The 57671-nt window shown below is 47.7% G+C and carries 44 protein-coding genes and 5 pseudogenes (2 of these 49 cut by a window edge); 19 read left to right on the forward strand and 30 right to left on the reverse strand.

Features of this window, described 5'->3' with window-relative positions; all coding sequences use genetic code 11:
- Together U0008_RS22065 and U0008_RS22070 are read left to right on the forward strand one after the other, a co-directional pair.
- Positions 1-13625: the 3' portion of an autotransporter outer membrane beta-barrel domain-containing protein gene (locus U0008_RS22065; RefSeq protein WP_327058451.1), read on the forward strand. The gene continues 1006 nt to the left of window position 1, outside the view; only the last 13625 of its 14631 coding nucleotides appear in the window; its start codon lies off the left edge, out of view; its stop codon occupies positions 13623-13625.
- A 266-nt stretch (positions 13626-13891) separates the two neighbouring features.
- Positions 13892-14112, forward strand: a pseudogene (locus tag U0008_RS22070) (transposase); the annotation flags it as partial.
- A 154-nt stretch (positions 14113-14266) separates the two neighbouring features.
- On the opposite strand, the gene U0008_RS22075 reads toward U0008_RS22070, so the two are convergent.
- On the reverse strand, positions 14267-15472 hold the full coding sequence (locus U0008_RS22075; RefSeq protein ID WP_121626117.1) for an IS91 family transposase: 1206 nt from the start codon (positions 15470-15472) through the stop codon (positions 14267-14269).
- A 149-nt stretch (positions 15473-15621) separates the two neighbouring features.
- Between U0008_RS22075 and U0008_RS22080 the strand changes: the two genes are divergently transcribed.
- Positions 15622-15996, forward strand: a complete 375-nt coding sequence (locus U0008_RS22080) for a CDI toxin immunity protein (protein ID WP_043495802.1) — start codon at positions 15622-15624, stop codon at positions 15994-15996.
- Positions 15997-16093: 97 nt separating this feature from the next.
- On the opposite strand, the pseudogene U0008_RS22085 reads toward U0008_RS22080, so the two are convergent.
- Positions 16094-16686, reverse strand: a pseudogene (locus tag U0008_RS22085) (tyrosine-type recombinase/integrase).
- A gap of 193 nt (positions 16687-16879) precedes the next feature.
- On the opposite strand from U0008_RS22085, the gene U0008_RS22090 reads away from it, so the two are divergent.
- Positions 16880-17422: a DUF3916 domain-containing protein gene (locus U0008_RS22090; protein ID WP_051874187.1), complete on the forward strand. Its 543-nt coding sequence runs from the start codon at positions 16880-16882 to the stop codon at positions 17420-17422.
- A gap of 177 nt (positions 17423-17599) precedes the next feature.
- On the opposite strand, the pseudogene U0008_RS22095 reads toward U0008_RS22090, so the two are convergent.
- A pseudogene (locus tag U0008_RS22095) lies at positions 17600-18019 on the reverse strand (recombinase family protein); the annotation flags it as partial.
- Between U0008_RS22095 and U0008_RS22100 the strand changes: the two are divergent.
- The 3 genes and pseudogenes from U0008_RS22100 to U0008_RS22110 form a co-directional block, all read left to right on the forward strand.
- Positions 18001-18327, forward strand: a pseudogene (locus U0008_RS22100) (transposase); the annotation flags it as partial. The pseudogenes U0008_RS22095 and U0008_RS22100 overlap by 19 nt on opposite strands.
- Positions 18328-18458: 131 nt before the next feature.
- Positions 18459-19052 (forward strand): hypothetical protein, encoded by a 594-nt coding sequence (locus U0008_RS22105; protein ID WP_147440564.1) that lies wholly within the window; start codon positions 18459-18461, stop codon positions 19050-19052.
- 50 nt (positions 19053-19102) lie between these two features.
- A protein-coding gene (locus tag U0008_RS22110; protein ID WP_327058452.1) for an IS1-like element IS1A family transposase occupies positions 19103-19800 on the forward strand; the annotation gives its coding sequence in 2 pieces (ribosomal slippage) (positions 19103-19352 and positions 19352-19800; 699 coding nt in all).
- A 574-nt stretch (positions 19801-20374) separates the two neighbouring features.
- Here U0008_RS22110 and hdeB read toward each other — a convergent pair.
- The 11 genes from hdeB to U0008_RS22165 form a co-directional block, all read right to left on the reverse strand.
- Positions 20375-20698, reverse strand: coding sequence for an acid-activated periplasmic chaperone HdeB (hdeB, locus tag U0008_RS22115; RefSeq protein WP_227660050.1), 324 nt, complete (start codon positions 20696-20698; stop codon positions 20375-20377).
- A 266-nt stretch (positions 20699-20964) separates the two neighbouring features.
- Positions 20965-21282: an acid-activated periplasmic chaperone HdeA gene (gene hdeA / locus U0008_RS22120; RefSeq protein WP_043495570.1), complete on the reverse strand. Its 318-nt coding sequence runs from the start codon at positions 21280-21282 to the stop codon at positions 20965-20967.
- 453 nt (positions 21283-21735) lie between these two features.
- Positions 21736-22794, reverse strand: coding sequence for a HoxN/HupN/NixA family nickel/cobalt transporter (locus tag U0008_RS22125; RefSeq protein ID WP_043495572.1), 1059 nt, complete (start codon positions 22792-22794; stop codon positions 21736-21738).
- 65 nt (positions 22795-22859) lie between these two features.
- Complete coding sequence (gene yut, locus U0008_RS22130; protein WP_043495574.1) at positions 22860-23852, reverse strand: urea transporter; 993 nt, start codon at positions 23850-23852, stop codon at positions 22860-22862.
- 60 nt (positions 23853-23912) lie between these two features.
- Positions 23913-24875 carry an urease accessory protein UreD gene (locus U0008_RS22135; protein ID WP_043495576.1) on the reverse strand — a complete coding sequence of 321 codons (963 nt, stop codon included), beginning with the start codon at positions 24873-24875 and terminating at the stop codon, positions 23913-23915.
- Positions 24875-25546: an urease accessory protein UreG gene (gene ureG, locus U0008_RS22140; RefSeq protein ID WP_043495577.1), complete on the reverse strand. Its 672-nt coding sequence runs from the start codon at positions 25544-25546 to the stop codon at positions 24875-24877. The genes U0008_RS22135 and ureG overlap by 1 nt, the downstream gene beginning before the upstream one ends.
- A 21-nt stretch (positions 25547-25567) precedes the next feature.
- Positions 25568-26254, reverse strand: coding sequence for an urease accessory protein UreF (locus U0008_RS22145; RefSeq protein ID WP_043495581.1), 687 nt, complete (start codon positions 26252-26254; stop codon positions 25568-25570).
- Positions 26255-26275: 21 nt separating this feature from the next.
- Positions 26276-26938, reverse strand: a complete 663-nt coding sequence (locus U0008_RS22150) for an urease accessory protein UreE (RefSeq protein ID WP_043495583.1) — start codon at positions 26936-26938, stop codon at positions 26276-26278.
- A gap of 96 nt (positions 26939-27034) precedes the next feature.
- Entirely contained in the window at positions 27035-28753 is a 1719-nt protein-coding gene (locus U0008_RS22155; protein WP_043495585.1) for an urease subunit alpha, read from the reverse strand.
- Positions 28754-28829: 76 nt separating this feature from the next.
- On the reverse strand, positions 28830-29264 hold the full coding sequence (gene ureB / locus U0008_RS22160; protein ID WP_043495587.1) for an urease subunit beta: 435 nt from the start codon (positions 29262-29264) through the stop codon (positions 28830-28832).
- Between the two features lie 52 nt (positions 29265-29316).
- The gene (locus U0008_RS22165) at positions 29317-29619 is read right to left on the reverse strand and encodes an urease subunit gamma (protein WP_043495588.1); all 303 of its coding nucleotides are present in this window, start codon (positions 29617-29619) and stop codon (positions 29317-29319) included.
- A gap of 638 nt (positions 29620-30257) precedes the next feature.
- Here U0008_RS22165 and U0008_RS22170 point away from each other — a divergent pair.
- Both U0008_RS22170 and U0008_RS22175 read left to right on the forward strand, forming a co-directional pair.
- Positions 30258-31505 (forward strand): ammonium transporter, encoded by a 1248-nt coding sequence (locus U0008_RS22170; protein ID WP_043495590.1) that lies wholly within the window; start codon positions 30258-30260, stop codon positions 31503-31505.
- A 467-nt stretch (positions 31506-31972) separates the two neighbouring features.
- Positions 31973-32670 (forward strand): IS1-like element IS1A family transposase gene (locus tag U0008_RS22175; protein WP_327058433.1). Its coding sequence is split into 2 segments (ribosomal slippage): positions 31973-32222 and positions 32222-32670, totalling 699 coding nucleotides; the frame shifts between segments, so codons are not numbered across the junction.
- Here U0008_RS22175 and U0008_RS22180 read toward each other — a convergent pair.
- The gene (locus tag U0008_RS22180; protein ID WP_131000213.1) at positions 32664-33023 is read right to left on the reverse strand and encodes a tyrosine-type recombinase/integrase; all 360 of its coding nucleotides are present in this window, start codon (positions 33021-33023) and stop codon (positions 32664-32666) included. The genes U0008_RS22175 and U0008_RS22180 overlap by 7 nt on opposite strands.
- Positions 33024-33880: 857 nt before the next feature.
- Here U0008_RS22180 and U0008_RS22185 point away from each other — a divergent pair.
- The 3 genes from U0008_RS22185 (at position 33881) to U0008_RS22195 (ending at position 36759) form a co-directional block, all read left to right on the forward strand.
- Complete coding sequence (locus U0008_RS22185; protein ID WP_043495594.1) at positions 33881-34432, forward strand: tyrosine-type DNA invertase; 552 nt, start codon at positions 33881-33883, stop codon at positions 34430-34432.
- 757 nt (positions 34433-35189) lie between these two features.
- Positions 35190-35933: a tyrosine-type recombinase/integrase gene (locus U0008_RS22190; RefSeq protein WP_043495595.1), complete on the forward strand. Its 744-nt coding sequence runs from the start codon at positions 35190-35192 to the stop codon at positions 35931-35933.
- Positions 35934-36504: 571 nt separating this feature from the next.
- A complete protein-coding gene (locus tag U0008_RS22195) occupies positions 36505-36759 on the forward strand; it encodes a DinI-like family protein (RefSeq protein ID WP_043495598.1) in 255 nt (84 codons plus the stop codon).
- A gap of 376 nt (positions 36760-37135) precedes the next feature.
- Here the strand turns inward: U0008_RS22195 and U0008_RS22200 are convergent, their stop codons facing one another.
- The 3 genes from U0008_RS22200 to U0008_RS22210 all read right to left on the reverse strand — a co-directional run bounded on the left by U0008_RS22200 (position 37136) and on the right by U0008_RS22210 (position 39437).
- Complete coding sequence (locus tag U0008_RS22200; RefSeq protein WP_043495600.1) at positions 37136-37786, reverse strand: LuxR C-terminal-related transcriptional regulator; 651 nt, start codon at positions 37784-37786, stop codon at positions 37136-37138.
- Positions 37787-37975: 189 nt separating this feature from the next.
- A protein-coding gene (locus U0008_RS22205; protein ID WP_248698558.1) for an IS1-like element IS1A family transposase occupies positions 37976-38673 on the reverse strand; the annotation gives its coding sequence in 2 pieces (ribosomal slippage) (positions 37976-38424 and positions 38424-38673; 699 coding nt in all).
- 167 nt (positions 38674-38840) lie between these two features.
- Complete coding sequence (locus tag U0008_RS22210) at positions 38841-39437, reverse strand: DUF2913 family protein (RefSeq protein ID WP_151200993.1); 597 nt, start codon at positions 39435-39437, stop codon at positions 38841-38843.
- Between the two features lie 350 nt (positions 39438-39787).
- On the opposite strand from U0008_RS22210, the gene cbpA reads away from it, so the two are divergent.
- Positions 39788-40705, forward strand: coding sequence for a curved DNA-binding protein (gene cbpA, locus U0008_RS22215; protein ID WP_043495895.1), 918 nt, complete (start codon positions 39788-39790; stop codon positions 40703-40705).
- Positions 40705-41010, forward strand: coding sequence for a chaperone modulator CbpM (gene cbpM / locus U0008_RS22220; protein WP_043495893.1), 306 nt, complete (start codon positions 40705-40707; stop codon positions 41008-41010). Before cbpA ends, cbpM begins: the two co-directional genes overlap by 1 nt.
- 443 nt (positions 41011-41453) lie before the next feature.
- Here the strand turns inward: cbpM and U0008_RS22225 are convergent, their stop codons facing one another.
- On the reverse strand, positions 41454-42659 hold the full coding sequence (locus tag U0008_RS22225; RefSeq protein ID WP_121626117.1) for an IS91 family transposase: 1206 nt from the start codon (positions 42657-42659) through the stop codon (positions 41454-41456).
- Between the two features lie 1036 nt (positions 42660-43695).
- Here U0008_RS22225 and U0008_RS22230 point away from each other — a divergent pair.
- The 3 genes from U0008_RS22230 (at position 43696) to U0008_RS22245 (ending at position 45085) form a co-directional block, all read left to right on the forward strand.
- Entirely contained in the window at positions 43696-43932 is a 237-nt protein-coding gene (locus tag U0008_RS22230) for a DUF6685 family protein (protein WP_237717567.1), read from the forward strand.
- A 149-nt stretch (positions 43933-44081) separates the two neighbouring features.
- A complete protein-coding gene (locus U0008_RS22240; RefSeq protein ID WP_034807919.1) occupies positions 44082-44477 on the forward strand; it encodes a hypothetical protein in 396 nt (131 codons plus the stop codon).
- The gene (locus U0008_RS22245) at positions 44474-45085 is read left to right on the forward strand and encodes a DUF2913 family protein (RefSeq protein ID WP_008455304.1); all 612 of its coding nucleotides are present in this window, start codon (positions 44474-44476) and stop codon (positions 45083-45085) included. Before U0008_RS22240 ends, U0008_RS22245 begins: the two co-directional genes overlap by 4 nt.
- Here U0008_RS22245 and U0008_RS22250 read toward each other — a convergent pair.
- The 8 genes from U0008_RS22250 to pcoA all read right to left on the reverse strand — a co-directional run bounded on the left by U0008_RS22250 (position 45082) and on the right by pcoA (position 53091).
- The gene (locus tag U0008_RS22250; RefSeq protein WP_008455303.1) at positions 45082-46011 is read right to left on the reverse strand and encodes an Rpn family recombination-promoting nuclease/putative transposase; all 930 of its coding nucleotides are present in this window, start codon (positions 46009-46011) and stop codon (positions 45082-45084) included. The genes U0008_RS22245 and U0008_RS22250 overlap by 4 nt on opposite strands.
- Before the next feature lie 228 nt (positions 46012-46239).
- Positions 46240-46674 carry a PcoE/SilE family metal-binding protein gene (locus tag U0008_RS22255; protein ID WP_008455301.1) on the reverse strand — a complete coding sequence of 145 codons (435 nt, stop codon included), beginning with the start codon at positions 46672-46674 and terminating at the stop codon, positions 46240-46242.
- Between the two features lie 217 nt (positions 46675-46891).
- The gene (gene pcoS, locus U0008_RS22260) at positions 46892-48292 is read right to left on the reverse strand and encodes a copper resistance membrane spanning protein PcoS (protein WP_008455299.1); all 1401 of its coding nucleotides are present in this window, start codon (positions 48290-48292) and stop codon (positions 46892-46894) included.
- Entirely contained in the window at positions 48289-48969 is a 681-nt protein-coding gene (gene pcoR, locus U0008_RS22265) for a copper response regulator transcription factor PcoR (RefSeq protein ID WP_001188930.1), read from the reverse strand. Before pcoR ends, pcoS begins: the two co-directional genes overlap by 4 nt.
- A gap of 54 nt (positions 48970-49023) precedes the next feature.
- Positions 49024-49902 (reverse strand): copper resistance inner membrane protein PcoD, encoded by an 879-nt coding sequence (gene pcoD, locus U0008_RS22270; protein ID WP_306453573.1) that lies wholly within the window; start codon positions 49900-49902, stop codon positions 49024-49026.
- A gap of 55 nt (positions 49903-49957) precedes the next feature.
- Positions 49958-50338, reverse strand: a complete 381-nt coding sequence (gene pcoC, locus U0008_RS22275) for a copper resistance system metallochaperone PcoC (protein ID WP_000025662.1) — start codon at positions 50336-50338, stop codon at positions 49958-49960.
- A gap of 39 nt (positions 50339-50377) precedes the next feature.
- Positions 50378-51268, reverse strand: coding sequence for a copper resistance outer membrane transporter PcoB (gene pcoB / locus U0008_RS22280; RefSeq protein WP_179289136.1), 891 nt, complete (start codon positions 51266-51268; stop codon positions 50378-50380).
- A 5-nt stretch (positions 51269-51273) separates the two neighbouring features.
- Entirely contained in the window at positions 51274-53091 is a 1818-nt protein-coding gene (pcoA, locus tag U0008_RS22285; protein ID WP_039187503.1) for a multicopper oxidase PcoA, read from the reverse strand.
- Positions 53092-53325: 234 nt separating this feature from the next.
- Between pcoA and U0008_RS22290 the strand changes: the two are divergent.
- Both U0008_RS22290 and U0008_RS22295 read left to right on the forward strand, forming a co-directional pair.
- A pseudogene (locus U0008_RS22290) lies at positions 53326-53774 on the forward strand (copper resistance protein).
- Positions 53775-54062: 288 nt separating this feature from the next.
- A complete protein-coding gene (locus tag U0008_RS22295) occupies positions 54063-54800 on the forward strand; it encodes a peptidoglycan DD-metalloendopeptidase family protein (protein ID WP_043495608.1) in 738 nt (245 codons plus the stop codon).
- A 33-nt stretch (positions 54801-54833) separates the two neighbouring features.
- Here the strand turns inward: U0008_RS22295 and U0008_RS22300 are convergent, their stop codons facing one another.
- The 3 genes from U0008_RS22300 to U0008_RS22310 all read right to left on the reverse strand — a co-directional run.
- Positions 54834-55022: a DUF2933 domain-containing protein gene (locus tag U0008_RS22300; protein ID WP_033567140.1), complete on the reverse strand. Its 189-nt coding sequence runs from the start codon at positions 55020-55022 to the stop codon at positions 54834-54836.
- A gap of 40 nt (positions 55023-55062) precedes the next feature.
- Entirely contained in the window at positions 55063-57510 is a 2448-nt protein-coding gene (silP, locus tag U0008_RS22305) for an Ag(+)-translocating P-type ATPase SilP (protein ID WP_043495610.1), read from the reverse strand.
- A gap of 144 nt (positions 57511-57654) precedes the next feature.
- Positions 57655-57671, reverse strand: the end of a protein-coding gene (locus U0008_RS22310) for a DUF411 domain-containing protein (protein ID WP_000758228.1). Its footprint extends 424 nt past the window's final position; the window shows 17 of its 441 coding nt (coding positions 425-441); the start codon falls outside the window, past its right edge — the gene reads right to left on this strand; it ends in the stop codon at positions 57655-57657.

A 57671-nucleotide genomic window follows, 5' to 3' on the forward strand; every position in this document is an offset into this window, starting at 1 on the left:
ATTCTCGAACTAAACTGACGACCGGCGATGGTAATGGACAGGGTTACTCTTATGTTTTCGAAGATGGTTCGAGCTTTAAACTTTGGAGCCAGCAGAACGTCTTTGGCAACGTAACCGGCAATAACGTCGGCCTGCAGGTCGGTAGCTATAATAAAGATACGGGGGAATTTGGCACCGGGGCAAAAATTATCTATGCCGGAGTCAATGGTGCCCAGCTTGCTGGGGACGGCATGACTAACCTCGGGGGTAAAAATTACCGAATTACCAATTCCCTGTATACCCACAGTGTTATAAATAACGGTCAGTATAACAGCGGTGATGTTATTTTTAACCTTGCCCAAGACTCGCAGTTTAATGTGACCGGGATAGGTATTAATGTTCTTAAAAGCCAGTATCTCAATGACGATTTAGATAAGGCGACTACTACGGTTAATAACAGTGGCATTTACATCCGTTCGGAAACGCAGATAAATGCGGCCACCGGGATGAATATTGTGCACGATGGCACTGGTAAAGTTGATATCAGGAATACCGGGGAGCTTACCACCACAACGTCGGGTATTACCCTTAGCTCCGCCTCAGGTAACAATATGAGTGTGGATATGAGTAAAAGGGCGTCAGATAACACGTCTGGCGTGATTAATGCGGTCTCCGGTACCGGTATTAGCGTCGGGAACTCAGCCACAGATAAAGTCGTACTAAACCTAACTGGAGGCACGATTAATGCCTCAAATGCGGCTAATGCGGTAACCTTTACTAATGCGATGAATACGGCAATTCATCGTCTTAATGATGTCACGGTTAACCTCCTCGGCACGGGAAACTTGCTCAATAAAGCCGATGCGGTGATCGTCGATCTGAGCAATGTGGCATTAAATATTAATAACCGTATTGGGTTCACTAACCTGGCCGGCCTCAGATTCCTGAGTAGCGATAATGGCTCTAACACTATTAACGTTGGTGGAACCGGAACAGGTATTGCGACGACCAATACAGCGATTTCAAATCTTAATAGTGAAGCGCTGCAAATCAACGTAAATGGCGCTGGCACTGGGGTGGCAACTACCGGCGGTGGCGCTGATTTGACCAACCCGGGATTAAGTATCAAGGTAAATAATTCCAACGGTACAGCGCTAACGATCGCTGATGGTGGCACCAATACCACGACCATCGGTAATAAGGTGGTATTAGATGCTACCGATGCCACGGCAATTAAATTTTCCGGCAATGCGGCTAAGACCTTCGTTAACCAGGGAACAGTCAAAGGGGCGGTAAACTTTACCGGCGATGTGGTAAACACCATTACCAATAATGGTGTTTTAGACGGTACGCTGACGGCGGGAAATGGTAATAACACTTTGGTGCTGGGAAGCGCCTCGCAAAGTCTTGGTAGCATTAGCTTTGGCAATGGCAATAATAATGTCACCATCAATAATGGAGCACGGGTCAAGTCCATCACCACCGGCAGTGGGAATGATACCTTCACGCTTAATGATCTTAGTGGTAACAATACCTATTTGGGCACTATTGATGCCGGGACTGGGACGAATACGCTGAATATGAGCCGCTCACAAAGCGCACTTCAGACGGATACCTCTTTGAAGGGGTTTACGAATATTAATCTGGCGCAAGGCACCGATCTTACGCTGGCATCACAGAATAATATTACTGGCGGGACGGTATTGCTGGACGGCAGCAGTAAGCTGCAGTTTGGCGGCGGTTATAACGGTAACTTCAGTGCAAGCCTTGGTCATGTTGCCGGCGGTGACGGCAGCGTTATCGTAAACAATGGTGCCGATGTGACGCTGGCCGGCATCGGGGATAATGCCTTTACCGGAGGTTGGGCTATCAATAGCGGTGGCTCACTTACCGCTAATCGCGCTAACCAAATTGCCAGCAGTGGAGGCTTTACGCTGGGCGGCGTACTCAATCTGAATGGGCTGACTGCCCTGAACAATGCTCTGACCGGCACCGGTACGCTAAACATTAACAGCGCCAATCAAGCCTTTAATTTCGGCAGTGGCGTAGGTAATACGTTTACCGGTAATGTTAACCTGAATAATACGGCGTTTGCCTTATCCGGTTCTAATACAGCAGCGTTAAAAAATGCAACGTTGACCGGTGGTAGCGGAAGCATTGTGACCGTTGGCACAAGCGATCAGACTGTCGGTAATGTGGCCCTGAACGGCGGGAAGACGGTCTTTGGCACGGGTAATATTAATACTAATACGCTTGCCGTAGTGCAGCAAAGTGATGTTCAGGTCGCGCCGGATGCCATTCTGAAAGGTAATCTGCTGGATCAGGATGAAAGCAGTGCGCGTAAGATAGTCAACAGTGCCAATACCTTAACCGCCGAAGATCTGGCGCTTCTGCGGCTGCAGAACGCCCAAGGCGATGCGCTGAGCGCCGGGACGCAGATAGCCATTAACCAGGGCGACGGCACAGCGGCGACCGGGACCTATAACTACGCCCTGTCGGGGCTGGGCGGCGGGCTGAGCGTCACGGCACAGCTGGTCAAGCTGGCGCTGGCGGCGGGCAAAACCCTGACACTTGACACCGCGGGGTCCACCTCGAAGAACTTCAGTGCCCTGATAACAGGGGCTGGTAACCTGGCGCTGAACGCCGGCGGTGAAACGCTGACGCTTAATAATGCCGCCAACGACTACACCGGTACCACTGCGATTAACGGCGGCACGGTGGTGGCCGGCAGTAACAATGCGCTGGGCAACACCTCCCTGCTGACCACCCTGGCCGGCAGCGCCTTCAGCCTGAACGGCAAAACGCAGGCGCTGGGCGCGCTGGCCAACGCCGGCCAGATCGCGCTCGGGCAGAACGGCACGCTGATCAGCGGGGCGCTGACTAACGCCGGCACCATCGATCTCAGCGGCGGCACGCTGACGCTGAACAATGGCGGGACGTCCAGTACGGCCGGCGGGCTGAGCGGTAACGGCAGACTGGTGGTGTCCGGTGGTGAGCTGACGCTCTCGAAAGCCAACGCGGGGCTGGCGGGAAGCACCGCTATCGGAGCGGGCGGGGCGATAACCCTTACTGATACCGGCACGCTGGGCAGCGCGGCGGTGGATATTGCCGGTGACGGGGCGCTGAACCTGAATGCGGCCCAGACGCTGGCGAACATCCTGAGCGGCGGCGGGGATATCAACACTGGGGCCAGCGTGACCCTGAGCGGTAGCAACACCTTCAGCGGCGCGCATAACGTGGGCAAAGGCGGGGCGCTGACCATCAGTCAGGCCAATAATCTGGGCGGCGTGGCGGCAACGGTCAACCTGAACGATGCCGAGGCGCAACTGGTACTGAACGGACTGAACGGCGCGGTGAATAACGCCTTGTCAGGGGTGGCGGATAGCACGGTCAGCGTGACCGGCGGCAGCCTTGCCGCGCTGGGGGGCGATAACAGTGGTTTCCTCGGCACCTACTCGGTGCAGGGTGACAGCACCCTGCGGGTGGGCAGCGCCGGGAGTCTCGGGGCGAACGCCGGCGTGCTGCTGAACGGCGCGGGCAACACTCTGAATTTGGCGAACTACAGCGGCACCTTTGGTAATCAGGTGGCGGGCACGGGCCTGCTGGCCCTGACCGACAGCGCGGCCGTCACCCTGAACAGCGCGGCTAATCTGGCGGCGGGTATCGGGGTAGATATTGCCGGCGACAGTGCGCTGATGCTGGCGGGCCTGAACGGGTTCGGTCAGGCGCTCACCGGGGCCGGTGCGCTGAATATCACCGACAGCAACGGCTTTAGCTTTGCCAGCAGCACCGGAAGTGCATTTACCGGTCAGGTTAATCTGGCGGGCAGCCAGTTTGCTTTAGCTGGTAATAATACGGCAAGCCTGAAATCGGCCACGCTGAGCGTGGGCGGAGGATCGCGTCTTGAGGTGGGCACGGGGGTACAGGCGATAGGCAACCTGACGCTCAATGGCGGCACCACGCAGTTTATCGATGGCAGCAGCATCACCAGCGGCACGCTGGCCGTGGCGCAGAACAGCACCATCCAGGTCACCCCGGGTGATGTGACCACCGGCAATCTGCTGGACCAGGATGAGGGCACGCAGCGCAAGCTGATTAACAGCAGCAACACGCTGAGCGCAGAAGACCTGGCCAAACTGATCCTGCAGGATACGCAGGGCCAGTCGATAGCGAGTGGCGTGGAAGTGGCCATCAACCAGGGCGACGGCACGGTAGCGACCGGGACCTATAACTACGCCCTGTCGGGGCTAGGCGGCGGGCTGAGCGTCATGTCACAGCTGGTCAAACTGGCGCTGGCGGCGGGCAAAACCCTGACGATTGATACCGCGGGGGCCACCTCGAACAGCCTCAGCGCCGCGATAACAGGGGCTGGTAACCTGGCGCTGAACGCCGGCGGCGGGACGCTGACCCTGAGCAACGTGGCTAACAACTACACCGGTACCACTGTGATTAACGGCGGAACGGTGGTGGCCGGCAGTAACAATGCGCTGGGCAACTCCTCCCTGCTGACCACCCTGGCCGGCAGCGCCTTCAGCCTAAACGGCAAAACGCAGGCGCTGGGCGCGCTGACTAACGCCGGCACCATCGATCTCAGCGGCGGCACGCTGACGCTGAACAATGGCGGGACGTCCAGTACGGCCGGCGGGCTGAGCGGTAACGGCAGACTGGTGGTGTCCGGTGGTGAGCTGACGCTCTCGAAAGCCAACGCGGGGCTGGCGGGAAGCACCGCCATCGGAGCGGGCGGGGCGATAACCCTTACTGATACCGGCACGCTGGGCAGCGCGGCGGTGGATATTGCCGGTGACGGGGCGCTGAACCTGAATGCGGCCCAGACGCTGGCGAACATCCTGAGCGGCGGCGGGGATATCAACACTGGGGCCAGCGTGACCCTGAGCGGTAGCAACACCTTCAGCGGCGCGCATAACGTGGGCAAAGGCGGGGCGCTGACCATCAGTCAGGCCAATAATCTGGGCGGCGTGGCGGCAACGGTCAACCTGAACGATGCCGAGGCGCAACTGGTACTGAACGGACTGAACGGCGCGGTGAATAACGCCTTGTCAGGGGTGGCGGATAGCACGGTCAGCGTGACCGGCGGCAGCCTTGCCGCGCTGGGGGGCGATAACAGTGGTTTCCTCGGCACCTACTCGGTGCAGGGTGACAGCACCCTGCGGGTGGGCAGCGCCGGGAGTCTCGGGGCGAACGCCGGCGTGCTGCTGAACGGCGCGGGCAACACTCTGAATTTGGCGAACTACAGCGGCACCTTTGGTAATCAGGTGGCGGGCACGGGCCTGCTGGCCCTGACCGACAGCGCGGCCGTCACCCTGAACAGCGCGGCTAATCTGGCGGCGGGTATCGGGGTAGATATTGCCGGCGACAGTGCGCTGACGCTGGCGGGCCTGAACGGGTTCGGTCAGGCGCTCACCGGGGCCGGTGCGCTGAATATCACCGACAGCAACGGCTTTAGCTTTGCCAGCAGCACCGGAAGTGCATTTACCGGTCAGGTTAATCTGGCGGGCAGCCAGTTTGCTTTAGCTGGTAATAATACGGCAAGCCTGAAATCGGCCACGCTGAGCGTGGGCGGAGGATCGCGTCTTGAGGTGGGCACGGGGGTACAGGCGATAGGCAACCTGACGCTCAATGGCGGCACCACGCAGTTTATCGATGGCAGCAGCATCACCAGCGGCACGCTGGCCGTGGCGCAGAACAGCACCATCCAGGTCACCCCGGGTGATGTGACCACCGGCAATCTGCTGGACCAGGATGAGGGCACGCAGCGCAAGCTGATTAACAGCAGCAACACGCTGAGCGCAGAAGACCTGGCCAAACTGATCCTGCAGGATACGCAGGGCCAGTCGATAGCGAGTGGCGTGGAAGTGGCCATCAACCAGGGCGACGGCACGGTAGCGACCGGGACCTATAACTACGCCCTGTCGGGGCTAGGCGGCGGGCTGAGCGTCATGTCACAGCTGGTCAAACTGGCGCTGGCGGCGGGCAAAACCCTGACGATTGATACCGCGGGGGCCACCTCGAACAGCCTCAGCGCCGCGATAACAGGGGCTGGTAACCTGGCGCTGAACGCCGGCGGCGGGACGCTGACCCTGAGCAACGTGGCTAACAACTACACCGGTACCACTGTGATTAACGGCGGAACGGTGGTGGCCGGCAGTAACAATGCGCTGGGCAACTCCTCCCTGCTGACCACCCTGGCCGGCAGCGCCTTCAGCCTAAACGGCAAAACGCAGGCGCTGGGCGCGCTGACTAACGCCGGCACCATCGATCTCAGCGGCGGCACGCTGACGCTGAACAATGGCGGGACGTCCAGTACGGCCGGCGGGCTGAGCGGTAACGGCAGACTGGTGGTGTCCGGTGGTGAGCTGACGCTCTCGAAAGCCAACGCGGGGCTGGCGGGAAGCACCGCCATCGGAGCGGGCGGGGCGATAACCCTTACTGATACCGGCACGCTGGGCAGCGCGGCGGTGGATATTGCCGGTGACGGGGCGCTGAACCTGAATGCGGCCCAGACGCTGGCGAACATCCTGAGCGGCGGCGGGGATATCAACACTGGGGCCAGCGTGACCCTGAGCGGTAGCAACACCTTCAGCGGCGCGCATAACGTGGGCAAAGGCGGGGCGCTGACCATCAGTCAGGCCAATAATCTGGGCGGCGTGGCGGCAACGGTCAACCTGAACGATGCCGAGGCGCAACTGGTACTGAACGGACTGAACGGCGCGGTGAATAACGCCTTGTCAGGGGTGGCGGATAGCACGGTCAGCGTGACCGGCGGCAGCCTTGCCGCGCTGGGGGGCGATAACAGTGGTTTCCTCGGCACCTACTCGGTGCAGGGTGACAGCACCCTGCGGGTGGGCAGCGCCGGGAGTCTCGGGGCGAACGCCGGCGTGCTGCTGAACGGCGCGGGCAACACTCTGAATTTGGCGAACTACAGCGGCACCTTTGGTAATCAGGTGGCGGGCACGGGCCTGCTGGCCCTGACCGACAGCGCGGCCGTCACCCTGAACAGCGCGGCTAATCTGGCGGCGGGTATCGGGGTAGATATTGCCGGCGACAGTGCGCTGACGCTGGCGGGCCTGAACGGGTTCGGTCAGGCGCTCACCGGGGCCGGTGCGCTGAATATCACCGACAGCAACGGCTTTAGCTTTGCCAGCAGCACCGGAAGTGCATTTACCGGTCAGGTTAATCTGGCGGGCAGCCAGTTTGCTTTAGCTGGTAATAATACGGCAAGCCTGAAATCGGCCACGCTGAGCGTGGGCGGAGGATCGCGTCTTGAGGTAGGCACAGGGCCACAGACAATAGGGAACCTGACGCTCAATGGAGGCACTACTCAATTTACATCTACCGGATCTATTGAGTCTGGCTCACTGAAGGTAGCCGATAAAAGCATTATTCAGGTGCAAAACAACCTCTCGCTGGGCGATAACTTACTGGAGCAAAGTTACGGCCAATCGCGCGTACTGGTAAAAAGTGATGCATTAAATGCTGAAGACCTGGGGAAACTCTCATTACAGGATCTGGATGGCAAATCGTTGGCTAACGATACCAAAGTGGATGCCGTTCAGAATGGCATCACGGTGGCTGAGGGCTTCTATAACTTCGCGCTCAGCGGCGACAGCGGGTTAAGCGTTATGGCAAGGCTGGTGAAATTGGCGCTGCTCGCCGATAAGACGCTGACACTCAGTACAGCCAATACTTCGCCGGCGGCTAAAACTTTTACCGCCCAACTCACCGGTAACGGTAATCTCTCACTGGATGGGAGCGCCGGTAGTCTGACGCTCAGCAATGAGCAAAATGACTATACCGGCAGTACGCTGATTAACAGTGGCATCCTTATCGCCGGCAGTAACCATGCGCTGGGGAATACGTCGCGGTTGAGCGTACTGAGCAATGCCATCTTCGATCTTAACGGTAAGGGCCAGGCGCTGGGCGCGCTGGTTAACGCCGGCACAATTAAGGTGGGAACACAGGGAGAGTTGATCGTTAATCATGATAATGTGATTAACAACACTGGCGATTTTACCAATACGGGCGTAATCGATATTAGCGATGGTACGCTGACGTTAAATAATGGCGGAACCTCAACGGCCGTCGGTGGGCTGACCGGTAATGGTCGCCTGGTGGTGTCTGGTGGGGAGCTTGCGTTGTCACAGACCAACGTGGATCTTGCCGGTACTACGGCGATTGGCGACGCCGGAACGATCACTCTCAGTCAGGCGGGAACGCTGGGTAATGCTGATGTGATTGTGGATGGTACGTTGAACCTGAACGTTAACCAGACGCTGGCCAATGTCCTGAGCGGCATAGGGAATATCAACACTAATGGCAATGTGACTCTTAGCGCAGAGAGTACATTCAGTGGGACACATCTCATTAATGCCAATGGCAAGCTGACGGTATCTCGGGCCGCTAGCCTGGGGAGCAATCAGGCAAATGTCGCCCTTCAGGACCCGACCTCTACCTTGGTATTGAATGCGTTGCAGGGAGAGGTTGGCCAGTCGCTTTCGGGGGGGGCGGGTAGCCAGATTAATGTCGCTAATGGTTCCAGAGCGATGCTGACTGGGCAGAATAGTGCATTTAAAGGCACCTATAACGTGAGCGGTAACAGTACCCTGACCGCCAGCGCTAACCGCCAGCTGGGTGAAGATGCTCGCGTATCACTGGAAGAAATCGGTGATACCTTGAATCTCTTAACGTACCGCGGAGATTTTGTTAATCGGGTTGATGGCCTGGGAACTATTGCATTAACCGGAAATTCAGCGGTGGCACTGGACAGCATGGCGAACATTGGAGCCAATGTCGCCATGAACATCGATAATAGCAGCCAGCTGCAGCTGTCCGATGTGACCGTCTTTAATCAGGCGTTAAGCGGCAATGGCGCGCTAAATGTGAATACCGGAAATCAGGCGTTTAACTTTGGCGCGAATACCGGCAGCGCTTTTGCCGGTAATGTTACGCTGACAAATACTGCCCTTGCCCTCAATCAAAACAACCAGAGCGCCCTGAAGAACGCCACTCTGTCGTTAAACCAAGGCAGTACTACGTATGCCGGTAACACAGACAGCACGCTGAAAAATCTGGATGTTGATGGTGGTGAACTGGTCTTTGAAGCGGATGCACCGCAGTCGAAAGCCAACGGCACTGTGAATGCTGAAACGCTGGCGTTAAACGGTGGCAATGTTTCTGTCACGGGTAACGCCACATGGAACAACGCGGGTATTCCGGCGCAGCCAGGCGTCTCTATTCTGGAACAAGATAGAGGTGAGGTTCTCATGGCGCTGGTGAATGCCGGAGCCGTAAGCGGTAATGTCAATAATATGAACCTGAGCATTAATGGGGTACCGGTTACTTCGGGCGACCAGGCGGTATTCTCTGCGATTACTCAGGGTGATAAAACGGTGGCCAATGCAACCTACAACTACGGCTTAACCAGTAACAATGGCGATAACAGCGGGCTTTACGTTAAATATGGCCTGACGGCCCTGCAGTTAATTACGCAGGGTACGGATGCCCTGTTGCTGGAAACCGCCGGGGACGGCACTAATCAAGCCCTGAATGCAGTGTTATCCGGTCAGGGAGGGCTGAATATTAATGCCGCGAACGGAGCATTAACCATCGCCAATGGTAATAACAGCTATACCGGTGGAACGATAGTGAGTCAGGGCGCGCTACTGTTAGGGGCGAATAGTGCCTTAGGACAGACCTCTGAGCTAAATATCCAGCAAGGAGCGAGCGTATTCCTCAATGGCTTTAAGCAGACCATCGGGGCGTTGGATAACAGCGGCATGGTCTCGTTGGCTAACGGTGAGTTGGTGTTAAGTAACGGTGGTCAGTCTGGCGCTGATGGCGGCCTGGAAGGCGATGGTACGCTTACTGTCGCCGGTGGTAATCTGAACATATCGGGTACTAATGACAATCTTGGCGGCAAGACCAACATTGCTAATGGCGCGTCCATTACGCTCAGCGATCGCGGCAACCTTGGCAACAGTAAAGTCGGCGTTGACGGGGTACTGAACGTTAATGCGAACGGGTCAACGCTTGGCAATGCCTTGAGCGGTGATGGACGTGTGAATATTAATGCTGCAACTACGTTCACTGGCAACAGCACCTTTACCGGCGAGCATCACGTTAGCGGCGGTGCATCATTAACTATCAATCAGGCTAATAATCTTGGCGCCGATCGGTCCGAGGTTCATCTGGACGAAAACGGTGCAGCCTTAGTGATGAATGGGGTAAGCGGAGCAATTAAAAATGCGCTGGCCGGCGTACAGAGCAGCATCGTTGCCCTGACGAAAAATGCTAATGTGCAGCTTATCGGCAATAACGACAGCTTTGCAGGACGCTATGCGCTTGATGGTAACAGTGCGCTGACGGTGAGTAATTCAAGCCAGTTAGGTAAGAATGCCGGCGTATCCCTTACAGGCGCACTCGATAGGCTTATCCTGTCGGGCTACCAGGGGATATTCGGTAATAGCGTCGTTGGGAATGGCGTCCTGACATTGGCAGATCAGGCAAATATTACCTTTGGCACTGGCTACAAAGTCGATCGCAGCGTTGGTATTAACATTAACGGCAATAGCGCATTAACGCTTTCCGGTCTGAGTAACGTTGACCATGCGCTTATCGGCAGCGGTAAGTTGAATGTGATATCAGGAGGCCCGGCATTCACGTTTGGTGAGTCGGTAGGTACCGCCTTTGCTGGTAAGGTTGATTTATCAGACACGGGCATGGTATTAGGCAATAGTAATACTAAGGCACTGACTAACGCTAATCTGGTGCTGTCTCAAAACAGCCTGGTTGATGTCTCTGATGGCGTGCAGAGTATCAGTGGGCTGACGATGAATAACGGCACGCTGAAGTTCGATAATATTATTGATAACAACGGAGCGTTTATTTCTCAGGGAACCATTGAGGCGGGCAATATTGATGTTGCTGGCGGCGGTGAAGTTCAGGTGAACCTGCCGACCAACGTGACCCCAGGCCTTGAAGGTAAGTCTTTGTTAGCCCTCGATGAAGGGGCCGTTGTTGTTGATTTAGCCCACGGTAAGGCTAAGGGAACTGGTCAGGAGCTGACGCTAACGGATACTAACGGTCGGCCGATAACGCAGTCTGTTCAAGCCGCATTGACCAACGAGGGTGCGGCTGCCCCATCGGCCGTGGGATCGTTTGACTATGGCTTAACTACGGGCGCCCGCCAGGATGGCCTGTATGTCAATTATGGTCTTAAAGCGATAGAGCTGCTGGCTAAGGCCGCTGACGCCCTGAAATTTGAGGCTCTGGAGGCTAACAACGGTCTGCAATCAAACGGCATGTCGGCGAAAATTTCTGGTAGCGGTGATTTGGCCGTTGAGGGAACTACTGCGGGGGCAATCCTCTCTTTGAGTAATGGCAATAACGACTATACTGGCGCCACATGGGTGCGCAAAGGCGGGTTACGGCTTGATGCCAGTAATGCGCTTGGGCGAACTTCAGCGCTGGCGATCTCTATAGGTACGCAGGTAGATATTAACGGCACTAGCCAGACGCTTGGCCAGCTGAATACACAGACTAATAGCTTGTTTAATCTTAATGGCGGTAACGTCACGATTAAAAATGGCGGTCAGGTTGATGGGGCTATCGCGGGGGCGGGGCAGCTAAGTTTGTCCGCGGGTACGCTTAACGTCAGCCAGGCAAACCACGCCTTTACCGGTACCATCACAATTGGTAGTGCAGCCAGTGCGGTGCTGGCGGATGTGGCGGGCCTGGGGGCTGGAAATATTGCCAACCGGGGAACTCTGACGCTCAAAGGAGCTCAGGGCATCTTCGCCAATAGCCTGAGCCAGGCGGGTAACGTACAGTTGCAGAACAAGGCGGTGATTCAGCTGGGCGGTAATAATACCCAGTATATCGGTGCCTTCACTCTGGCAAACGGCACTACGCTTGCCGCCAATAAGTCAGAACAGTTGGGTGTGGCACGCGTTAATAATAACGGTAAACTGGTTCTGGATGTTGCCAGTGACTGGAGCTTCAAAAACCTGCTCAGCGGCAGTGGTGACCTGATTAAACAGGGTAGCGGCACGCTGACGGTTATTGAAAATGTCATTACGGCGGGCAACACCATTATCGAAAATGGCCTTATCCAGTTGGGTGAGGGTAAAGTGAAGAACCAAAATGAGCAAACGGCCACCGCTGCAGCCAGCCAGACCCGGGCTGCCACTGCGCCGGTAGTGCTTAACAGTAATGTCACTATTCAGCAAAACGGTGCGCTTGGCGGATTCGGGCGTGTAACCGGTAATGTTGATAACGCCGGTCGCCTGATAATGTCCCATGCGCTGACTGGGGATAGGTACGCAGACTTTATCATCAACGGCAACTACGTTGGACAGGCAGGCAGTCGGATTTTCTTTGATACTGTACTTGCCGGCGATAACAGTGCAACGGATCGCCTGGTGGTTAATGGCAATACCAGCGGAGCCAGTACTATTCGCGTGAACAATATTGGTGGCCAGGGTTCTTACACCAGTAACGGTATTAAGATTGTGGATATTTCCGGGAAATCTGGCGCTAACTTTGAGCTAGAAGGGCGCGTCGTGGCCGGTGCGTACGAATATAAATTATACCAGGGAGGGGTATCGAATTCGAACGACGGCAACTGGTATCTGCGTACCGATAATCCGGATCGTCCAGAAGCGGGAAGCTACATTGCGAACCTGGCGGCGGCCAATACCATGTTCAATACCAGCCTTGAAAACCGCTCGGGTGAAACCTGGTACACCGATGCGATAACGGGTGAGAAGAAAGCGACCTCAATGTGGCTTCGTACTACCGGCAGCCACAATCGCTCCCGTGATGACAGTGGCGCTTTCAAAACGCAGGATAATCGTTTTGTGATGCAGTTGGGGGGCGATGTGCTGCGCTTTACCAGCAATGAAAATGACCTGTGGCGCGTCGGACTAATGACGGGTTATGCCAATAGCAGCAATAACACTGTTTCATCGGGTTCTGGTAGTCATTCTAAAGGGTCTGCCGAAGGCTATAGTGTAGGGACTTACGCAACATGGTTTGCTAATGACGAAACCCATACCGGAGCTTATGTGGATAGCTGGCTGCAATATAGCTGGTTTAAAAACAAAGTGAATGGTGAGGCATTGGCTCAGGAAAAATATAACTCCAAAGGCTTCACGGCATCGCTTGAAAGCGGGTATGCCTTCCTGGCAGGGGCAAGCCGCAGTTATAACTTCTACCTCCAACCTAAAGTGCAGGCCATCTGGATGGGAGTTAAAGCGGATGATCATATGGAGGCATCGAAAACGCGGGTGGCAAGTGAGGGGAATGGCAATGTCCAGACCCGCCTGGGCATAAAAGCGTTTATGACCCAACCTTCTCAGGAAAAAGAGGCCCAGGCTCAGGTATTCAAACCGTATATTGAAGCTACATGGATCCATAACAGCAAAGACTTTGCGGTGAATATGTCTCATGAAACCACCGGTAGCCATACCTTTAAACAGGGGGGCACAGCTAACGTTGCTGAGGCAAAACTGGGCGTAGAGGGGGATGTCAACAAACGCCTCAATGTGTGGGGGAACGTGGGTCAGCAGGTCGGTAGTAAAGGTTACAGCGATACAACCGTAACGTTTGGCGTTAAATACAGCTTTTAAAAATATCGGGTTTTAATTTCTGTACGGAAAGATGGCGGGAGTATCCAGTATCCCGCCATCTTTTAATCCATTCTCATTCCGTGCGCCTTGACGGGCGTGCACGGAGAGCTTCCGCTATAAACGTTTATCTCCCTCCGGCCATCAGTCAACGGTAAGCTTCCGGTGAACTCATATTGACAGGTCTGATGAGACCAGCGTCAAGTATCAGTAGTGGCACAGTAAATTTGGCCACCTGATTAAAGGTGATATTCTCACCACAACATAATGTTGATAAGGGCTACTCATATCGACAAGCCAGTGACGCGATGAATATCGGTTCTACCACGCTAGAGAGCTGGGTGCGCTAGCTCAGGCGAGAGCGTCAGGGGATTACGCCCTCTGCAACTTCCATTACTGCAGAGCAGCAACGTATTCGCGAGCTGGAAAAGCAGGTTCGCCGCCTGGAGGAACAGAATACGATATCAAAAAAGGCTACCGCACTCTTGATGGTTAGGAAACTGAAAGTTGTTTTTACCCTGTTTTCAGGGCGTTAGCTTCTTATGCTGATGAGCGATCCTCTGTTTTATCCGGCTGCGGTTGTATAAATTCACAGTGCTTCGGTGGTTTATTATTCAATTTTATGAATTTTAAGCAGATCTTCCCTATGCCGCCTGTTGTAACCATCGTCGTTTCTTAAATTCCTGACGCCGCATCTCCAGTAATTTATCTGCCCTGATACCCGCTTCCGCACAGTTGAAGACCATTCTGCTGCCACACAGCACACACTGGTACGGATCTATCCGGGTAAACTGCTTCATCAAAGACGCAAAGCCTGGTTTTGGCGGTTTCTCCTTCTCCTTTATGTCCAGTGCCGCATACACCTCCGGCAGTAAAGCCCCCCGTTTCCGGTTGGCCAGAAAGCCGTAATACCGCACCATTTTAAAATGTCGTGAGGGGATATGGCTGATATAGCGCATCAGCATCTCCTCCTGGCTCAGATATTGGATTTTATGCTGACCTGTCCGGTGGTCATAGTAATGATGAACCACTGTCCGGCCACTGTAGTGGCGTAATTTGGAGGCTGCAACAGGTGGCCGTTTCAGGTAACGGCCGAGATAATTGACGTTTTGCCGTGCGTGCTTTGTCTTCTTGGCAAAGTGAATTTTCCATCGCCGCTGATATTGTGATTCTAAAAACTGGCACCATTCCCTGTAGTCGCGGATATGCCTGTAGCCTGCGGCGGCTAAATCCAGCGAAGCATAGTGCTGACGAAGCAGGGCAATGACAGCCTGACGCCAGTAACGCTCAGCCACCTTTTTTTTAAAGAAAACTGAGCGCCAGACGCCGTGTTTGCGGCATAACCCGCCACGGGTGACGGATAAATGGATATGCGGATGCTGGTTAAGCTGGCGTCCGTAAGTGTGCAGGGCGGCAAATAGCCCGATTTCAATGCCCATCTTTTCCGCCCATTTCAGGAGGGTATAGGCAGCACAAGCAAACAACTGATTGAGTAACGGCCAGTTAAGATTAAACGCCGGCCAGAGTTTATCGGGCATGGTAAAGGTGATGTGCTGCCATTCGCAGTCGGGGAGGATGTGTTGCTGCTCTGCTATCCATTGCTCGGTGGCTTTCATGCCGCAGGCGCTGCAGCCTTTACTTTTGCAGCTCTGACAGAAATATTTGGTGTGGGTGCAGTGAGCAGACTCACAGCAATAACGGCGTATCCCCATGGCACCGGTGCCGCAGGCGAGCATGCGCTCAATGACCAGTTTGGTCCATTCGGGGATAGTATGACCGCGATTGATGAGAAGACGATCCCAGCCGTCATCAATCTGAAAGAGGAGTTTTGCGGGGCGAGGAATATACATGCACCGGATTATAACGGGAGATGGTTACTGAAAACAGCCATTGACTTACAGAGTCTTAGCTCCGCCGCAGGCGGCTATTGTTCATAATTCCTTTAGACAATCCACCTGGGAGGTTATGATAAAAATAAACAGCCACAAAGGGAGTGGACATGACATTGTTTGATGAATGTAAGGAGTTGCTCAGGGCAGATTTTGATGTTGTGGAAGGGGATGATTTGAGCATGGTAATGGATATTTTTCATCAATATCCATGGCATAGCGGTAATCTCATATGGTCAGAAATGGATTTCAGCGATTATGAACTCACTCATGAGATGTTAAATGGGAGCGACTTAGGCAATGAAACTGTATTTGTCATAGCAGATGATGCCGATGTCCCCGTGTTCAGAACCCATCTACAACTTATTGTCGATAATATCTACGATGTTATCGCCATATCACCTAACCTATTTATTTTTAACGATAAGATAATGATTAAGCCTTTATTCCCTCATAATTTTATAAGGTTTAGTCTGCGAAAGTGATGAGCAGAGATACTGACCTGCTCTCTGTTGATCAACTCAGACTGTTGTTAGCAACGTCCGCCTCTGGCATAGGGCTGCTGTTGAAGCCCTGACAACCTTAGACTTCAATCGATTCAGAGATCTCTAACGCATCATCCACTTCAATGCCCAGATAACGGACTGTGCTTTCCAGTTTCTTATGACCCAACAGAAGTTGGATCACCCGGAGATTCTTGGTTTTCTTGTAGATCAGGTAAGGTTTTGTTCTTCTCAAGGAATGTGTACTGTAAAGCGAATCTCCTAGACCAAGTTTTGCTACCCACCCATGAAAAATTCGGTTGTATTGCCGGGTTGATATGTGTTGGTTAGTACCGACCCGAGATCGGAACAAATAGTCTTTACTGCGTAAATTGCCAAGCTTTATCAATGCGGAACAGCTTCTCTTGTCCCTTTGGTTATCTCAAATTGGACAGGGCTGCCGGATTTCTGTTGTAGAACCGTAGCTCTGCTTGAAACAGAGCTACCATATGCAACTTTGAGTTTGACCAGATCACAGCCTCGAAGCGTACTGTCCAGGGCCATGTTGAACAAAGCTAAATCGCGCGTTTTACCTTCCAGTTCAAGCCTGATTCAGATACCCCAGATATGAGATATCTGAAGTGGTCTTTTTTGGCCGATGATACGGTCTTTGTTCCACGGTGACATGTTTATACTAAAATCTCCTGCAATGTGGGAAATTTGAGTATGGTTGTCCCTTATGAGCGAAGATCTGACATAATTTCTCACAAGCCGATTGCGGTACGTTAGATTACATGCATAACGATAAACTGAACAAATTAGGATAGAGTGCTCTTGTGTAGAGACACAACTTGAACATTTTGACGAGCTTAAAAGTAAACTATTCATGAGTAGACGACTAAACAGAGATTATCGAACCAAAATCAGAAATATTCCCCGACGCCTAAAAGCGCTTAACCGTTGGGCTGGTACATTTCGTAATCCTGAACGTAGCATTTTCTCAGAAGATGAGCATTACTGGAATTTCAAAATTCCAGTAGACATTAATATCGTTGAGGGGAAGTGCAGCACGCTTAAAACCAAAGCGGCTTGTGCGCAAGCTTTAATTAATGCATGTTCAAACCTCATAACGGCTACTGTTGGTATAAATTACAGCCCTCGGATTACCGCTGTGGTATGTCTTCCGGATATGTTTACAAGTGAGGTCTGTCTTTATCGCTCCGAAGAATATTATCAAAGCTTCATAACTGAAGATCGTTCTGAAAATGGAGCTTCTGCTTTGATCAAAGATCGTAGCCTTGCTGCTGAATGGGGACTCGTTCTGCCAGATAACGTACAGGAAATAGGTATCACTCTCGAATATTATGGAAGCGAGGATCGTGATGAATGGTTCACGGGAGAACGCTGGTATTATGGCCAAGTGACTTAAGGATGTTGCTTTCATTTATTAAAAATAAAGCACTTATAAAAAGGGACACTACTTCTGTCTAACGTCCGCTTCTGGCACATAGCGGACTTTACTTACATAGATGATTTGTCAGGCTGCTAGTCACAGGGAGTTAACTATTACGCCATGATTGCAAATAAACACGGTTATTTCAGCTTTTTAGGTTTTATGAAGCGCTTGTATCCGGCAAACCTGTGACGCGCTGTAGCCCGTAGCATCAGCCGTTTCCTGGATACTCAGTTTCTTTACCTGTCGGTAGTACAAGACTTTCTGATGTCGCTCCTGATCGGCCTGTTTACCCCGGTATTTCCCCAGTGTATGTGCCAGTTCAATTCCCTGCTTTTGACGCAGGCGGCGGCTCAGCCAGTCCTTATGCGACATCGCGACCATCAGGTCGATAAGCATGTTATTGATGGCTGTTATCACGGCGCGGGTGATTGGGTCAGCCTGCGAAGGGTCTTTATCCGACAAAGCCTGCCATGAGGTGGGCACATCCAAGCTGACAATACGCAGCTCGTGATGTTCTATCTGCTTTTTAAGCGTCATCCAGTCGCTGTTGCTCAGACGGGTCAGGCGATCTGAGTCCCGGTCAGGCCCACGAAAGCCAGTTTGCACAACGCCTCCTGGACGGTATCGGAGTTCAGCGCAAGAACGGGAGTATGAAGCGCCGTGGTTATGCAGTGCTGGCTGATAAAGCCTACTCCGGACATGCGTTACGTAGAGAACTGAAAAGAAGAGGGATAAAAGCTGTCATCCCGCGTAAATCCAATGAAAAAATGGCCGCAGATGGTCGTTCACCACTCGTTCGTGAAGCCTACCGAAATCGCAACGTTGTAGAAAGGTGCTTTGGTCGCCTGAAAGAATACCGTCGAACGCTAAAGCGTTATATAGAGGCGATGGTGGGTAAACTGTGCTTAACGGTTGAAATGTCAGAAGGTAAAGAGCCAATTTTTCCATATCTAATTTTATAGTGATTAATTATCATTGAAAACCTAATGAATACACCGTCGAGACAAAAGTGTTTTTCAATACAAAAAATTCCATACTTATATTCATGATTTTCACAATTGTAGGTTGTGCAAATGTTAGATTGCAGCACCCTACGCCATCCAAAGAAATGGTAATCACCGCGCTAAAGGAATCTCAGGAATTACTAGACATTAATGAAAATAAAATAGATCTCCAAAAAATAAAAAATATTGAAAAACTTCCTGTAAACGAATTACCAGCTGATTTTTTTCTGGCTAAAATTTATCCTGACTTAACCATACATACTATGGGATTTACCAGTAATGAACTTCTTGTAGGATTGCGCTCAGGGCAAGATTTGAAAAATGCAGGAATTATAATAAAACCTATCAAAGGTTTTATTTATGACTACACAGGAAAGATAGAGCGTGTTTTATATGCTACACCACACATGGTTGATTCTGAAAATTCACGTGAAGATATGGTTCTGTACACTAAGCCAATGTCACCGTTTAGTGTTACAGTTTTATATCAGGATGGTACCAAAGGTCAATTCAATATCGAATCTAAACAAACAACCGCTTTATTTGGCAGTATTTACGCAACTAAATTAGATAAATTCGATGGTAAGCTTTGGAGGTGATGCTGCCAACTTACTGATTTAGTGTATGATGGTGTTTTTGAGGTGCTCCAGTGGCTTCTGTTTCTATCAGCTGTCCCTCCTGTTCAGCTACTGACGGGGTGGTGCGTAACGGCAAAAGCACCGCCGGACATCAGAGCTATCTCTGCTCTCACTGCCGTAAAACATGGCAACTGCAGTTCACTTACACCGCTTCTCAACCCGGTACGCACCAGAAAATCATTGATATGGCCATGAATGGCGTTGGATGCCGGGCAACTGCCCGCATTATGGGCGTTGGCCTCAACACGATTTTACGTCACTTAAAAAACTCAGGCCGCAGTCGGTAACCTCGCGCATACAGCCGGGCAGTGACGTCATCGTCTGCGCGGAAATGGACGAACAGTGGGGCTATGTCGGGGCTAAATCGCGCCAGCGCTGGCTGTTTTACGCGTATGACAGGCTCCGGAAGACGGTTGTTGCGCACGTATTCGGTGAACGCACTATGGCGACGCTGGGGCGTCTTATGAGCCTGCTGTCACCCTTTGACGTGGTGATATGGATGACGGATGGCTGGCCGCTGTATGAATCCCGCCTGAAGGGAAAGCTGTACGTAATCAGCAAGCGATATACGCAGCGAATTGAGCGGCATAACCTGAATCTGAGGCAGCACCTGGCACGGCTGGGACGGAAGTCGCTGTCGTTCTCAAAATCGGTGGAGCTGCATGACAAAGTCATCGGGCATTATCTGAACATAAAACACTATCAATAAGTTGGAGTCATTACCAGCTTTGGATTAATAATAAACTTTATTCAGACCGTTATTATGTAGGCATGCCATATAGTCAATGAGGGAAAAAAGTTGGTGGTTTACCCCAACTGTTAAAGCTGGCATATCTATGCCAGCTCTAGATATATCAGGAGTTTGTCGCAAATTTGCTGCAGTACGGGAATGCGGTTCAGTTCTTTCTGGCTCATGGTCGCCAACATAGACGCTCCGGATAGTTTGCCTGTGAGAACAGATTAACCGAAAGACGACATTTTAACTTTGGTAAAACACAACATGATCGCTTTGTGCTGACAGCATTGATTCGCATAATCATAATTATGTTAAATAATAAACAAAATTCAATGAAATATCAATAAATTGCAAAGATCAACCTATCCAGAATATTGCTTATTATCAATAACCTGCTGTGAGTGATGCTCCGTCAAAACACCCTACATACTTACTGATTCTTTCTATCTAAATTAAACAATAACTTTTTGAGCTTGTATATAATTATGTGTACAAGCTCGTATAATTCAGCAACAACTATATATCTTCTAGATAATAACTGTAAGCATTATTCAACCTTTTTCACCGCTTTTTCCAAGTCTTCTTTCAATGACTCTAGCGTTCTTTTTGGCTCTTTTTTGCATAGCTCAACGGCCTTAGGTGTAGCAATTGTTTCTGTTTCACTCCAATCCACGTAATCACCACCTTTGAAATCGGTATCTTTGTTCAAAACCCAGAACGCAATTGGTGTGTATGACTTAGGGTTCATGTCGAGAAATTCATGGCATGTCATATTGCTTGGCGTTATATCTTGTGAAGCTGTAGCCATACCGGTCGTTAGAAGACAGGCTGAAAACAAGCTAAGTATTAAAGATGTTTGTTTAATTTTCATAATTAACATACCTATTTATTTTTAATGTGTTTTTTCCATAACCGCTGCTATCTGACATTTTTTAAATTCATATAGGCAGCGGAGACTAACTTAATCATTTAAGAATATATATAACGACATTTATTCATTTACATTAACACACTATTGATAAGAGTTAATTTTAAAGCTAAAGTCTATTTACACTTCATTTAATAAATAAGCTCAAAGATTAATTTACTAATACAATAGCACATATCGATGAGCTGACTGTGGGTTCATAACATAAATCACATATCGTGTTTTACTTTCTTCCACTCAGATTTGACCTTGCCAATAAAGGATTCTTTTGGGGCTTTTTTGCAAGCTTCGATGACTAATGGTATTACCTTTTCAGTGCCATTGATATCTAGGACCGCATCCTCTGGCTTGTCATTTTTATTGAGTGCCTCAGCAAAGCCGATAGCTGTAGGCTTAAAACTTTCATTCAATGCTATAAAATCCTCACAAGTCCATGATTTCACTGGCTTACTATTTTCTGCAGCATTGCTCATTGCAGAAAAGCTTACTAAGCCTACCATACTGATTAATAATAATTTCTTGTTCATTCTTATCTCTCCAGTTTTATTGGTATACATAACATTGTGTTCATCTATAAACGATAGTCACAAATTAAACTACTGCAAGTTTATTTACTATAGTAGCTTATTTTTAAAGTTGTATTCAGACACAATTAATATTCAATTGCTGCAGCCCTGTTGTTTAAATACTATCCTCCATGCCATAAATGACTTTTCATCTGAAGCTTAGCCAAATGAATAATCTGTCAACATAAAGAACTGAAAAGTAGTTACAATTGACTATATTCATATTAGCGATTTGCTCATGGATTTATTTATACCATGTCTCACTCCAAATGTTCTTTCAAAAATCTCTACCGTCAAATTTGGCGCAATTAATAATATTGACATGAAGAATCAATGAATTTTATGATGAATTCATCTAATCTAAATCATTTAAAGCCTGTTATTAGACTCCATAAGAAACTGTGAGCCACCGCTTTATCGATTAATACGTAAGCTATCATAGCCACGGACATGATATATTGCTGCTGAGAATATCCAACATAGAATGAAGATCCCGATAACCCAATAACCGATCTCACCAAGATTGTCACTAAGATGATTAATTACGTTCCAAACTCCACCACTTAAATTCATTTTTTCTGCAATAAGCCCCAATGCTTCAATACCACCGATAAAAAAGGCAACGATAACGGAAGCAGCGGTCACAGTAATATTATAGTAGAGTTTTCTCACTGGATTAGAAAACGCCCAGCCATATGCTCCAATCATCACAAAATTATCTAGTGAATCGATCAAAGCCATTCCAGCCGTAAATAAAATGGGAAAAACCATGATAGCCCACATGCTCATTCCATGTGTTGCACTCGCTGCAGCAATCCCTAGCACACCAATTTCGGTTGCCGTATCGAAACCTAGGCCAAATAGAAACCCAACCGGATACATATGCCAACTTTTGTTGACTAAATTAAATACACGCTTGAATAAGCGAGCTAAAAAACCTCCTTGGTTCGCAACCAGAAGATCTAAATCTTCATCTTTATACTTATAGCCGGCCTTAACCTGTCTGAATCTTTTATATACTGAAAGAAGGATCGTCAAATTAAGAAATGCGAATAATAACAAAAATGCCGATGAAATCAGCGTACCAATCAAGCCCCCCGTCTCATGAAACCAGGACATATCATTTTTAAATGCCATCGCAGTTGCAGCAATAGCCAATGAGGCTAATATCACAATGGTAGAATGCCCAAGGGAGAAAAAAGTACCAACGGCAATGGGGGTTTTTCCCTGCTGCATGAGTTTACGTGTAACATTATCAATGGCAGCGATATGATCAGCATCGACCGCATGACGTAGCCCAAAACTATAAGCTAACAGAGCCATCCCCATAAGCACGGCATTATCCTTGAACTCAAGAAACGCCCATGCCCATGCTAATCCATTCACAACTAGCAAGCCGACAAGTAAAAAAATCGCTCGGCGTTTCGTGCTTAGAGAACCATGCATGATTCTTTTTTGGGTGATATTAACCATACTCGCTCTCCAGAATATTTCTAAGACCTGACAATAGGCAACAGATAAACATTAATCGATGTGGGTCATTGCCGATGTGCTGGCATAATCTCTTTATTAGGCACAAGAAAAAGCCATGAAGCTAAAACGAATGGCATCGTTAGCGTTGGAATACCTAGCGGAGAAAGTAGCGTATCTAATGCTCCTTGCACGATCACGGTAAAAATAACTCCAATCAACGTATAAGCTAGGACTCGCCAGCTTGGATTATTAAAAGTAGAGCCAAGAGCTATGGCCGTTAACACAGCACTAAACGAGTACAGTCCAAGATGGATGCTATCGTAATTCGCCATTAAAAACGTTGCAGTAAGTATTGCTAAAAACGAACCACAGACAGCGAAGATAGCAGCCCATAAAGATTCAATGGCTAGCCCAATAAGAAATAAGATGCCACCAATGAGGCTACTGAAAAGGAATATTTGCGAGATACCATTAAAGAGGCTATCAAAAACGTAGTGGCGATTCTCAGTGCTATTCGTTTCTACTATAAATTGGTGGGGGAACGAGGGATGCGGTAGTCCACCGTTATGCAAGCTTGAGAAGGCATAGCTCGAAAGCAGAATAATCCACGTGGTGAAAACAAAAGGTGCAGTTAAAGCAGCAACTTTCCATGTTTTTAATATATCAGCAATACAGAGTGTAGAAACAACTGAAATGATACTACCAAGGACGATACATCCCCAAACCAACGGACTCATTTCTAAAAATGTTGGTAGCGCGACGCCAACTAAACATCCGTTATAGCCATATAATCCCACTCGCCATGACTTACGGTCACGAACTGTTAGACCTGTTAACGTCGCGACGACTGTTCCTAACACCCCGCCATAAGCAACGGCGGGGTGACCTTCACCATAGGCACCGATAAAAATAGCTGCAAAAAAAAACAATCCAGTTAAGGGATTATTTTGAAACATAACCTGCGCGCAACCACGTAAGGTAACGTCAATGAATTCAATGAATATGTTCGACTCGACAAGTTTCATCCAAAAAGTTGGATTGCTTCTATTTGTATTCATCATGTAATCATTTCTCAAATGAAAGTTAATGCATAACATTATATAGCTGGTAGGTTAGTCCTAACGCCATATAAATTTCTCTGGTAATGTAATACCTAAAATTTCCTCACGGGCAACTCGCCAAAATTGTCTTATTTCAGCTTTTACACCCGAACTGTTAACGCCCAATACTTTAAATATTAAGCCACAATGGTTAGGCAATCTTGTTGCACCACAAGCTATTTGGTGATCAACATCAAACCGAGCTGGTATTCGGGCTAAGATTCGATCATGGTGTTCTTTTGGCGTTAATAATGTCACATTACCAAAGACTTCAAAATCTTGCATAATGCCGATAGCATCAAGGCTTTCTGATTTAGGTTCTAATATATACTTCTCAACAAACAACTCCTTATTACTCAAGTCGTAGGCGGCTACTCTAGATGAGTAAACATCAAAACCAAAGCGCTCTTCAGGATGATGATACTTCCGTCCCGACATTAAGATCTCCGAATAAATAGCTGTCGCTGTCGGATGAATACAAATAGACGTATCAGTGATAAAACGGGAGTTTCTATGCGGAATAAGTGGATCTGGCATAAACTCCATATAGCTGTTTTCTTCGAGAGTAAATTTTTGTGTCTGAGATGCATAGTTGGCATTCATCATGTGAACTTTAGTCGCTGACTGTGTGGTAATATGAGCACAAGCTCCCCGTTCCACATGTACGTCGGTCTCTAATCGGTCACCTTGCAAAATACATCCCGATGTTGAAATCATCGTGACACAAGGTAGTTCAGGCATTTCTTCATCCCAGTACAATGCCTTTTGCACCAGAGACGGAACTCGCCGTTCCATTTCTGCCAAAATACTACGCTGTTCACGTTTTGCGAATCTAAGCTTGAGATAACCTCTTTTACCAATGGCACCACTGCGCATTTGCGCTGGTTCACTCTGGTATTGCGCTAACTCTGGAGCATGAGCACCTAATGCATGATGACTCCCTAGTGAATCTCTATTTATGCAATCAGATCCCCGTGACATTATGCGCTCTCTCCCTCTGGTGGTTCGTGAGTAAATAAGAAATCACGCATAATCATGTCAACCAACTCTTCTACACCTTGCCCTGTTTTACAGTTAGTTAGAATATAAGGACGTCCACCTCGAACCACTTGAGTGTCACTTTCCATAATATCAAGACTAGCGCCAACATAGGGAGCAAGGTCAATTTTATTGATAACTAAAATATCGGCCTGTACCAGCCCTGGGCCATTTTTACGTGGTATTTTTTCACCTTCAGCAACATCAATAACATAGATGTAAAAATCGGCTAGTGCCGGGCTAAACGTGAGCGTTAAGTTATCTCCCCCGCTTTCAATCATAATCAAGTCGCTATCAGGAAAGCGTTCTTCCATCTCTTCTACAGCGGCAATATTCATGCTCGGGTCTTCACGCACAGCTGTATGAGGGCAAGCGCCAGTTTCGACTCCTAAAATTTTTTCTTCATCTAAAATACCTTTTAACGTTCGCTTAACCTGTTTGGCATCTTCAGTAGTTACAATGTCGTTGGTGATAATAAGAGGCTTGACCCCTCGCTTAATGAGGATTGGCGTAATAACCTCAATGATGGCCGTTTTTCCAGATCCAACAGGACCACCAATTCCAATACGCGCTATTTTTTTGTTCGAAGAGTAATTTGCTACATGGTTTTTCATGTGTATCTTTCCCAGTTATCATTAATTACTAAATAATCGTACGTGCGCATTAACATGTACTGCAGCAAGTACATCCACTATCGGTGTATAAGAAGACATTTGTTGAATATCGCCAACTTCGGCAATATCACAATACGCGTCAATATTCTGAGTTAACTCAAACAAAATACGCTGTGTGTCAAAATGGGTGACACGCATTAATCGCATAGCCGCGCTTAAAATAGTCATTGCTACGCCATATTGGTGCATCACGACAACTTCTCGCTCTGCAATTCCCTGCACGGCCATAATCAGCGCTTGAGTTGCCGGGTAAGTCCCCGCAGTCTCGCCTTGTTTGATCTGCGCTAGCCACCAACTAATCAAAGGATGTTCGATGACATGTATAGACATCTCCGCTAACTTTTTCCCCATTCGCGTCGACATCAGACGGCTTTCTTCATTAAGCTTGCGGTTGTTTATTGCCCAGTCTGCATGAATTATTTCTTCAAGGTTACCTGCAATTACTGCGCGATGAGCCACGATGAGACCAATTCCATCACAGCTCGCAGACTGCTTTAATGCAGTTAAAACAAACCCTTTCAATGTGGCTACATCATAAACAATGCCAGTTTGGACGGCAGATTCTACGCCATTGGAAAAAGTGAATGCCCCGACGGGTAATACGGAGTCACCGAACTGCATAATACGAATGAGATCTGATGCATTCACGAGAATTGCCTCCAATGCAAGTTAACTTTTATGTTCGTGTATATGATCGCCATGACTATGTTCATGATTGTGCGTGTGAATACTTTCAATATGTAAACCAGAAATTGGCGATGAAGTTTCCCCCCGGCTGACATGAACATGAGTATCCGTATCCTCAGCACCACCAAATAACAGGCGAGCTTCCGAATTAGAGAGCAATGGCAGAATTTCTGCACCCTTAGCAAAATGATAAGGCAGATGTTGGAAACCATGAGTTTTCATCACCGAATCCATCATGGTAGTCGCCACGGTCAGTGGTACATAAACTTCATTGTTTTTAGTCACGGCTTTCCAATGTTGATTACCTAATGCGTGCCCCAGCTCAAAGCAGGTCTTAACTAACTCATCGAATGAACGTTTTTTTAACTCATTAAGAGAAATAACCATGACGTCGCGTAGCTGGATTTGAACGACGATAGCAGTATTTAATGTGTCATTCCAAAACAGCACATCCCCATCGGTAAGAACTACGTTGCGCTCGAGAGATATGCCGAGGTCTGCTCCTTGAGAACTAAACTTACGACAGCGGCTTTTTTGGGCTTCTCGTTGGTCTAGTACTAACAAGTCAATAGTGGAATCTTTAAGCTTTGCTTGCCAAACGGGATCTTTTTTAATATTTCCAAGTACGTTCTCAATTAAAATCATGAAAGTATTATCTCTTAGGTAAGTTGCTTACCATCATCCGTGTACTATTCGGTGTGATGATCCAGAAATTAGTATGTCGTACCAGACTCGTTTAAATTATCCAAAGAAGTAGCGCTGGTTCATTGTTGCTATATCGATAGGCTCACAAGTTGCATGAACACCATCCACCTTGACTTCAAACGTTTCTGGATTAACTTCAATATGTGGTGTCTGATCATTACGCACTAAATCTCGCTTAGAGATAGCACGACAATTTTTAACAGCGACAACCTGTCTATCCAATCCCGCTTTCTCTTTTACGCCATCATCGAATGCAGCTTGAGAAACAAAGGTAACGCAGGTGTCTTGCATCGTTTTACCCATTGCACCGAACATTGGGCGATAGAATACTGGCTGTGGAGTAGGCAATGATGCATTTGGATCACCCATTGCAGCCCAGTTAATCATCCCCCCCTTAATGACCATTTTAGGTTTAGCACCAAAAAAACGAGGGTCCCAAAGTACAAGATCAGCCATTTTTCCCACTTCAACAGAGCCTAAGATATGGCTGACACCTTGTGCTATAGCAGGATTAATCGTTATTTTTGCAACATAACGTAGAACTCGGAAATTATCGTTATCGGCAGAATCCTCTGGCAACTTACCTCGAGATACTTTCATCGCATGAGCGGTTTGCATAACACGTAACCAGTTTTCCCCTACACGTCCCATGGCCTGTGAATCGCTGGAGAACATCGAAATAACCCCCATATCGTGCAAAACGTTCTCTGCCGCAATAGTTTCTGGGCGAACACGGCTTTCGGCAAAGGCAACATCAGCCGGCACGTTAGGATTTAGGTTGTGACATACCATGATCATATCGAATAGCTCAGCTTGGCTATTGATCCCATAAGGTAAGGTTGGGTTTGTTGAGCTTGGCAATACGTTAGGTTGACTAGCAACGCGGATGATATCTGGCGCATGCCCCCCTCCAGCACCTTCTGTGTGGAAAGTATGAATTGTCCGCCCTTCGAAGGCTTCAATGGTATCTTCTACATACCCACATTCGTTTAGGCTATCGGTATGTACCGAAACTTGGATGTCCATTTCATCCGCCATACGTAGCGAATGGCGTAAAGAATTTGCCGTTGCCCCCCAGTCTTCATGTACTTTATAACCAACGACACCTGCGGTAGCCTGCTCTAATAGAGGACCTCGGCCATAAGAATTACCCTTGCCCAAGATTCCCACATTGATAGGCAATCCTTCTACCGCACGCAACATTTGACGTATGTTCCACGGACCAGGTGTAACTGTAGTACCATTTGTACCATCAGTTGGGCCAATTCCGCCGCCGAAAAAGGTTGTCACACCGTTAGACAATGCATGATAGGCTTGCTGTGGAGATATCAAATGAATATGGGAATCAATACCAGCAGCAGTTAAAATCAAATGCTCACCAGAAATAGCATCGGTGCTGACCCCAACAATCATGCCAGGCGTTACACCATCCATGACATCTGGGTTTCCACTTTTACCAATACCTACAATTTTCCCGTCACGGAGCCCAACATCAGCTTTAATAACACCTAACTTTGCATCGAGAATAGTGACGTTAGTTATAACGAGATCGAGTACACCATTATCACGTGTTAAGTTATTATTCGCCCCCATTCCATCTCGCAACGATTTACCGCCACCATAAACAGACTCGTCACCATAACCACGTAAATCTTTTTCAATTTCAATAAAAAGGTTTGTGTCTCCTAAACGGATTTTGTCCCCCGTTGTTGGACCGAATAGACCTGCATATTCTTGCCGAGAAATTTGAGGCATTTTATATCCTTACTATATCTAATATAAGCGGAAAATTATTGCGAATAAGCATAGGTTTAGGTTATTGATTCTCTATTTATTTAGAAAATTTAAAACCACGCTCAATCGCACGATTAATTGCACCAATTTTATCTGGTCTTTCGTGGTCAGAGACGACGCCTTCGCCTGTCCAGCCATCGACTAAATTATTAAATCCATATAAAGTTTGCTTACCACCAAAGGGGATCAAGCTAACTTCAATTTCATCTCCTGGTTCAAAACGAATTGCCGTTGTTGAGGTGATGTTTAATCTTTTTCCGAATGCTGCAGCACGATCAAATTCCAAGGCCCGATTTGCTTCAAAAAAGTGAAAGTGTGAACCCACTTGAATTGGACGATCTCCAGTATTTCGCACTTGAACGTTAACGGCCGGCTTATTCTCATTGAAAGTAATCACCTCTTTTGCCAGAATGCATCCGCCAAGGGGTGTATTTTGCTCTACGCTTTCATTTGATTTACTTTTGGTACTCATCCTAAAGTCCTCTATAAGATTAGGTTAAGGTTAGTTCACAAAATCTCACCATTTATTTGATAGGATCATGTACCGTCACTAACCGGCTACCATCGGTGAAAATAGCCTCGACTTGGACGTTTGGTATGAGGTCGGCAACACCCTCCATAACATCTTCTTGCGTTAATACTTGACTGGCTTCTTTCATGACTTCTTCTACGGTTTTACCGTCACGAGCCCCTTCCAAAGCAGTAACAGTAATAATCGATACTGCTTCTGGGTAATTGAGCTTAAGACCGCGATTTTTACGCTTGAACGCGACATCAGACAGCGTATAGATCATGAGTTTTTCAATTTCTCTGGGGGTGAGCTGCATATATCTTCCTGTCGTTATTGAATTTATTGATACATAAACGAATTCATCATCCAGTAATTGCTATCCACTATTAACCTATCGTAAAACAAAGAACGATAGGAAAACGCCTATAGATAGAATTTAGAATAAATACTTAGTCCTAGTGGATTTCCACTAACAAAATACATGGTCATTTTCAATACACCCTTCATTCCTGCCATATCATCATTACAACAATAGACTTAATTTCATGATGAAGCATCCTGTTTTTTTAACTTTGAAAAATTTGACCGTTTTATCACATATACTAATCTATTAGTAATATATGACATGGGCAACTACGTGCTTTAATTAGTATGCTCAATGTATAACATCCCCTTGGAGATTTTATAGCTGTGAGTCAGACGGAATAATAAAGATGTTGAACTTTTATTTTGTATATCGGCAATGAATAGTGAAATTACAATGATGACTACGACATTTAAATGTGGGAGAAGAGATGAAAACACATTACTAATCAGTGAATTATCGCTGAAAGCACATCTATATTTACACATTTAGGCAGATCAAAACCTGTATATCCTAGATGTGACAGAGCTTTTTTTTATATATAAATATCTGCTTCTTTGTAGTTTAACGTTCTTATTTGGAATAACACTATGGAACATATAGCTATTGCTTTTCATCAAATCGATGTTGGCAATACAGCATTCATGCTGCTGTGTACAAGCTTAGTTATGCTAATGACTCCGGGATTAGCTTTCTTCTATGGAGGACTAGTTTCGCGTAAAGATGTCCTTACAATCATGTTGCAAAGCTTTGTATCTATGGGATGGGTAGCAATTCTTTGGTTTGTTGTTGGCTATTCTCTATGCTTTGGCCCTACGATTAATGGGATCATTGGTGATCCCACCTATTACGCATTTCTCAATGGAGTTAAACCTTGGACAATGTATACGGGTAACTCTGGCGGAATACCTCTTATTGTTCATATTGGCTACCAGATGATGTTTGCCATTATAACCCCAGCTTTGATAACCGGTGCATTTGCAAATCGCGTGACTTTTCGTGCCTACATGATCTTCCTGACGCTATGGTTGCTGTTAGTTTACTGTCCTTTCGTTCATATGATTTGGAGCCCCAATGGTCTATTTGCAAAATGGGGTGTACTGGATTTTGCAGGTGGCATTGTTGTTCATGCTACCGCTGGCTTTGCCGCATTAGCGTCAGCATTATACGTTGGTAAACGCGTTATGACCAAAGGCGGCGAGCACAGCATTCCCTTTATTGCCCTTGGTGCTGGATTGTTGTGGTTCGGCTGGTACGGTTTTAATGCAGGATCTGAACTTCGAGTCAATACAGTGACGGTTTCGGCCTTCTTTGCGACTGATATAGCAGCAGCATGTGCCGCTATAACATGGCTGATAATTGAATATTGTCATACTCGAAAGCCTAAGTTTGTTGGTTTTCTTACAGGTTCTATCGCGGGGCTAGCAACGATTACACCCGCAGCTGGGTATGTTTCTCTACAGTCGGCTGCACTCATCGGAATTTTAGCCAGCATAGTTTGTTATTTTACTGTGGCTTTAATGCGAAGATATCTCGATGATGCGCTAGATGTGTTTGGCGTTCATGGCATGGGCGGTGTAACGGGATCAATTCTTCTAGGAGTGTTTGCGACTCAGATTTGGAATCCACAAGGTGTTTCTGGTTTACTTGACGGTAACGTAAACTTTTTGTTCAAACAAATTGTCGCTGTCGTATTCGCAAGCGTTTGGTCGTTCATAGTTACTTATGGAATTTTATGGTTCATCGACAAGCTAACACCCGTCCGAGTTGAAAAAGAATATCAGCTATCTGGGATGGATGAAGAGCAACTTGGTGAAGATGCCTATCCGCTTAATTAATAGCTGTTACGGTAAACTTTAGCCTCCTCGTCAAATATCGGCGTAGAGGCTAATCATATCTTTGTCACGTTATCCATAATGAAAGCAGACGCTGATTATTGAAGGCCCCGAGATTTGTCTTATTGGATAGAGTAGTAAAATTTTGTATGACAACATTAAAGCGACTCAACCGTTGTCTGACGTTAATATGCTGTAACTAAAAATCTTTGTATTGTCGTTGATATAACCATCTGCTGATGAAACCCTGGCGTGTCGCGGAGTGAGTTTTCTCTGGCACAGCCCTACCATTTGCCTGGTTTGTTCTGAATGTATTCTTTCATTAAGAACGGCGCATATTTTATGTGTTTTTATAGTAAGGGCCAATAATCGTTTAGCGGATTAACAACGCAATGAGTACAACGGTCAAACTTAGGGTGATGCTGCCAACTTACTGATTTAGTGTATGATGGTGTTTTTGAGGTGCTCCAGTGGCTTCTGTTTCTATCAGCTGTCCCTCCTGTTCAGCTACTGACGGGGTGGTGCGTAACGGCAAAAGCACCGCCGGACATCAGAGCTATCTCTGCTCTCACTGCCGTAAAACATGGCAACTGCAGTTCACTTACACCGCTTCTCAACCCGGTACGCACCAGAAAATCATTGATATGGCCATGAATGGCGTTGGATGCCGGGCAACTGCCCGCATTATGGGCGTTGGCCTCAACACGATTTTACGTCACTTAAAAAACTCAGGCCGCAGTCGGTAACCTCGCGCATACAGCCGGGCAGTGACGTCATCGTCTGCGCGGAAATGGACGAACAGTGGGGCTATGTCGGGGCTAAATCGCGCCAGCGCTGGCTGTTTTACGCGTATGACAGGCTCCGGAAGACGGTTGTTGCGCACGTATTCGGTGAACGCACTATGGCGACGCTGGGGCGTCTTATGAGCCTGCTGTCACCCTTTGACGTGGTGATATGGATGACGGATGGCTGGCCGCTGTATGAATCCCGCCTGAAGGGAAAGCTGCACGTAATCAGCAAGCGATATACGCAGCGAATTGAGCGGCATAACCTGAATCTGAGGCAGCACCTGGCACGGCTGGGACGGAAGTCGCTGTCGTTCTCAAAATCGGTGGAGCTGCATGACAAAGTCATCGGGCATTATCTGAACATAAAACACTATCAATAAGTTGGAGTCATTACCTGACGTGAAATACGATTGCCATTTCTTGATAAAAATACCCAATCACTTTCGGCATTTTTGTAAGAACTACGCTTAGCTATCCAGCTAAATAAAACCTCTTTTTCAATAGGATATAATGGATGTATTGTTGAAAATCCGTTTTTCAAACGGTGTATGTAAATACATTCACTCGCAAAATCGACATCGGATAGTCGCCAATGGCTAATTTCACTAACGCGGCATCCATGTATATAGCACATCCAAATAAGACAACAGTCACGCTCAGGATTCCTTCCCTGTTTAGCAGCAACGAGCAAACGATGAACCTCTGACTCTGTGAGATATCGTCTATTAGGCATAATAATTTCCTCTTCTTGAATTAAACTAATTTTGTGGTTTCTCCAACCGAGAATGTCTTTTTATTAATCAAAACAGTCATATTAATTCAATCCTTGAATCTATAATTATAGCCAATAGTTAACAAAAAAACATAAGCAATATAGATTTAACCATATTAACATTAACCTATTTATTGCATCATTACATTAATATTGATTAAACATTAAAACGTGAACATCACAAAATAATAAAGTACATAATAAATAAACAATATTTCATTTCTATATTAACTTGTATTAGTGATTCTAATTATAAAATTAACACCTAATATAATGATGGTTTTGTATAAAAGAATGGGAATTTCATAAGTATCTTCACGAAACTCGCATCAGCATACATAGCTCGCTAATAATATTAGAGCAACTTATCCATCTAGAGAAAAATACACGAATATAAAGTAATACCTAAGTGGTATCTTTAAGAAAAATATTAGGTAGTTTTAATGAAAAAATTAAACTTTATTTAAACACTGAACCAAATTTTAATTTGATCGAAAAATAAAACAGTAATATATCAATCACCAAAACAGTGATCTGTATGTATCATGACATTCATGGGATCCTGCAGAGTATAGAAAATTATAACCATCTGATATATATAGACTATTGGTGTTAATTAAGTCCAGTGATAACTATATTAGGTTTTAGGAAGTAGTAATTACTAAATGGTAGATATTGGAGATTCATGATGAATAACTTGCTAGTAATAGCAGAATTGTTTTTTACTATAAATAATGAGCGAGCTGGTTTCGGTGTGTTGAGATCAGATACTTATATTCGTGATAATACGTTATTGCCACCATGACAATGAGACTAGTATGAGTTCACGTAAATATCTTACTAGCGAAGAGATCGAAGCGATGATAAATTCTGTTCCGGAGGGTGAGTTTTATTATAGAGATAGATGTTTGATTATGATGTCATATATACATGGTTTACGCGTGAGTGAACTCAAAAATATTAAGATTGGAGATATAGATATTAAAGGAAAGAATATATATATATCTAGATTGAAGAATGGATTATCAACAATACATCCGTTACAACCGCAAGAGATCGAGGCTATTTCTCAATGGTTGTATGTTAGAAAATATAGGTTAAACAATGAGCTTAATTATTTTTTCTTATCACGTAATGGGACACCAATCTCCCGCCAGCAGGTATATAGCCTTATAAAAAAATATGGAAAGATGGCTAACCTTCCTGTATCAGTTCATCCTCACATGCTTCGCCATGCTTGTGGATTCAAACTAGCGGATAATGGAATAGATACTAGGCTGATCCAAGATTACCTAGGGCATCGAAATATTCAGCATACAGTGCACTACACTGCGAGTAATCAAAAACGCTTTAAATCGATAAAACTTTAATTTTATTTCACGTTAACTTTACATTTTCTTAGTTAACGTGAAGTAACATCTCAAAACTAAATGTTATTACGACTTTTTTTCGATCGTGAGTTACGTACTAGGCCTCAGTTATTAAAATTGCAAGGTAGCGTTAATAGTGAAGATCGGTAATAACAATTGCACACTATTAATCTTTAATAGTTATAGTGATCATGATTAAAATACCATTATGTTATCGAATTGAAGCCACTCGACTACGAAATGACATCTTAAGATGATTTTGAGCTGCATATGGATGGATACATTTACTCTCACTCTAAAAATCAAGTCTAAGTTTCATCGTAGTTTATTACCCAGTTTCTCGTCTCCCTAAACGTATATGCATGTCGATACCAAAATCGTTCTATCATCTCATCTTTATATAACAGCATGCTTCCTTGGGCATTTCCGTTGGAATCCCCAAAGACTTTACATTGCCTTGTAATCTTCCTGCAGGCCTTACTGGCTGCGGCTTAGCATACTTATTTGCTTACGGCAGCATCATTATGGGCTGACTAGGGATGTTGCAGATGTCTTGTTTTTTACGTTTATTTCGTTTTTTCCCCAATACTAGCACTGACCGATCACCGATTTATTCCCCTTCCCTGTTATCATCAAGCTCGGCAAAATGGTCACTAGAAAACGTCTTTTTAATTTATGGCCGGCAGCCGGCGTTGTACCATGACCACTATTGTACATATTTTGCACTAAACTGCATGAGATTGCGGAGATTAAAAAATTGAGTCTGATACCCCACAATCTAGAACAGATTTCACGTAGCGCGATCGGTTTACCTGGCAACTATGCGCGCGCAGTTCGACTTCGTGAAATGGCCATCGCCGCCGATCTGGATGTGCCCCGTTATTTGTTGGCACCAGAAATTTCAGTGCTGCTCAGCTATCTTCCCGATTTGCGTCAGCGAGTATTGATTGAAACATTATGGAACACCGGTGCTCGGATCAACGAAGCATTGGCGCTCACACCCAGTGACTTTTTTTTCAACGCGGATATGCCCTTCGTCAGATTGCGAACGTTGAAACAACGGGCACCGCGAACTCGAGGACGTCCGACGAAAGAAGAACAGCAGGAAGTACCCTTCCGAGCAGTACCTTTACCCGATGAAGATTATGTTCGTCGACTTCAGGAATATTTTGCGACTTTTAGACTGCTGACGCGCCGAGCGACTCCTATGTGGGAGGTGGCCAGCCAAGAAACACCACGCAACTGGCTAAAAGCGGCAGTTGAGCGCGCTAAAAGTGACAATGTCACATTTTCAGTTCGTCCCATTACACCACATACGTTTAGGCACAGCTATGCGGTGCATTTGCTGATGAATGGCATACATATCAAACAGGTTCAGGCATTGATGGGGCATAAAAGGATGGAGAACACCGAGGTGTATACGAAAATTTTTGCGCTCGATATAACACCTGATTTAAGTTTTTCCATGTCACCGGCACAGGCCAAATTGCTACTACGCTAATCTGACACATTAGGAACGTTAAGCTCATCGTCAGTCACAGGAAAGTACGATCAAATTTTTAGTCCAACAGCGGTCGAAACTTTTCTGTGCCAAATACGGACTAATTTAAGGCTTTTCCTGATTCATCAGAAACGTTGACACGCTCTTTTGCTGCCCAATACTTATACTTAATTTAGTACTTTTAATACTTTTATTTAATTACCCACTCGGCATACCACCTCAACACCATTAAATATAATAGTTTTTTATACTTGAATAGTATTGTAATATAGTGAAGTGTCTAACGATGGTTTTTTTAAATAATTCACCTGCTATTTAAATACATTATTTTCATGCTAACAATTATTTTTACCTTACTGCTGAAATAGGATATATCATTTTTTTCAATTATAGATACTTGTTAATCCAAACTTTATTTAAACTCTTAAATTATTCGAGGTTTTATTGACATATATTTAAACGTCTGTTAAACAACACTAGAATTAAATTTTTAAACACCTTGTTATTGATTATCAAGTTCATGTAGTATTTCTATAGAGAATAATTATTTTATTTATACAAAGGTATTGCAATGTTTATCGAGATTGAAATTTCTAATGAAGAAATAAAAAATATACCCCAAAAAAAATATGATGAATATACATCAGAACTAAGATCTAGGATTGGGGAAGTTTATCCAGATAGTAAGATTTTCATACTCACTTCTGACAATGACGTAACACTTTGCACAGTAGATGGATTTCATGATAATAATTCGGTACATCTTATTACTCACGAGATCCAAAAAGATGTGTTCAATCATGGATATTGGCGTAATAATTTATGAAATGCGGAACATTCATAAATGCTCAACAACGATATTTTATATGACGCAATCAGATTTAATGACGTTCTGAATACTCTAAGTAACTAAAGCCCGTAGACTTTCATTTTACGGGCAATACATTAAATCACACAACTATTAATTACTTATAAAACTATTATCTGCATTAATAAATATGTACCTATTTATCCAAAATAGGTCATTATCACAATCATCAAAACATATTATGTCATGCCTATTGAAATAATATGTTTTAAATATTCATTGATTTGTCGATATGTAATCTTGAGATTTACATAAACTCACTATGAATAATGTTAATTTCTATCGAACAATAGTCATCTTCTTGTCACTATGTTTTTTTGCAAAAAAATATTCTTCAATGCATGTTTTCTATATTTAGAAATTGATCTAATTTATGCATTCCCTTCTTTCGGTGAGTATATATAGTCTTTATCGATAGATTAAGAATAACTGACTGATCTTTGACAGAAATTCCATGATAATGATAGTTTAACACATCTAGTTCTCTTGCAGTAAATCCTTCAAAGATTTTTCCATTTTTTTTCTCCTCAATATTTGCAGCTTCTTTTAATAAAATTGAGGTGTCAGAAAATATTCTTTGAGCACCATGAGAAATATCGACGACCTGAATACTTTCAAAAAAACTATCATCGTGAATTCCTCCCCTCATCATGCGATATAGCCAACTAACTGATATGCATGAGTATAATCTGATGCTTCCTTTTCTTTTCAACTTGTTTATGAAGCTAATACATTCTTTCAATGTACGTAAAATTGAGCATATATCACCATCAAAACATACTGAGAGCGAAGCATCCCTATTCTGATTGAATATATCAATATATTTAGTTTCTTTTGCATTATCCTTAAATATAACTCTCTTAGTTTCTATACCTTCCATATTTGAGATTAATTTATACCCTTGATATAGATAGTCACAGGGACTAATAACACATATAAGTTTTGACGGATTCGATTTAGATAAACTGTCTGAATTATTACTCATCACATTCTCCCTTCTAAATATTTCATACAAACAAATACAAAGCCCCTATTGTATATTTTATTGGGATATGTAAACAAAATTCAGTAAGCTTCAATTATAGTTTTATTTTTCTATTTTTGGAAATACATTCGAATATAAAAATATAAATTCAGAAAAACCTTTCATGAAAAAATGGGTAATGACTCCAACTTATTGATAGTGTTTTATGTTCAGATAATGCCCGATGACTTTGTCATGCAGCTCCACCGATTTTGAGAACGACAGCGACTTCCGTCCCAGCCGTGCCAGGTGCTGCCTCAGATTCAGGTTATGCCGCTCAATTCGCTGCGTATATCGCTTGCTGATTACGTGCAGCTTTCCCTTCAGGCGGGATTCATACAGCGGCCAGCCATCCGTCATCCATATCACCACGTCAAAGAGTGACAGCAGGCTCATAAGACGCCCCAGCGTCGCCATAGTGCGTTCACCGAATACGTGCGCAACAACCGTCTTCCGGAGCCTGTCATACGCGTAAAACAGCCAGCGCTGGCGCGATTTAGCCCCGACATAGCCCCACTGTTCGTCCATTTCCGCGCAGACGATGACGTCACTGCCCGGCTGTATGCGCGAGGTTACCGACTGCGGCCTGAGTTTTTTAAGTGACGTAAAATCGTGTTGAGGCCAACGCCCATAATGCGGGCAGTTGCCCGGCATCCAACGCCATTCATGGCCATATCAATGATTTTCTGGTGCGTACCGGGTTGAGAAGCGGTGTAAGTGAACTGCAGTTGCCATGTTTTACGGCAGTGAGAGCAGAGATAGCGCTGATGTCCGGCGGTGCTTTTGCCGTTACGCACCACCCCGTCAGTAGCTGAACAGGAGGGACAGCTGATAGAAACAGAAGCCACTGGAGCACCTCAAAAACACCATCATACACTAAATCAGTAAGTTGGCAGCATCACCCGGTCATGCAGTCCAGCCCGCCGCTGCATGGAGACGCACTTATGTGCCATCGCACAAAAGCTCGAACAAAAAGGTATTGAGAAGGGAATTTTGACGTAAATCCGCCACTAATCTACACTCCCTGCCTGACCATCAAAACATACTGATGGGGCAGGGAAATATCACTCACGGTTTCCGCCTGCCAACCACAACGATTTAGCAGTCCTTCAAGGTCGGCCACACGACCACTTAGACGCGCCATCAGTGGGTTAACCTGCCAACCATCATCATCAAATGCTACATCGAGGTTACTATGCGTGAGATGGATCGAATTGTCTTCCGTCTTTAGAGGCACGGCATATCGACCGGACCATTCTCGGTCGCTCAACAGGCGGTAATTCCAATGCATATCCTTCGCCGTTTCTAGGGCATACGTCAGCCGGAACAGATCATTCTGATTAGACAACTCGCCTGTACAGGAACGCCAAAGATAGTTCAATTTAGTGGACAGTTTTGCTCTTACACCCAGTTGGCGCCCTTGTTGCAGAAGCCACTCGATGTCGCGAGCGACATCACGCGAAAATCGCCGTTGCTTTAGTGCAGTCGCCAACCAGCGGGTGAGAAAAATATTTTCCTGTGCTGGAGAGAGAACGCCACTATCCTGCTTGGCCAGCGCAAGTGCTACCAGTGCACACCATGCCAAATGGCCCGATTTTTCTGTCAATGTCATTGTTTACTCTTTTCCTTATATTCTGCCGGCAATATTTTGGCAGCTTCAACCTTATCTCCTAATTGCGGAGCATCTTACGGAGGTCATCCACAGTCAAAGGTCTAGCCTCATTGCCTCGATGAATCATGGCATGGCAGTTCGAACACAACGGGACCAGATCAGTGACAGGATTTATGCAGTATCCTTCACCTAACATTTTATCTGTTGGCTGCCTAAAAAAACCGGCCGCGCCACTTTTGATGACTTTTCACCGTTAACGCGACACAACCCGTGACAATACCCCTAAGCTTAATGATAGTATTTATCTAAAGGTTCCCTTCATCCTAATTTGTTTTACGCGAGATAACGCAATGGAATTAAAGGATTATTATGCCATTATGGGCGTGAAGCCGACAGACGATCTCAAGACAATCAAGACCGCCTATCGCCGATTGGCTCGTAAGTTCCATCCCGATGTCAGTAAAGAACCTGATACCGAAGCCCGATTTAAAGAAGTGGCGGAAGCGTGGAAGGTTCTGAGTGATAAGCAGCGCCGAGCCGAGTATGACCAGTTGTGGCTGCACCGAAACGATCCTCAATTCCAACAATTCCAGCAACGAGAAGGGCAAAGCTACAGCCCTGAAGATTTTGACGATATCTTCTCGTCGATCTTTGGCCAACATGGCCGGCAGTCGCGGCAGCGTCCTGCTGCTCGTGGTCATGATTTGGAGATTGAAGTTGCGATATTCCTCGAAGAAACGCAAGAGGAACATAAACGCACCATCAGCTACAACCTACCTGAATACAATGCTTTTGGCATGGTTGAACGGGAAATCCCTAAAACGCTGAATGTTAAAATTCCTGCCGGTGTTGGCAATGGCCAGCGTATTCGCTTGAAAGGGCAGGGGACGCCGGGTGAGAACGGTGGGCCAAATGGCGATCTGTGGCTGGTGATCCGTATTGCTCCACATCCATTATTTGATATCGTCAATCAGGATTTGGAAATTGTGGTTCCGCTCGCCCCTTGGGAGGCTGCTCTGGGCGCTAAAGTGGCCGTGCCTACGTTGAAAGATAGCATTCTGCTAACCATTCCTGCCGGGAGTCAGACTGGACAGCGGTTACGTATTAAAGGTAAAGGCTTAGTCAGTAAAAATCATACAGGCGATCTGTATGCCGTCATCAAAATCGTGATGCCGCCAAAACCAGACAGCGAAAGTGCAGCTTTATGGCAGCAATTGGCGAACGTTCAGTCGTCCTTTGATCCACGTAAAGAGTGGGGGAAAGCATAATGGCTAATGTCACCGTCACTTTCACCATTACCGAGTTTTGCCTGCATACCGGAGTCTCGGAAGAAGAACTGAACGAGATTGTTGGGCTAGGCGTAGTTGAACCGAGTGATTATGAATCAGCAATATGGCTATTTGATGACCACGCCGTTACCGTTGTACTGCGAGCTTTACGCCTTCGGCAAGAGCTGGCGCTAGACTGGCCGGGTATCGCGGTTGCGCTAACGTTGTTGGAGGAAAATACCCAACTACGTCAGGAGAATCGACTGCTGCGGCAGAGGCTCTCACACTTCATTGCACACCCATAGTAAAAACGTTGAAGATTAAGGGGCCGCATATTGCGGCTCTGTCGCATTAAACCATTAGAGGGGTTTGAAGCCCAACTGTACGGAAACGTACGCTAAGTACGTTTTTTGAGCGCCATGGGCGGCTAATGATAACGAGAGCGTTGTTTACGCTTTTCATTGATACCCGTAGTCATAGGGGTCAGTTTGGATATCGAAAATTATTGTACGTTAAGGTTATTTTTTGTACCTCTGAGCTACGGTAAAGCTTGACCACTTTGACAGGCAGCTTTGAGCGAGCAGCGGAAGTTCATGGTTAGGAAACTGAAAGTTGTTTTTACCCTGTTTTCAGGGCGTTAGCTTCTTATGCTGATGAGCGATCCTCTGTTTTATCCGGCTGCGGTTGTATAAATTCACAGTGCTTCGGTGGTTTATTATTCAATTTTATGATTTTAAGCAGATCTTCCCTATGCCGCCTGTTGTAACCATCGTCGTTTCTTAAATTCCTGACGCCGCATCTCCAGTAATTTATCTGCCCTGATACCCGCTTCCGCACAGTTGAAGACCATTCTGCTGCCACACAGCACACACTGGTACGGATCTATCCGGGTAAACTGCTTCATCAAAGACGCAAAGCCTGGTTTTGGCGGTTTCTCCTTCTCCTTTATGTCCAGTGCCGCATACACCTCCGGCAGTAAAGCCCCCCGTTTCCGGTTGGCCAGAAAGCCGTAATACCGCACCATTTTAAAATGTCGTGAGGGGATATGGCTGATATAGCGCATCAGCATCTCCTCCTGGCTCAGATATTGGATTTTATGCTGACCTGTCCGGTGGTCATAGTAATGATGAACCACTGTCCGGCCACTGTAGTGGCGTAATTTGGAGGCTGCAACAGGTGGCCGTTTCAGGTAACGGCCGAGATAATTGACGTTTTGCCGTGCGTGCTTTGTCTTCTTGGCAAAGTGAATTTTCCATCGCCGCTGATATTGTGATTCTAAAAACTGGCACCATTCCCTGTAGTCGCGGATATGCCTGTAGCCTGCGGCGGCTAAATCCAGCGAAGCATAGTGCTGACGAAGCAGGGCAATGACAGCCTGACGCCAGTAACGCTCAGCCACCTTTTTTTTAAAGAAAACTGAGCGCCAGACGCCGTGTTTGCGGCATAACCCGCCACGGGTGACGGATAAATGGATATGCGGATGCTGGTTAAGCTGGCGTCCGTAAGTGTGCAGGGCGGCAAATAGCCCGATTTCAATGCCCATCTTTTCCGCCCATTTCAGGAGGGTATAGGCAGCACAAGCAAACAACTGATTGAGTAACGGCCAGTTAAGATTAAACGCCGGCCAGAGTTTATCGGGCATGGTAAAGGTGATGTGCTGCCATTCGCAGTCGGGGAGGATGTGTTGCTGCTCTGCTATCCATTGCTCGGTGGCTTTCATGCCGCAGGCGCTGCAGCCTTTACTTTTGCAGCTCTGACAGAAATATTTGGTGTGGGTGCAGTGAGCAGACTCACAGCAATAACGGCGTATCCCCATGGCACCGGTGCCGCAGGCGAGCATGCGCTCAATGACCAGTTTGGTCCATTCGGGGATAGTATGACCGCGATTGATGAGAAGACGATCCCAGCCGTCATCAATCTGAAAGAGGAGTTTTGCGGGGCGAGGAATATACATGCACCGGATTATAACGGGAGATGGTTACTGAAAACAGCCATTGACTTACAGAGTCTTAGCTCCGCCGCAGGCGGCTATTGTTCTCAATACAGCCCCCGGGCACCGGCCTTGCCGGCGCCACGGCTCCGGAAATCACGCCCTGTACGTCGCAAGCGCCGTACAGCCCGCTCACCGGAGTTAAAAGGGCTTAATGAAACCACATCATGGTTATAAGCGGGTTATGGCTTAGCAGGGCGAAGGGATGGATTGCTGGAACCTATCAACAGCGTAACCGGCTGCGCCGGGCTACGGCGCCATTAACAACCATGTTCTGGTCAACTTCTGAGGGCGCCTCTATGCGCCTTTGGCGCATTCCCGGAATGCCTGCGCGCTGCTCGGCATTCTTAACCCGAATATTGAAGCAGCATTTCCGGCTACGCCGGGTCCCGGCGCCACTCACCATCAGTATTCTGTTTACCACCTGCTGGCGCCTCCATGCCGCCTGGCGGCATTCGTGACCACAGCTTATGCTCAGCAGTAGAAATACTGACGTTAAGCCTCTGCCGTAGTATATTTTCGCGATTATCCTTAGCTATGCTAAGGCTGGCCGGACGTGATCAGGACTAATATGACCATCAGGGAAAGCATATGAGCGATGAACCGGGAAGAGGTAAATTTGTCGATCAGGCGGCAGAAGCCAGGCCTTCTGTCTGGCGCAGAACAGCTGGCTGGATACGTGAGGAGATTCTCCATTCTCTGGGACGGCCCGCCCGCCTGGAGGGTGCGATTGCTCCCGGGCAGCTAATTCCCTGTCCGATCATCGCCCCTGTCGACACGTTCTGGACACGGTCGGTGGTCTACTGGCAGGACTGGATGTCTTTTTCTCTGTCATCATTCCCGTCCCTGGACGATCGACTACCGCAAACCGGGCTACCAGCGCCGGCTCGAAAGCCATTCACTTGCTGTTCCTGAGGTTCAGCAACTGATTAGAAAAGAAAATATCCCTCATTTTTCATGCGATATCACAGATATTCGGGGGATTTCGGCCTCGAAATCTATGGATCATGATATCCGGGACATCGATGAGTTTCCTGTACTGAGATGCCGTGAGCTGGCTGAACCTGTGACTGAAGAGCACCTGCGAAAAAATATGCGTCACTGGGAATTACGGCTCGACCGGATGCTGTTTGCTGAATATCCGTGGGCAGAGCGGAGACTCTACTATATCGCTTTCCGGTTCTGTCAGTCAGGCTGGCCTGAGCTGGATCGGGGAGGTTCATTCCGCCGTCACTGACGCGGTTATGACGGCACAGGTGGTAAACAATATTGCCGGATACTGGCATGAGCTCCAGTGTGAAATAAATGATGACGCAGGGAGTGAGCCAGCATAACGCTGCTCTCTGGCTGGTCAGACAGCTGCAGGTATTAATTCAGGAGTCTGGAATGGAAAATATGATGAAAACTATGCGTGAGCATTTCTCTGCGCGAAAAGTGGTGATCGAACAGTCTCTGGATATGTTTGGTATCAAACGAAATGAGGACGGGACGTTACTCTTCCCCCGTCACTCCGATAAACGTTTTCCCGTTGCACGTATCCGTAAGCGACTGGCGGCTTATGGCTGGCGAGGAGAACGCCTGAATAAGGAAGTGGCGCGCATCGTCGCGGGCCCTGATATCCTCCCTGACAGGAGGGAATACAGCATTATTTTCCCTTACGGATGGGAGAAGAAGCAGCTGACGCGTGAGATGCGGAGGATGTTTCCCCGCAAGACTGGCCGACGTGTGCTGATTATGCTCGATGAATTACATCAGTTTATTGACTCACGGGAGAAGCAGTGACGCTGACAGAAAAATCAGGCCATCTGGCATGGTGCGCCCTGGTGGCGCTTGCGCTGGCCAGACAGAACGGCGATGTGCTGTCACCGGCTCAGGAAAATCTCTTTCTCACCCGATGGCTGGCGACCGCGCTGAAGCAACGGCGTTTTTCGCGTGATGTTGCCCCCGATATCGAGTGGCTTCTGAAACAGGGACGTCAGCTGGGCGTCAGCGCGAAGCTGGTCAGCAAGCTGAATTACCTCTGGCGTTCCTGCACCGGCGAGTTGACTGAACAGAACGATCTGTTCCGGCTGACCTATGCGCTGGAAACAGCCAAAGATATGCACTGGAACTACCGTCTGCTGAGCGATCGGGAATGGTCCGGCCGGAATGCTGTGGCGTTCAGTGCAGGCGTGAACGGCATTTATCTCTCACGGGCCAACCTCGATGTTGCTTTTGACGACAGCGGCCGACAGATAAATCCGCTGACAGCGCGTCTGACTGGGAACGTAGCGGGGGTGATGAAGCTGTTTAATCGCTGTGGCTGGCAGGCAGAGCCTGAGTCTGGTGCCTCCCTGCCCCACCAGTATTCGCTGATGGCCGGACAGGGAGTGCCAGGAAAGGGTGATTAGTGGCGGATCTGCGCTAGGTCGTCTTCGGTCAGACCGGTCATTTTCATGACGGTATTGCGGTCAATGCCGTTCTGCAGCATGGTACGGGCTATTTTCAGAGTCGCTTCGCGCTCACCTTCTGAACGACCTTCCTGTCTTCCAAGCTGGATACCTTTCTCAATACCCTTTTGTTCGAGTTGTTGTGCGATGGTCATAAGTGCGTCTCCGTGTTGCGGCACACGCTGTGCCAGTTCGCGTACAAAGGCTTCGGCGTCGGATGTTTCGCCTGCCTGCACTATATAGTGTACCAGCGATATCACCTGCGATGAAGACAAGTATCCCGTCAGCAAGATGGGCGCCAGCCGGTCAACCAGTTCTGCCAGGTCTCGCTGGTGAATATGCTTTTGCAGTAAAGTCAGGGCGGCCATGCTGCGATGGCCAGCGATTTCATCATCCGGAATGACCGTAACGTCTACCAGCGGGAAAGCGCTGCTGTAGAGTTTGCCAGCCAGCCCGGGATCGTCAAACTCATCCAGCCACCGGGTGGAGTACGGATACGGGCTGCGTTTACCCGTATAGAACAGCACCGGTATCACCAGTGGCAGTTTTTTATGCCCTGCCTCCAGGTGGCGCTGCATGGCAGCCACCGCATAGCGTATGAGGCGGAAAGCCATATGTTTGTCGGGCGTTGACTGGTGTTCGACAAGCACATGAATATAGCCGTCGCCGGCTGTGGTTTTCAGGCTATAGAGAACGTCGCTGAAATACTGGCGGAGATCATCCTCAACGAACGAGCCTGATTCCAGTTTCAGCGTGCTGAGATCGCAGACTGCGCGCAGCTCTGCGGGCAGATGGATTTCCATGAAATCACGGGCCACATCCGGCTGTGTCAGAAACTGTCGGAACGTCGCATCGTGAGGTGTTGGCGTCATGTTTTTTTTCTTCATCTGTCTCTGTCCTGAGCCTGCAAAATAACCGACATATCTTATCACGTCCCCCTGCGTTGGTTTACAAGGAGGTAGCCTTGGTAATTTCTCAGACATGTAGGACAGCACAATAAAATACAGTCACCATGATAGTTGACGATAAATAAGTGAATAAAAAAACGCTCCCGGACGGGAGCGTAAGCCAGTGAAATCGGCGTCAAAAGAGGGTCTAACAAGTGGGGCTGCGGGTTAATTCTGAGTGGCCTGGCTGCGATGCTTTTCAGCCTGCTGCTGATGAATCACTGAAGACTGACCATTATTCGCCTTCTCGTGCACAACTGCGGCTTTTTCATGCTCGTTCATTTCAGAAAATGACTTTGCGGTTTCGTTGGTGGCTCCTGATTTGCCATTCATCATTTTTTTATGCATTTCCGCCATGTCCTGGTGGGCAGAAGCGTTGCCGTTTTGCATCATTTCATGGGACATTGCAGCCTGATCGTGTCCGCTCATATCCATCATTGTCATACTGTCTCCCTGAACAGCGCTTTTTTCAGAGGTTGACTGCATCTGATGGGCGGGTGCCTGGGCATTATTTACCTGGTCATGCATGTTCATTGTCTCTGCAGCCATGGCGGATGAAGCGACAGCCATAATGGCAACAAATGATACAAGGATCTTTTTCATGGTTGGGTCTCCGGTGTTTTCATACCCAAACAATCAACGGCTTATAACAGAGAAAGCATTTGATCTCAGGGCGGGTTATTCATCACTCCAGGAACCAGGCGATTGCGTTATCACTCTGCTCCTGATTTATGAATGATTATAAAAAACCGCCTCTGTTTATCGCGTGACTGAATGATGACAATTTTGTCACCTTCCATGTTTCTCCTGAATAACGGGATTAATCCCTTAATAAACGCACTTTGAACACAATTTCCCGCCCCCGCTGTACTGCTGACAATTCGCCACCGTGAGCGAGAATGATTGACCTCGTTATTGATAATCCCAGCCCCGCGCCTTCGGTGTTGTGAACCCGTGATGAGTCTGCGCGATAGAACCGGTCAAACAAACGTTCAAGATTGGCGGGAACTGAGCCAGACATCGCATTCGTAATCATCACGTTTACAAAGTCACTGTCACGCTCAAGGCGTATAGCAGTACAGGTCTTATCGGGAGAATACTTGATTGCATTGGAAAGCAGGTTGCTGAAAGCACGTCGCAGCATATCGCTGTCTCCGGCAACAACGCCCTCTCCTTCAACCGTGATTGTCTTTCCTGACTCGTCTGCCAGAGGCTCGAACAGCTCACGTAATTCATTCAGTTCGGCGGCCAGATCCACATCATGTTTATCCAGTTGCAGCAGACCATGCTCTGAACGTGCCAGAAAAAGCATGTCACTGGTCATTCGTGACAATCTTTTCAGTTCTTCCAGGTTCGCGAATAAAATTTCACGGTAATGCGAAACATCCCTTTCCTTTGCCAGTGCAAACTGCGTCTGCATCATCAGATTACTGACCGGGGTACGCAACTCATGTGCGATATCAGAAGAGAAATCTGACAGTTTCCGGAATGACCCCTCCAGGCGATCGAACATATTATTGAACTCCTGCATGGTCTCAGATATTTCCGGCGGAGCCAGATCGGGATTAAGACGCTGATCCAGGCTGTGTACGGTCATGGAGGAAGCCAGACTGGTCATTTCCCGTAGCGGTTTCAGACCAATACGTGTGGTCAGCCAGCCCAGAAAAATAGAAATAAAGACCAGACCGATATTGAACCAGAACAGCCAGGTACTGAGCTTATCCATAAACAGGGTGTGATACCCGGTATCCGTGGCAACCGTAATGATGAAATGTTTGCTTCGACCCTGTTCCGGAACCACAGCAACCCGCCGCGAGATACTGCGATACACGGTATTATTTTCTTCAGTCTGGATCATATAGTCGAGAACATCACCCGACTTATTCAGCAGGATCGCAGGGACAACAGAGTTTTTAGCATACAGCTCCACGATTTTTTCATTTTCCATATTTTTTATAGAAATGAATAAACCATTGTGCCCCACCATCGCATCATTTATTTTTTCAGTTAATGATTTTATATCCGTCTTGTTCTGGAACGTTTCTGTCTTAAGAAACTCTTCGGTGAGCTGAAGTTTACCTGTCAGAAAATCGCGGTCCTGATTATCGAAATAGCCATTAAGGGTGCTAATCAGGATAAAACTTGATAACCACCATACCGTAAGCATCACCGCAGAAAAAATCAGGCTCAGGCGTGTGGTCAGGGAAATTTTGAACCTCACTCTTCTCTGATCTCCAGGACATATCCGGCACCGCGAACGGTATGGATCAGTTTTGGCTCAAAGTCATCATCAATTTTACTTCTCAGACGTCTCACGGCGACATCAATCACATTCGTATCACTGTCAAAATTCATGTTCCAGACCAGGGACGAGATAAGACTCCTGGGTAACACTTCTCCGGTGCGTTGCAGCAGCAACTCAAGCAGAACGTATTCTTTACCGGTGAGATGGATCTTCTTCCCCGAACGGATCACGGTCCGGCGCACCATATCAACGGTCATATCGGCGATGGTGCAGACTGTTGCGGCCTGCGAGCGTGCCCGGCGCAGTAGGGTTCTTACACGTGCAACCAGCTCCGTAAAATCAAAGGGCTTAATCAGGTAGTCATCTGCGCCAAGCTCCAGTCCTTTCACTTTGTCCCGCACGTTGTCCTTTGCGGTTAAAAACAGGACCGGTTCTTCGTGCCCGGACTCCCTCAGTGCGCTGATGATTTGCCACCCGTCGAGGAAAGGCAGCATCACGTCCAGTATTATCAAATCATACTGTCCCTTCGACGCGGCCCCGAGACCATCGCGGCCATTATTAAAGAGATCGGCCTGATAGCCTTCCTCAACCAGTCCCTGCTGCAGGTAACGACCTGTTTTTTGTTCGTCTTCAACGATTAAAATACGCTGCATGGTCAACTCGCTGATATGAAAGTAAAAATCTCACGCATGAGCTTTGGCTGTCCCCTAGCTGACCTGAGACGGAGCAAGCATTCCGAGCCACGCTACGGCGCCCAGAATGATAATCGCAACAACGAATTCTGTCAGGATGCTGTTTCGCATCAGGGCAACGCTGCGATCATAATTCCCTTCCCTGACCATAACTTCAAGCCGGGGACCCAGGTGAAACCGGTTTGCTGCAGCCAGAAGAAGCATCAGAACAAACAGAGCCGTCTTGGCAAGCAATATCCTCCCCCAGGAACTGTTGAATAAGGGAGTTAAGTTACCCTCAGCAATATACAGATAGTTGACCAGCGCACTCAGGATCAGGGCTACAACAATCACCGTTCCTGCCGTGGCAAATTTTGCCAGGGAGTCAGATATCACAATGACGCTCTGTGCATTATGCTCGTTTCTGCGCATCAGCAGGATAGCAAATGCAACCAGAGCACCTGTCCAGGCACCTGCAGCGCCGAGATGGGTCAGATCGCTCAGTAAATGGAGATAGTAATGCAGACCGTCATGCATAACGGCGTGTCCTCCCCAGGCAAGTGTAGCCAGCGCCACGCCCCCACTCATCGTCATCAGCAGGCAGGACAATACTCTCTTATTAGTGTAAAGGAACAAAGCACCGAGTGTGGTAAACAGGGCACAGAGCCTGACAATCCAGCTAATACCCACATCAGTTTCTTCTATCACCATCTCGATAACATGGATGGATAATTCTCTGAGGTCAGTTACTCCACTCATGGCATTAGATACCAGGAGCATATTAATGCCAGTAAGAATGATGCCTGTAACAACAGCAAAGGTTATAAACGACCTGAAATTAGTCAGGTTATAGGTTTCATATCTGACACCGCTTATTCCATATATCTGAAAAAATGGCAATCCAAATATTACCATCAAATCCAGATAAAGAAGAAAACGAATAACAATCATAATCAGGTCGTTCATAATATTACTTCACTGTAAAGGTGTAATTACCGGTAATAGGGTGCGTATCTGAAGAAACCGCGCGCCAGTCAACACGATAAGTGCCAGCGGGTAAAGGCTCTCGCGGAATAATGACCATCGATTTAGGGTCAGCGCCTGGCGCCACTTTTGCCGCGACCGGCATCGGAGAATGTGATGACATGCCTTTCATACCCGTCATCGTTAATTTTGCACCTGAGAATTTCACGGTCAGATTTTCCGAGAAATTAAGCTGAATCTTTTCCGGGGCCGCTACGGCTGAATCAGCCTGTGGCACAGAGCTTTTTAATTCCGGATGGGCCATAGCAGAGAAAGCAACGCCCATAACGAGGCCGCCTGTAAGAATGGCTTTATTTAAAATCGACATTTTATTTACCTGTTTAGTTGAGTGTTTTATATCAGTGCGTTAAAACCAGATTCTGGCTCCCGCCAGGAATACTACCTGATGGTCTTTCTCACCTTCTCTTTTCGCCATATCGGATGTTTTCCCGTAAAGTTGATTCCAGGAAACGCCTATATAGGGTGCAAACTCACGGCGTATTTCATAGCGCAGCCGGAGCCCCAGCTCTGTGTCAGTCAGTCCCCTGCCGCGACCCCGCGATTCATCATCCTGACTGTAGAAATTCACCTCATAGGATGGCTGGAGTATGAGCCGGTTAGTCAGTAAAACGTCGTATTCTCCTCCCAGACGAAGGGCTGCTTTTCCGCCATTACTGACAAAACCCGTAATTTCAGACTCAAAATTATAGAGTGCCAGCCCCTGAAAACCGACAGCAGCCCAGGTCCGGGCAGAAGCAGGTCTGAAATCCTGCCTGACACCCGCAACCAAATCCCACCATGGGCCAACCGCATGTCCCCAGAGTAACTGCGCTTCAGCCGCCTCCGTTTCCCCATTGCTTCGTTCACCTTCACTCTTTAGCCAAATCCGATCTGTGTCGCCTCCAATCCAGCTGTTAACACTCCAGCTGAAATTGTTGGTGTTATCCGACCGTTGCCATTCCAGTTGATCCAGCAGAACCAGATAATTAATCGCACTGTCGTGAATCGCATGCCCCTGTAAATTGCCGAATGCAGCCTTCCGGTCGGCATCGGTAACAGGCGGAATTGGCGTTCTGCTCTCAGTTACAATGGGCTCCATTGACGTCATCTCAGTGAAATTCTCATCTGCTGGCATCTGCATGGCAGACATGTCGTGCCCGGCGTGGGGATCTGCAGAGACGGAGCCCGCCGCAATAGAAAGCTGTGAGGTAAACAAACCGGCGACCAGAACAGGTATGGCCTTAAAACTTCTCTTCATTCGCATCATTCCTCCACCCGGACTTCACGAAACATTCCCATTTCCATGTGATAGAGCAAATGGCAGTGATACGCCCAGCGGCCAAGCGCATCTGCTGTCACTCTGTAACTGCGTTTTGTACCAGGGGGAACATCTATTGTGTGTTTACGAACCATGAAATTACCGTTTTCATCTTCCAGATCGCTCCACATGCCATGCAGGTGAATGGGGTGAGTCATCATGGTATCGTTGACCAGCGTGATCCTGAGTCGCTCACCGTATTTCAGCAGCACCGGTGCGGCATCTGAAAACTTGATTCCGTTAAATGACCAGGCAAACTTTTCCATGTGGCCGGTTAAATGCAGTTCTATGGTGCGGCCAGGTTCACGTCCGTCAGGATCCTCAAAGCGGCTTTTCAAATCCGCGTACGTGAGAACCTTTCTTCCGTTATTTCGAAGACCAATACCCGGATCGTTTAATTTCGGGGAGACGCTCATCGCCTGCATATCAACCAGTGGGTTATCCGTTTCTGACGCAGGATGACTTTGCATACCCGGCATTCCGGCCATCTGAGAATGATCCATACCGGCCATGCTGCTGTGATCCATGGGCGCGGAGGACGTCCCGCTATCGGCAAGGTCAGCACCGTCCATAGACATCATCTCTCCACTGTTATCCATGCCTCCCATCTGGCTGTGGTCCATTCCTGCCATATCATGTCCCATTCCTCCCATACCCATATCTTCCATGGTCAACAGAGGACGGGGATCGAGGGCGGGAACGACAGCACTTAACCCCTCTCTCGTGGCCAGTGTCCCGCGAGCGTAACCGGTCCTGTCCATAGATTGTGCGAAGATGGTATAGGCCTCACCCTGCGGCTCCACAATGACATCATAGGTTTCGGCAACGGCAATCCTGAATTCGTCAACGGTAACCGGGTTTACATACTGGCCATCTGCAGCCACGACCGTCATTTTCAGCCCGGGGATGCGGATATCGAAATAGGTCATTGCCGAGCCGTTGATAAACCGTAAGCGTATCTTTTCACCGGGACGGAACAGTCCGGTCCAGTTTTTCAGCGGGGCCTGCCCGTTCATGAGATAGGTGTAGGTGTAGCCACTGACATCCGCGAGGTCAGTCGGATTCATTTTCATTTCAGCCCACATTTTCCGGTCGGCAATGGTGGCTGACAGCCCCCTGGTATTCACGTCGCGGAAAAAAGAGCCAACGGTTGGTTTATTAAAATTGTAGTAATCCGACTGTTTTTTTAATTTTTTCAGCAGGCTGTGAGGATTTTCATCGGTCCAGTCAGACAACATGACCACGTGCTCACGATCGTAAGCAAACGGCTCAGGCTCCCTGGCATCAATGATAATGGCACCGTATACCCCCTCCTGTTCCTGCAGACCGGAATGGCTGTGGTACCAGTAAGTCCCGTTCTGCTTAACCTTAAAGGTGTAAACGTAGGTATCATCAGGTTCGATACCCATAAAACTCAGCCCCGGAACACCATCCATATTGGCCGGAAGAATAATGCCGTGCCAGTGAATGGACGTCTGTTCATTAAGACGGTTTTTGACCTTCAGGGTAATGGTGTCACCTTCTTTCCAGCGAAGAACGGGCCCCGGCAGGCCTCCATTGATTGTTTTGGCCTGACGCTCACTGCCCGTAATATTGACTGCCGTTTCACCAATGGTCAGGTCAAACTGAGTACCCTGCAGGGATGCGGCAACTGGCAGGCTCAGACTGGAACGCGCATTGAAACTCCATACGCCAAGACTTCCGGCTACGCCAGAGAGGGTTAACCCCTTCAGGAAAGTTCGTCGAGACGTTTTCAACAGCATGCGCGTTCCCTTATATAAAGTATGGTTACTGACAGAATTCGAGAACCGATTTAAATTAAATTTCTGGTTCATCCTCTTACAATGAAATGAAGCTAACACACCTTAAGAAACAAATTCATTACAATCGTGTAATGTACGCAACTGTATTACATTTACGTCATCTTCCCCACAGGTTGATTATTTTTATATATGATCGTGATGACATCTTTTATGTACCTAAGAAGGTAATTACACATGAATATATTAATTACGACCACTGCGTTTACAGCTTTATTTTGTGGGGCAGCTTTTGCTCTGCCCAGTGATATTTCCCATGAAGCACATCGATTCGTGAATAATGCCTCAGCCGTCAGTCATGTGAATTCATCGACGCATGAAAACTTGCCGGACAGGGTTAATAAAAACAACACGCCCTCATTCTCTGAAATGAATGAACATGAAAGGGCCATTGTTGCTCATTCATTTATGAACAACAGCGCGTCCTATGCACATCAAAAAATGATTGAGGAACATAAAAAATGCTGTCCGGCAGTGATGCAAATTCAAAGACCTCATCTTCTTCTTTTAACGAACTGAATGTCGGCGAGAAAGCCGCCCTCGTGCATGAGCAGGTCAATAATGCCGGTGCGGAAGCACATCAGACGCAGGCAAGAAAGCTTCGCGGACTGTATTCATCAAGGTAACTGCAGGCGGGTTATTGCTCAGCGTCGGGTGCGCAGCAGGGTTTTACTGGCGGGTTACGTAGCAGGACATGAGCCCCATATTGCTCTGCCGTAACCTGTTTCAGTCCCGTTAATCATCACCGTCGGGCTGGTCATACAGTTCCCAGAGCTTCAGGAACAAACGGGAAACAAGGTATGTTACAAAAATGCCGAACATCAACGGTGCTCCCGATTAACTGACGGATGACACGTCTCCTGAAAACCCCTAGCATACGCCGCAGTGTTCATGCTAACGGCGAATTCCAGCAAATGTATTCTACCGATATCGTAAAAGAAAATGCTTACCTTTCAGCCTCCCGCTCGGGGCTGGAATCGAACGAGATCGCTACCCTTCAGCGCTCTTTGCCTTCCCGGTTTAATCTTCGGCATTTGAAAAAAAATGAATCATTAAAACTCGTACTGCAAAAGAAAGCGGGAAAATCACGTGTAGTGACCTATAAATTTACGTCCGGTTCATTTAATTACACGGCGTATCGTATATCCGACAAAAAATTCTATAACCTTTCCGATACTTCCGGGAAAGGCAGTCTCGATTATCCGTTACCGGCCACAGCAAGACTCAGTTCACCTTTCAATCCTGCAAGACTTAACCCGGTATCGGGAAAAGTGAGTCCCCATAATGGCATTGATTATTCCATGCCCATGAACACTAAAATAGTCAGCGTCATCGACGGAAAAATCACCCGGACCGAATACAACAGTACCATGGGATATTTTGTTGAAGTAACGGGAAAAGCCGGTGTTAAAACTCGCTATCTCCACCTCAATAAAATACTCGTTACTAAAGGGGCCAGGGTTACCCGGGGAGGCGCTATTGCGTTATCCGGTAACAGCGGACGTTCATCCGGTCCTCATCTGCATTACGAGCTGGTCATCAATAACAATCCTGTTAACTCACTGGCGTTCCGGGCAGCGGCACCCGCTGATAACAAACTCGAACAGCATGCCTTTGCGCATGCCAGAGACTACGAACGATACCTGGACTGATAACGGGACCGCGACGCGGCCCCGTTTGCCGAATTAATTTTTTTTATCGTTCCCACCATCGTGATGTTGGTGATCTCCATGCCCGTGGAAAAGATGCATTAGCGGGCAGACCAGCAATAACAGATATGGCCAGTAACCTGCCACATGTGACCAGTGTTCGCGCAGGAGGGCAAAAGCCGCGATCGCGGCGACAGCAATAAGCGCATAGGTGGTACTTTTCATACTGGACTCCTTCTGTTCGTAACAGACCCTTCACTCAGAGTTATTTCCCGAGCCTGACACTTTTCAGACGCAACGCATTCACAATGACGCTGACGGAGGAAAGAGCCATGGCCGCTGCCGCAATAACTGGCGACAGCAGTATTCCATACACAGGATAAAGCAGACCTGCAGCCACAGGCACGCCAAGTGCGTTGTAGATAAATGCAAAAAACAGATTCTGTCGGATATTTTTCATGGTGATCTCTGACAGATGACGGGCCCTGTTCAGTATCATCAAGTCGCCTTTGAGAAGGGTGACTCCGGCACTTTCAATTGCCACATCTGTACCCGTTCCCATGGCTATACCCACGTCAGCCGCTGCCAGCGCCGGGGCATCATTCACACCGTCTCCGGCCATCGCAACCACATGGCCAGACGCTTTCAGTCGGGTTATCACTGCTTTTTTGCCATCCGGCAGAATTCCGGCTTCAACCTCATCTATTCCCAGTTTCCGTGCGACTGCTTCAGCAGTAAGCTGGTTATCCCCGGTGAGCATAACAATGCGGATCCCCGCCTGACGCAAAGCTTTAAGCGCATCCGGCGTGGTTGCTTTCACGGGATCCGAGATAGCTATCAGGCCTGCAAGGTGCCCGTCTGTGGCCACATAGATAACGGTAGCGCCTTCCATCCGCAACGTATCCGCAACGGCCTTTTGATTATCAATAACGATACTGTTTTCCTGCATAGCCAGTTCATTACCGATAACAACCCGTTGACCTTCGACATCGCCTGAGACACCTTTACCCGACGGCGCATCAAAATGAGTGACTGCGGGTATTGCGATCTCCTTTTCCTGTGCTGCTTTAACTACTGCCATACCCAGCGGATGTTGCGAGCCTTTTTCCACTGCGGCCGTTACACGTAAAAGAGATGTTTCCCCACCCGGATTGAGACTGATAATCCCTGTCACCGTAGGCGAACCTTCCGTGAGCGTGCCTGTTTTGTCGACAACCAGCGTGTCCACTTTTTCAAGACGCTCAAGGGCTTCGGCATTCCTGATTAACACCCCGGCCTGGGCTCCTTTGCCTACCCCCACCATTATCGACATCGGTGTGGCCAGCCCCAGTGCGCAGGGGCAGGCAATAATCAGGACCGACACAGCCGCAATCAGACCGTGCGCCATCCTGGGCTCGGGGCCCCAGACAGACCAGATCACGAAAGCAACAACCGCGATAAGTATCACCAGAGGAACAAACCAGCCTGAAACGCTGTCAGCCATTCTCTGGATGGGGGCACGCGAACGCTGTGCATCAGCGACCATCTGAACAATTCGTGAGAGCATCGTTTCATCACCGACTTTCTCTGCACGGATGATAAGACTACCTGTCTGATTAATCGTCCCCCCAATGACAGGGTCACCCTTCGTTTTGGTAACCGGCATAGACTCCCCGGTCACCATCGATTCATCAACGGTTGTTTTGCCTTCGATCACGATACCGTCGACCGGAATACTCTCTCCAGGTCTGATGCGGAGCTTATCGCCAGGCAGGACATCTTCCGCATTAATATCCGTTTCATGACCGTCATGATCCAGCCGTCTGGCGGTTTTGGGGGCAAGGTTCAGAAGCGCAGTAATGGCGCCTGAGGTTTGTTCCCGTGCCCGCAGCTCAAGAACCTGTCCCAGCAGAACAAGCACCGTAATAACTGCTGCGGCTTCAAAATAAACGGCCACCAGGCCATCCATGTTTCTGAACGATGCAGGAAACCAGGAGGGGAAGACGGTTGCAATGACGCTGTAAACCCAGGCTACGCCGGTCCCCATTGCAACAAGGGTAAACATATTCAGGGAGCGGTTACGTAACGACATTCCGGCCCGGGCGAAGAATGGCCAGCCACACCACAACACGACAGGGGAGGCCAGAAGCAGCTGCAGCCATGTGTTGTACTGTGGCGCTACTATATTCCTCAAGTCGGGAAACAGATGAGATCCCATTTCGAGTACCAGAACCGGAAACGCCAGCAACAACCCCAGCCAGAAGCGTCTTGTCATGTCGTGAAGTTCATCACTCGGCCCCGTGGATGCCGTAGCTACGAGCGGCTCCAGTGCCATTCCACAGACAGGACAGCTTCCGGGACCACTGCGGCGTATCTCCGGGTGCATCGGACATGTCCACACACCTTCAGAATTCTCTTTTTCCGCCTGGTGGTGAGGCTGTTTTATCTGATCAGGGCTGACTTCGTGATGATCGTGGTGATGGTGATGGGAATGTTCACTGGCATCTTCGGTAAGATAACGATCGGGATGGGCTTTAAATTTACTCTCACAGCTGGCGGAGCAGAAATAAAGTTGATGGTCCTGGTATCGAATGCTGCTGTGCGCCCTGTCGGGCAGGATGGCCATCCCGCACACGGGATCTCTCACCTTATGCAATACGTGGCCCTCGTCCGGGGATAATGTCTGCTCAGAAGCAGTCTGGTTGTTGTGTTGCACTGCATTGTCATTTTTCACAGTAACTCTCCTTATGCATACCGAAGCATCTTCTGTCTTCAGGGTATGTCATGTCTTCAGGGTATGTCATGGATGCGATTACCACGAATATCGCCGGCACAGGAGTGCCTGCTACCGGCGTCCCGTTATCAGCCGTTCCGCTGACTATTCGATTCGCTGGA

The sequence above is a fragment of the Hafnia alvei genome, assembly GCF_034424155.1.
GTDB lineage: Bacteria > Pseudomonadota > Gammaproteobacteria > Enterobacterales > Enterobacteriaceae > Hafnia > Hafnia alvei.

Coding starts and splice junctions, on each gene's coding strand:
- pcoA (WP_039187503.1), bottom strand. CDS start 53,091: ATGCTGTTGAAAACGTCTCGACGAACTTTCCTGAAGGGGTTAACCCTC.
- U0008_RS22225 (WP_121626117.1), bottom strand. CDS start 42,659: ATGTATATTCCTCGCCCCGCAAAACTCCTCTTTCAGATTGATGACGGC.
- U0008_RS22090 (WP_051874187.1), top strand. CDS start 16,880: ATGAGTAGACGACTAAACAGAGATTATCGAACCAAAATCAGAAATATT.
- pcoB (WP_179289136.1), bottom strand. CDS start 51,268: ATGAAGAGAAGTTTTAAGGCCATACCTGTTCTGGTCGCCGGTTTGTTT.
- U0008_RS22250 (WP_008455303.1), bottom strand. CDS start 46,011: ATGAAGAAAAAAAACATGACGCCAACACCTCACGATGCGACGTTCCGA.
- U0008_RS22165 (WP_043495588.1), bottom strand. CDS start 29,619: ATGCAGCTCACCCCCAGAGAAATTGAAAAACTCATGATCTATACGCTG.
- pcoR (WP_001188930.1), bottom strand. CDS start 48,969: ATGCAGCGTATTTTAATCGTTGAAGACGAACAAAAAACAGGTCGTTAC.
- hdeB (WP_227660050.1), bottom strand. CDS start 20,698: ATGAAAATTAAACAAACATCTTTAATACTTAGCTTGTTTTCAGCCTGT.
- U0008_RS22295 (WP_043495608.1), top strand. CDS start 54,063: ATGTATTCTACCGATATCGTAAAAGAAAATGCTTACCTTTCAGCCTCC.
- U0008_RS22125 (WP_043495572.1), bottom strand. CDS start 22,794: ATGGTTAATATCACCCAAAAAAGAATCATGCATGGTTCTCTAAGCACG.
- U0008_RS22185 (WP_043495594.1), top strand. CDS start 33,881: ATGAGTTCACGTAAATATCTTACTAGCGAAGAGATCGAAGCGATGATA.
- U0008_RS22195 (WP_043495598.1), top strand. CDS start 36,505: ATGTTTATCGAGATTGAAATTTCTAATGAAGAAATAAAAAATATACCC.
- cbpM (WP_043495893.1), top strand. CDS start 40,705: ATGGCTAATGTCACCGTCACTTTCACCATTACCGAGTTTTGCCTGCAT.
- U0008_RS22080 (WP_043495802.1), top strand. CDS start 15,622: ATGACATTGTTTGATGAATGTAAGGAGTTGCTCAGGGCAGATTTTGAT.
- ureG (WP_043495577.1), bottom strand. CDS start 25,546: ATGAAAAACCATGTAGCAAATTACTCTTCGAACAAAAAAATAGCGCGT.
- U0008_RS22150 (WP_043495583.1), bottom strand. CDS start 26,938: ATGATTTTAATTGAGAACGTACTTGGAAATATTAAAAAAGATCCCGTT.
- U0008_RS22155 (WP_043495585.1), bottom strand. CDS start 28,753: ATGCCTCAAATTTCTCGGCAAGAATATGCAGGTCTATTCGGTCCAACA.
- yut (WP_043495574.1), bottom strand. CDS start 23,852: ATGAATACAAATAGAAGCAATCCAACTTTTTGGATGAAACTTGTCGAG.
- U0008_RS22210 (WP_151200993.1), bottom strand. CDS start 39,437: ATGACATTGACAGAAAAATCGGGCCATTTGGCATGGTGTGCACTGGTA.
- U0008_RS22240 (WP_034807919.1), top strand. CDS start 44,082: ATGGAAAATATGATGAAAACTATGCGTGAGCATTTCTCTGCGCGAAAA.
- U0008_RS22300 (WP_033567140.1), bottom strand. CDS start 55,022: ATGAAAAGTACCACCTATGCGCTTATTGCTGTCGCCGCGATCGCGGCT.
- U0008_RS22255 (WP_008455301.1), bottom strand. CDS start 46,674: ATGAAAAAGATCCTTGTATCATTTGTTGCCATTATGGCTGTCGCTTCA.
- U0008_RS22180 (WP_131000213.1), bottom strand. CDS start 33,023: ATGCCTAATAGACGATATCTCACAGAGTCAGAGGTTCATCGTTTGCTC.
- cbpA (WP_043495895.1), top strand. CDS start 39,788: ATGGAATTAAAGGATTATTATGCCATTATGGGCGTGAAGCCGACAGAC.
- pcoD (WP_306453573.1), bottom strand. CDS start 49,902: ATGGTAATATTTGGATTGCCATTTTTTCAGATATATGGAATAAGCGGT.
- pcoC (WP_000025662.1), bottom strand. CDS start 50,338: ATGTCGATTTTAAATAAAGCCATTCTTACAGGCGGCCTCGTTATGGGC.
- U0008_RS22075 (WP_121626117.1), bottom strand. CDS start 15,472: ATGTATATTCCTCGCCCCGCAAAACTCCTCTTTCAGATTGATGACGGC.
- U0008_RS22170 (WP_043495590.1), top strand. CDS start 30,258: ATGGAACATATAGCTATTGCTTTTCATCAAATCGATGTTGGCAATACA.
- ureB (WP_043495587.1), bottom strand. CDS start 29,264: ATGAGTACCAAAAGTAAATCAAATGAAAGCGTAGAGCAAAATACACCC.
- U0008_RS22135 (WP_043495576.1), bottom strand. CDS start 24,875: ATGTCACGGGGATCTGATTGCATAAATAGAGATTCACTAGGGAGTCAT.
- U0008_RS22200 (WP_043495600.1), bottom strand. CDS start 37,786: ATGAGTAATAATTCAGACAGTTTATCTAAATCGAATCCGTCAAAACTT.
- hdeA (WP_043495570.1), bottom strand. CDS start 21,282: ATGAACAAGAAATTATTATTAATCAGTATGGTAGGCTTAGTAAGCTTT.
- U0008_RS22230 (WP_237717567.1), top strand. CDS start 43,696: ATGGATCATGATATCCGGGACATCGATGAGTTTCCTGTACTGAGATGC.